The following is a 57,671-nucleotide window of genomic DNA, read 5'->3' as shown; positions in this document are numbered from 1 at the left end:
GCTCAATACGCGAGATTTGATTATAAAATAGATGCCAAGTGGTTTTGCCGGATCCTTACGCTGCTGGATATTTGGGTGGTTTGCGGTTATGTAAACGATTGTGAAACCAAGAAGCCAATTCCGGGAGTTAAGGTTTTTGCCTATGATGTTGACCTGTTGCAGGACGACTTTTTGGGCACCGCTTATACCGATAGCAATGGCAAATTTACCATTGTATATCCCGGCGACAATTTCAGAAAAACTTTATTGCCATGGCTTAATGTAGAGTGGCCTGCCGGGCCGGATTATTATTTCAGGATTGAAAGCTCATCGGGCACAGTGCTATTGGCCGAAGACCGTACCCGTGGCCGCCAAAACGACCGCCACAATGCCAATAACTGCTTCTGCGTAAAACTATGCATCCCAGGCGGGGGAATCATCACCAGCGATACGCCATGGTTTACATCGGTAGGTAATTTTAGTATCACATCTGATATTGATGGCAGTGGCAAAACCCTCATTAGCAAATTTGGAGCAGGCGGCACCGGCTTCGGTTTCTTTAATTCGGTTAAGCTGGGAGGCTATGCTACCAAGAAAGTGCCTACAGCACCAGCCAGTCCGCTTTATTACCGCTTCCTGTTCTCGACAGATAATGTGAACTATAGCCCGGTAACTACCGCTCAGATGGAAACTACTGCGCTTAAAGTTGCAACCCGCCAAATCACCTGGAATGGTACCACGGCGTTCCAGGATGTGGTGATCGATATCAATCAGCCTGCATCGGTGCCTGATAGTGTTCCTGCTGATAATTACCCTAACCCAATCCCCGATCATGTGCTGCACCCAGATGCTAATGGCTGGATAAGGGTAGATCAGCCTGCGCTTGATAACGGCTTTTATGGTTCGCTATTTTATCTGAACACAACAACCATTATTGCCGGTGGAGACGCCAGCGCCGGCTTAACCCCTGGTTTGGACGTGCCGGTTGCCAGTCAAAAGAACGGTAAAATGTTGTATATCAAATTTCAAACTACCGATGATCCGACCAATCCAGGCTCTCCAAATCTTAACACGCAATCGCTTATTGGCCAGATCTATGTAAATAATTGGAACGAAGTGAGTTTGCTGAAGCTGGAAGAGCTTTTTGCGGGTGGGGGCAGTGGTTGTACCCCGGTAAGTGGAGTCGCCCATGCCGATTATACAGTTGATCATGAGCTAATTGCCAGTTGGTCGTTAGGCGTATGGTCAAACGCTACCGGCAATGTGAGCGGTTTACCCAGCGGAACAATTCCGCGTGGTGAGGCTAAGAAATTTAACCTGGCCGCTCCGGCACCTTTTGTTTTAACTCCTCCTTTTAGCGCATGGCCCTCATGCGCGTATAGCCTAACCCTGACAACTTATCGCAAATTAACCACAGGCGAAAGTAATGACTGGGCAAAAACGAACCAGGTTATCTTTTGCAAGTAACCTGCAATGTGGACGGGGAAGAGGGTGTCGTTGCATGTCGGCGCCCTCTCATTTAAGCAGTTAAAATAACCTTAAAATATACGATGTTTCGTACAGGATAAACAGGATCACCAAAGCTGCGTGGAACTTCCGGTTTTCTACTTTTATAGCTATCATACATAATATGAAGTGGCTGATATTGCGGATAGGATACTCGATACTGTAATGATGCACATAAGTGGCACCTTTTATTTCCGTATCAATAAGATCAAGCAGATAGCTGGCACCTAAAATGCCGAAGATCCATTTGCGCCGCGAGTAGAAGTAATCTTTATAACCCTGATAATCCTTCAGGTCATCAGGATATAGCAGGGCACAAACGCTGTAGTAAGTTACTATATAGATGATGATAAAGAAGTACTCGGCAAAAAGCCAATGTTTTATTTCGTGCAGGTTGATCTCCCACCACCAAAAATGCAGCAGTAAAATAAAAAGGTAAAGTGTCCACAGGTTATGCACCCAATAAGGCTTGTCCCGGCCGGGATGCTGAATTTGTTTGGCTGCGCCTTTAAGCAAATGAGTAATGCTAAGGCCCAGTGTAATGCTGATAACAGCCTTAATGTGACTAAAGGTATCCATAGGCAGGCGTTGGATTGATAACTAAAAGTAAATATTTTAATTTGTCAATCACAACAAAACCAGTGGTTTAGGTGTCAGGCATTATAAAAACATGTCATTGCGAGGAGGAACGACGAAGCAATCGCATACTCTACAGAGCGGCTATGCTTCCGTGCGGTTGCCACGCTTCGCTCGCAATGACATTTTAAATGATATGCTTAAAATATCGCTTCAGCAATACGTTTGGTTGGACCGGCGTTGCTCATGGTGTAAAAGTGCAGTACCGGCGCGCCGAAGGCAATCAGCTCTTTACATTGGTTTATCATCCATTCGATGCCCACTTCTTTTACAGCTTTTTCGTTTTCACAGGCGTGGATAGCATCGCTCAGATCATCAGGAATATCGATATGGAAGGTTTTTGACAGCGTTACCAATTGTTTAGATGAGGTAATCGGTTTTAAACCCGGAATAATTGGTACGTTAATACCATTGGCGCGACAGCCATTTACAAACTCCTTGTATTTATCAATATCAAAAAACATTTGGGTTACAATGAACTGCGCGCCCATTTCAACCTTTTTTTTCAGGTATTTGAAATCTGTTTTAAGATTTGGAGCCTCAAAATGTTTTTCGGGGTAACCGGCAACACCTACACAGAAGTTGGTTTTGGCAGTATTGCCATGATCTTCATGCAGGTAGATGCCGTTATTAAGGTTTACTACCTGCTCCAATAACTCAGTAGCATAGCAATGGCCGTTAGGTGTGGGTACAAATGACGAATCGCCAAGGCGGGCATCGCCACGTAGTACCAGCACGTTCTCAATACCTAAAAATTCAAGCTCAATAAGGGCGTTCTCGGTTTCATCTTTAGTGAAACCGCCGCAAAGCAGGTGAGGCACAGTATCTACCTTGTACTTGTTCATGATAGCCGCGCAGATGGCAATAGTCCCCGGACGTTTGCGGTATGACAATTTTTCAAGCAGGCCGCTTGGGTGCTGCTTATAAATAAAATCTTCGCGCAGGGTAGTAACATCTATAAACGGAGGTTTAAACTCCATCAGCGGGTCAATAGCGTTATAAATCCCCTGGATACTCTGCCCCTTCAAAGGCGGAATCAATTCAAAAGAAAAAAGTGTTTTGCCGTTAGCGTTGGCTATATGTTCAGGTATTTTCATGACCGTTTTAGGTACGTGGTATTATTGTATCCGTCATTGCGAGGAACGAAGCAATCCCAAACTTTACAGAGCGGCTCTGCCTATTGGGGATTGCTTCGTTCCTCGCAATGACGGGTTGTTTTTAGATATTTTGTTAATAATTAATATTCGACCCTAACCATCTTTCTACATCCTCAAGCGGCATTTGTTTCCTAACCGCATAATCCTCAACCTGGTCTTTACTGATTTTTCCTAATCCAAAATACCTTGCCTGCGGATGCGCGAAGTAGAAACCGCTTACCGATGCAGCCGGCAACATGGCCAGGCTTTCGGTAAGGTGCATGTTGGCGTTATCTTCAGCTTTTAGCAACTCAAACAAGGTTGTTTTTTCGGTATGATCCGGACAGGCAGGATAACCTGGTGCCGGACGGATGCCCTGGTATTCTTCCTTGATCAGTTCCTGGTTACTTAGCTGTTCGCCTTTTGCATAGCCCCAGTATTCTTTACGTACCAGTTCGTGCATTTTTTCGGCGAATGCTTCGGCAAGGCGGTCGGCAAGGGCCTTAGCCATGATGCTGTTATAGTCGTCATGATCACGCTCAAACTCGGCAACCAGCTCGTCACAACCTAAGCCGGTTGTTACCGCGAAGCCGCCGAAATAATCAGGCACACCGCTTTCTTTCGGCGCTATGAAATCAGACAATGCATAATAAGGGTCGTTCTTTACCTTTTCGGCCTGCTGGCGAAGGGTATGGATGCGATTTAAAACAGTTGTACGGCTTTCATCGGTATAAAGCTCAATGTCATCACCTACGGCATTGGCCGGCCAGAAACCTATTACACCTTTCGCGGTAAATAGTTTTTCATCAACAACGCGTTTCATCAATACCTGCGCGTCATCAAACAGCTTTTTAGCTTCGTCGCCTACGTACTTGTCTTCAAATATTTTTGGATAGCTGCCGCGCAATTCCCATGTATGGAAAAACGGCGTCCAGTCGATATATGGCAGCAATTCTTCCAGCGGATAGTTTTCAATCACCTTAGTGCCTGTAAATGCAGGTTTCGGAGCCACATCGCCATCCAGGCTGATCTGGAATTTTCCGGCACGGGCCTCCTCAATGGTCACAAAACGCTTGTCGGACTTTTTATTGGCATGTGCTTCACGGGCTTTAGCGTACTCATCTTTAATACCCTGGATGTAGGCATCGCGGTTATCCTTACTCATCAGACTGCTGCATACCGTAACACTGCGTGAAGCATCAAGCACGTGAATAGCCGCACCCGAATATTGCGGAGCGATCTTCACCGCGGCGTGGATGCGTGAAGTGGTGGCACCACCAACAATCAGCGGAATAGTGAAGTTTTCGCGTTCCATCTCCTTGGCAAAATGCACCATCTCGTCAAGCGATGGCGTTATCAACCCGCTTAAGCCAATAATATCAACGTTTTGCTTTTTAGCTTCTTCAATAATGCGTTGTGCAGGCACCATTACTCCAAGGTCAATAACCTCAAAGTTGTTGCAGGCCAGTACCACGCCGACAATATTTTTACCAATGTCATGCACATCGCCTTTTACGGTGGCCATTAAAACCTTACCGGCGTTGGCGCGCTGATCGGCATTGGCGTTATTCTTTTTTTCTTCTTCTATAAAAGGCAACAGGTAAGCCACGGCCTTTTTCATTACACGGGCCGATTTAACTACCTGCGGCAGGAACATTTTGCCCGCACCAAACAGGTCACCTACTACGTTCATGCCATCCATCAGCGGGCCTTCAATTACTTCAAGCGGCCTTGCATAAGCCTGGCGGGCTTCTTCCACATCGTTATCAAGGTATTCAACAATGCCTTTTACCAACGAGTGCGACAGGCGCTCCTGAACGGTGCCTTTACGCCATTCTTCGTCGCGTACTACTTCCTTGCCTTTACTTTTGATGGTATCGGCAAACTCTACCAGGCGTTCTGTAGCATCCTGGCGGCGGTTAAGCAGTACGTCCTCAACCAACTCAAGCAGGTTTTTAGGAATTTGCTCGTAAACTTCAAGCATACCGGCGTTAACAATTCCCATATCCATACCCGCTTTAATGGCGTGATACAGGAATGCCGAGTGCATAGCCTCGCGCACGGTGTTGTTACCTCTGAACGAGAACGAAATATTACTTACGCCTCCGCTCACCTTGGCGTGAGGCAGATTTTGTTTTATCCAGCGCGTAGCTTCAATAAAATCAACCGCGTAGTTGTTATGCTCTTCCAAACCGGTAGCTACGGTAAGGATGTTCGGGTCAAAAATGATATCCTGTGGCGGGAAGCCTACTTCGTTCACCAATATATCGTATGATCTTTTACAGATCTCGATACGGCGTTCCAATGAATCGGCCTGACCAACTTCATCAAATGCCATTACTACGGTAGCTGCACCGTAGCTTAGTATTTTGCGAGCTTGTTCTTTAAACTTTTCTTCGCCCTCTTTAAGGGAGATAGAGTTTACGATACCCTTACCCTGTACGCATTTCAAACCCGCCTCAATCACTGTCCATTTAGACGAGTCAATCATGATGGGTAGCTTGGCGATATCCGGCTCAGATGCTACCAGGTTCAGGAACTTGGTCATTACGGCTTCAGAGTCGATCATGCCCTCGTCCATGTTGATATCGATAACCTGGGCTCCACCTTCAACCTGCTGCAAGGCAACAGATAGTGCCGCCTCGTAATCCTCGGCCAAAATCAGTTTAGAAAACTTGGGCGAACCTGTGATATTGGTACGCTCGCCCACGTTTACGAAAATACTTTCGGGTTTTATAGTAACCGATTCCAGGCCGCTCAGACGCATATCCGGCTCAATTTGAGGGATAGGGCGGGGCGGGAAGGATGCAGCTTTATCAGCAATACATTTGATGTGATCGGGAGTGGTGCCGCAACATCCACCTACAATATTTACCAGCCCTGCCTTGATGAAATCATCAACCTGGTGAGCGGTTTCGTGTGGGGTTTCGTCGTACTGGCCAAATTCATTTGGTAAACCCGCGTTAGGATACGCGGAAATATAGACGCCTGCTTTTTCAGAAAGCTCCGCAAGGTGCGGGCGCATTTCCCTTGCACCTAAAGCACAGTTTAAACCTACCGAAAGCAGGTTGGCGTGGCTTATCGAGTTCCAGAAAGCCTCAACCGTTTGCCCCGAAAGGGTACGACCGGAAGCATCGGTAATAGTACCCGAGATCATGATACCACCCGAATTCCCGAAAGCTGGAAAGTCCTTACCGGCCGCTTTACATTCATCCTCATAACGTTTTATGGCAAAAAGGGCAGCCTTGGCGTTCAGGGTATCAAAGATGGTTTCAACCAATAACAAATGTGAACCGCCGTCAACCAAACCACGTACCTGGTCATAGTAGGCATCGGCCAGGTCATCAAACGTAACAGCGCGGTAGCCCGGGTCATTAACATCAGGCGACAATGAAGCAGTACGGTTTGTTGGCCCGATAGCACCGGCAACAAAGCGTGGTTTTTCGGGATTGCGCTGGGTATATTCATCGGCTACCTCACGCGCGATGCGTGCGCCTTCATAGCTTAATTCGTATGCCAATTCTTCCAGGTGATAATCGGCAAGGGAAATTACCTGTGTGCTGAATGTGTTGGTTTCAATAATATCAGCCCCTGCATCCAAATATTCGGCATGGATAGCCTTAATAATGTCAGGGCGTGTGATATTGAGCAGGTCGTTATTGCCCTGCAGGTCGCTTTTATGATCGCGAAAACGCTCGCCACGAAAATCCTTCTCCGTGAGCTGGTACCTTTGAATCATGGTACCCATTGCTCCGTCAATCACCAGGATGCGTTTCTGTAGTTCTTTTCTAATGTCCATTGTTTCCAGTTGGCCGTTGCCAGTGTTGCTATTTGCAGTTTGTCAGTTTACGGCGGCAGTAGGTAAAACACATTGTAGCTTAAACAAAAAGCAACAACTGCAAACTGCTAACTTAAAACTGCAAACTAAAAAAAAGCTTATCTCGAAAAGTCGGGTGTTATTATGACTTTCGCTTATCTGTCCGGGCGCTTAATTGCTGCCTGGTAGAATGTAGCACCTTGTGAAGCACAGGTTGCTAAGACATCGCAGGGTCTAATCCCTCCGTCTTTCTCCATAAGCAGTGCAAATTTGCGCAATAAAGTTGTCATTTGCAAGTGTATAAGATGCGCTATATATCATAGCTAAGCCACATTGTTAAACAAAAAAAGCTGCCTTTTGCGGAGGCAGCTTTCTGATTGAATTTTTTTGGGTTGATTATCGCCTTCTGCCGCCAAATAAGCGAAGAACGAAAAGGAAAAGGTTGATGAAGTCAAGATACAGCGTCAACCCACCCATTAACGCCATTTTCTTGGCAGAAGCGTCACCATATTCGAGGCCGGCGCCAATGCGTTTCAGTTTCTGAACATCGTAAGCGGTTAAACCGGTAAACACAGCTACACCAAAATAGCTGATGATGTAATCAAAAGCTTCGCTGTGTAAGAACATATTTACCAGTGAGGCGATGATGATGCCAATAAGCAACATGATCAGGATACCGCCAAAGTTGGTCAGGTCTGTTTTCGTAGTATAACCGGCAATAGCCATTACACCAAAAACCAGCGCGGATACGCCAAAAGCCAGGGTTACTTTTGATGCTGTGTATATCAAAAGGATATAGCAAAGGCTCATTCCCGTAGCTGCAGCATAGGCAATGAATAACAACGCAAGTACAGGATATGACAAGCGGTTTAAGCCAAAGCGCATAATTAAAACAAATGCTAAAGGCAAAAACATAACTATCATGCCCAATCCGGTTGAGTGACCTGTGTTAAAATCAAACAGCAGGTTTAATAATTGAGGTGTACCGGCAAATACAAACGCGCAAACGCTAGAAATACCTAAGGCGACAAACATCCATAAGAATACACTTGCTATAAATTTACGTGATGCATCCTGTTCATTTAATTGTATTACGTTTTTATAAACGTATTCGGGATCTTTAAATTCCATTTTGTGTTAAAAATTATACTACGAATTTATAAATAAAAAGTGAATGCTGTGTGAAGAATATACGTCTCAGGGCTCGCTTAAAAAACGTGTGTCATTTCGATGAACCTGTTGAGGAGATGTGCGCCGGAGGTGAAGAGAAATCTTATGCGCCCTGCTCACAAACATTGCAAGCCGCATTTGCAGGGCGTAGAAGATTTCTCTTTCGTTCCCCTCGCTCGCTCCTCCGCTACTCTATCGAAATGACATTTTTTATATAGTAACCCTTAATTCAACCTCCTCATCAATTGTTCTTCCACCTTTTTGAAAACCTGTACGGGTTTTAGGGTGCGCCAGCCAAGGTTATCGAGCTCGCCGCCGAAGTTAATGTAATAGTCGATGTTGCTATTTTTAAACTCATCTATCACATGCTCGCGGAAGTTGATCCCTGCTATCCAGCCGTCTTCTATATCCTGAAACCATTCTTCATAATAACAATCATCACTTGAGTGAAAGTTTAAAACGTTCTCGCCTATCAGGATAAAATGCGTGATGCCGTTATCTATCATGAGATCCAGCAATTCGCGCTTTAGCAGCATGATATCGTTGTTGATGGCGTCATTCCATTCGCCAATTAATTCAATGATGGTGTACCCTTTATCATAGTCGGCAAAAAGCACCTTAAGGTAAAGTGTATTGGAGCCGAACGAATCCCATTGCGGGTGCAGCAGGTAATTGTACACCTGCTTGTCAAATTCAAACTCGCTGTATTCGGTTGCGTAAAAAGGTGAAAACTCATCTTCCGATGCTACGTAATCATCTCTCCAGCGGTAATATGGTTCAATATCGTGCATGTTTTTGATTCGAAATTTGTCTGAACCTGAATTTTTTGAATTTGAGAATTTATAGAATGCAGTAGAGCATTTTCAAATTTCCAAATCAGCACATCTTCAAATTCAGTTTATTTTTTAAAATGATCAACAGCGTTTCGTACGCTGCCGTATTGTTTCAGTAACCCGGCTGCTTCTTCTTCATTCAGCCCGGTTTCGTCCATTACCATACGGGTGCCCCTGTTCACCAATTTGTGGTTGCTTAACTGCATATCAACCATCTTGTTTCCTTTTACGCGGCCAAGCTGTATCATTACGCTTGTGCTCAGCATATTTAAAACTAATTTTTGCGCGGTGCCGGCTTTCATACGGGTTGATCCCGTTAAAAACTCCGGCCCTGTAACCACTTCAACCGGGTATTGTGCCGCTGCCGCTACCGGACTGCCGCTATTACAAACAATACAGCCGGTAACTATATTGTGTTCGTTAGCGGTTTTTAAGCCGCCAATTACATAGGGTGTAGTGCCTGAAGCAGCAATGCCAACCACTACGTCTTTATCATTTATATTAAAGGCTTCCAGGTCTTTCCAGGCTTGTACGGCATCATCTTCGGCAAATTCAACGGCTTTGCGGATAGCGCCATCGCCACCGGCTATTAATCCCACAACCATATCAAACGGAACGCCGAATGTTGGTGGACATTCTGAAGCATCAACTACACCTAAACGGCCACTGGTGCCGGCGCCTATATAAAACAAGCGGCCACCGTTTTTCATCCTTTCGGCTGTAATGGTTGCCAGAGCTTCTATTTGTGGTAGTGCCTTTTCCACAGCAAGGGGAACGGTTTTATCCTCGTTATTAATGTTTTCTAAAATTTCACGTACAGTTTGTTTTTCGAGGTTTTTATAGTGCGATTCCCTTTCGGTGGTGGTTTCCATAGCCTATTTTAAAATATTTTATAACAAAATTCGGTAAAATTCATCAAATGCAAGGATGCAGGTAAAAAATATTGGCCCTGCAATTGTTAACTTTGTGTTATAAGTTATGAAGAGGACCGCGGGTGTAATTTTCCGGACAATGATCCTGCTATTTTTGGGGATAATGATAGGCTTGTTGCTTAACAGGGATTTTGCGACCCATAACCTCGGTCTTTCATTTACAGCGAACAGCAAAATTGCCAAGGTGCTGCAACTGGTCGACCGTAATTATGTTGACAGTGTAAATATCGACAGCATTGAAGGCGTGTCTGTAAATAACCTGCTCCAAAATCTCGATCCGCATTCGCTTTACTTACCTAAACAGCAGGCACAATCTATAAACGAAAGACTTGACGGTGGATTTAACGGTATCGGTATCGAATATCAGCTGCTGCGCGATACGCTGATCATTACGCAGGTTTATGCGGGTGGCCCGGCCGAAAAGGCAGGTTTGCTGGTAGGCAGCAAGGTAATTAATGTTGATGATCAAAAGTTTTCGGGCAGTAAGCTTACAGCAACCCGTATCAATAAAGTTTTTAGGGGGGATAAGGATGAGGAAATAAAATTGACCGTGGTTCCGCCTTTAAGTAATGATTTAAAAGTACTTAGTGTTAAACGTGGGCATGTAGATTTAAGCAGTGTTGATGCCGCTTATATGGCCGATGCAAAAACCGGTTATATCAAGATCAGCAAATTTTCGGCTACTACCGATGTTGATTTCAGGAAGGCTTTAACCGAACTGAAAATTGACGGCATGGATAAACTACTGCTCGATCTGCGTGGCAATGGCGGGGGGTACCTCAATGCTGCTACCTCCTTAGCTGATGAATTTTTAACCGAAGGAAAACTGATAGTTTATACCAAAGGTATCCATGAGCCCCGTACCGATTATTTTGCTACCGATTCGGGCATGTTCCAGAAAGGGCAACTTACTGTGCTTATTGATGAGTATTCGGCCTCGGCAAGTGAAATTTTAGCCGGTGCATTGCAAGACCTGGACAGGGCTACTATTGTTGGCCGCCGGTCGTTTGGCAAAGGCCTGGTGCAACAGCAATTTGCTTTTGACGACGGTTCGGCAGTGAATTTAACGGTGGCGAGGTATTATACCCCTTCGGGCCGTTCTATCCAGAAATCATACAAAAACGGGGTTGACAGTTACCGCAATGAATTAGCTCAACGCATGCAAAAAGGCGAACTTTTTTCAGAGCAAAGTAACCTGAATGACAGCGTTTTTAAAGGAACGCCATCATATCATACATCAAGCGGACGCAAGGTTTTTAGTGGAGGCGGTATTATGCCAGATGTTTTTGTTCCGGCTGATACCAGCAAATTTACCCCGCTTATCCAGGATTTAAGCCAGCAACAATTGTTTACAGCTTACGTGATCGACCGTCAGCAACCATTGCTAAAAAAATATCCTACCGAAGCGGAGTTTTTGAAGCAATATGCCGTTAGCAACGATGACGTGGATAAATTTATCTTGTATGCTTCGCAAACCATTAAAGAGATGGATTCGAACGAAGTAAGGATTTCCAGGGAGCCGATCAAAACTATCCTTAAAGCCCAGGCGGCACGTTTTAAATGGGGAGATAATGCCTACTTTAAAGTGATCAACGCCGATGATGTAACCTTTAAAAAAGGGCTGGAGCAGTAAAGCTCTAATAAAAAATTGTCATTTCGAGTGAGCTGTGGGAGGACCTGGCGAAGGGGCGAAAGAGAAATCTTGTACGCCATAATCGTGTAGATACAGGGCGTACAAGATTTCTCGTCACGGCAGTCACAAAATCCAATGCTTGTTCGTCGAAATGACGACAGTTTGTGAATACTTTCCTTATTCCTTTACAAGAAAAACTTCATCAATCAATTCCAGATTTGCCATAACCCCTGCCATTGTGCCGCTGTTAACCGCGTTGGCTATTGAGCGAATGCCCGAGGCACTGTCGCCGGCAGCGTAAACACCGGGTATAGTTGTTTTTTGCTTTGCGTCAACCTGAATATGACCTTGTTCGGTAAATTGGCAACCCAGCTGCAAGGCGATATCACTATGTTGTGTAAATGGGAGCCTTGCATATAGTGCTTTTAACTTTATTTCGGAACCATTACGTAACCGGAGAGCATTTATTTGGCCGTTGTGCTGGTCAAGTGCTTCTATCTCATCCTCTACAATTTGAATGTCATTGTTATGGATGATGGCTTGCTGCTCTTCGGTTAAAGTTGATTTGCCGTTGGTAAACAAGGTGAGATCTTTTGTCCAGTTGGAGATAAGTTTTGCCATTTCGAAAGCGGTTTCGCCGTTGGCAAAGATCCCGGTACGCTGATGGCCGTACTCGTAACCATGACAATAGGGGCAATGGATAACAGATATCCCCCAGCATTCGGCAAAGCCCGGGATATTCGGCATCTGATCTTTGATCCCTGCAGCCAGGATAACCTTTTTTGTGCTGAAGATTTCTCCTGATCTTGTGCTAACCTCAAAGCCGTTTGTTATTGGGCTGCAATGAGTTGCTTCACTATGGAGGAGTGTAACAGTTGGATATTTCAATGTCTGCTCGCGGGCTATGGTCAAAATTTCATGCGGGGTTTGGCCGTCGCGGGTAAAAAAGTTGTGGGAGTGGGGTGTTTGGCGGTTGCAGGGTTTGCCGCTGTCAATAATTAATACTTTGCGCATAGCCCGGCCCAAAGACATACCTGCCGACAAACCGGCACTACTCCCGCCGATAATGATCACATCAAAATCCTTCATATGATATTGTGGTTAATATTGATAAAGGTAACAGCCAAAAACACAAAATGCAACTAAGTTGCATTTTGTGTTTTTGAAGTGACAAAGTAAGGCAGTCACAAATGCAAGGTATTTGATAGTCTTGATATGATGAAGAGACTTGGGATGGGGGAGATTTACGAAGTTTTTAAAACTTCGTAAATCTGGACTATATAAAATAAAAACGTCATTGCTGTAAGGAACGAAGCAATCACGGACTATACAGGGCGAACCTGCAAATTGGGGATTGCTTCGTTCCTCGCAATGACGAGGTGATGAAACTTTGTAAGTCTGGATTTTATAAGGATAAAACTCAAGGTAATCCTTCAATCCTAAAAATCATGGTTCAGTTTCTTACTTCTGCCTGAACCAAACCTGTATTGGTGCGCCAGAAAAATCAAAGTTTTCGCGGAGCTTATTTTCAATAAAGCGGTAGTAAGGCTCTTTAACGTACTGCGGCAGATTGCAGAAAAATGCGAACATTGGCGAAGTACCCGCAATTTGGGTAATGTATTTTATTTTAACGTATTTACCTTTTATTGATGGTGGAGGATAGTTTTCAATAATAGGCAGCATTACCTCGTTCAGTTTTGAAGTAGGGATTTTGCGTGCGCGGCTCTGGTAAACCTGGTTAGCCACATCAATCACTTTTAATACCCTTTGCTTTTCGGTAACCGAGGTAAATACGATAGGTACATCGGTAAAAGGGGCTATTTTGTCGCGGATCTGCTCTTCAAAAACTTTGATGGTTTTGCTGTTCTTCTCGATCAAATCCCATTTGTTAACTACGATAACCACGCCTTTCTTGTTTTTTTCGGCCAGGTGGAAAATGTTGATATCCTGCGACTCAAAACCTTCAACCGCGTCAATCATCAGGATGATAACATCGGCTTCTTCTAATGCCTTGATGGTACGCATCACCGAGTAAAACTCGATATTCTCTTTAACCTTGGTTTTTTTACGCATACCTGCGGTATCTATCAGCATAAAATCATGACCATATTGGTTATAATGAATATGAATAGAATCGCGGGTGGTACCGGCTATCGGGGTAACAATGTTGCGGTCTTTACCGATAAGGGCATTGATAATAGATGATTTACCTACGTTAGGACGACCAACAATGGCGTATTTAGGGCGGGTGTTTTCTTCCAGCACTTCATCTTCAAAGTGTTTTACTACTTCATCAAGCAATTCGCCTGTGCCCGAGCCGGTCATTGATGATATGGTAAAGATCTCACCAAGACCGAGACTGTAAAATACCATGGCATCGGCAACCTGGTTGTTATTGTCCAGTTTGTTTACTACAACAAAAACCGGTTTTTTGCTTTTACGCAGGCGGTTAGCAATCTCGTCGTCAAGGTCGGTAATGCCGGTGGTAACATCCACAACAAACAGGATCACGGTAGCCTCTTCAATGGCAATATCAACCTGCTCACGGATGGCAGCTTCAAAAACATCGTCAGAATTGGCAACGTAGCCACCGGTGTCAATAACCGTAAAGTTGTGGTTAAGCCATTCGGCAACACCGTAATGCCTGTCGCGTGTAACGCCACTAAAGTCATCGACAATGGCCTTGCGACTTTCGGTTAAACGGTTATATAATGTTGATTTGCCTACGTTGGGCCTGCCCACAATGGCTACTATGTTACTCATATTGTTTTATTAAGAGTCAGGATGTCAGGAGTCAAGAATCTATGCAAATCTATCCAACTTAACAATCCGGTTCTATGAAATTTTAATTTTTATTGATCGACGTAACAAGATAAATAAGAAGAAGCCTTGGCTCATGCTTCTTAATACCCTGTATCTGCTTCTTATTCGTACCCGAACTGTTTAAGATAGTTCTTCTTGGTGCGCCAGTCGGGGATCACTTTTACAAACATTTCCAGGAATATCTTACGCTGAAAAAAGTCTTCCATGGAGCGGCGGGCATAGGTACCGGTGATCTTGAGCATTTCGCCGCCTTTACCTATGATGATGTTTTTTTGCGATTCACGCTCAACAATGATCTCGGCGCTGATGCGGTATAGCTTTTCTCCTTCAATAAACGCAGTCACGATAACCTCGGTACTGTAAGGAATTTCTTTTTTGTATTGTTTAAACACCTGCTCGCGGATCATTTCTGAAGCAAAGAAGCGGTCGTTACGATCTGTCAGGGCGTCTTTTTCGTAATATGGGGCATGCTCAGGCAGGTTTTCGATCACAAAATCCATAATGGCTTTGATGTTGTGCCCGTGCAACGCCGAGATGGCGAAGATGGCCTTAGGATTTAATTTCTCTTTCCAGAACTCAACCTTCTTTTTAACAGCTTCTTCGTCGCTTTGATCAATTTTGTTGATCAGGATGGCAAGGGGTGCAGATGAGCGTTCCAGTTTTTTAAGAACGTCGGCCTCGTCATATTCCTCGTAAATATCGGTAACCAGCAGAATCAGGTCGGCATCAACAATGGAGCCGTCAACCTGGTGCATCATGCTCTCGTGGAGAGCGTAGTGCGGCTTGATAACACCGGGCGTGTCCGAAAACACGATCTGGTAGTTTTCATCATTCACGATACCCAAAATGCGGTGGCGTGTTGTTTGCGCTTTTGGGGTAATGATGGACATTTTTTCGCCCACCAGCGCGTTCATAAGGGTTGATTTCCCTGCGTTGGGTTTACCTATTATACTTACAAAACCTGCCTGATGAGCCATAGAAAAATAATTAAAAATATATTTGGACTGCAAAGAAACGAATTATATCTTTGCAGTCCAATTAAAACGGAGTGCAAATTTGCATTTTGATAATTGGAAGGACCTTTCCGGGGTTATGACCGGATCTCAAATATATAGCACAAAATACAGTGCGGGATGGAGCAGTTGGTAGCTCGTCGGGCTCATAACCCGAAGGTCGTAGGTTCGAGTCCTGCTCCCGCTACAAAGAATCAAAGCCTCAAATGAAAATTTGAGGCTTTGATTCTTTGCACCACATCTGAAATCTTCCGGTATACCAATTCGTGGAAATTATAAACTTCAAATATTAATCAGCATAACGTTTTGGGAATAAAGTCTTTTCTTTTAATATTGTGTAATCTCTTAAAAAAGAATACTTTATCATTTAATTAAACCAGTTATGAAATTAAGACTCATTTTGTCATTTTTCCTTCTTGCTACTTGTTTTACTGTATTTGGTCAGGAAAAACAGAACACGGTTACTGTTGAAAAAGGCTTAATTAAAATATCCATCATGTATCCCTACGCCGAAGGTAAAACCTTTAATATGGAGTATTATGAAACCAAACACATGCCCATGGTAGTACGGTTTTTAGGATCAAATTTGGTTAAATATACTATTGAAAAGGGAATTGCCAGCGGTGTCCCTAACCAACCACTGCCTTTTATGGCTATTGGCACTTTTTATGTAAAGAGCCTAAGCGAATATCAAGCGGCTATAGCGCCTAATATAGGCACCATTCGTTCGGATTTTGCAAATTACACTAATGTAACTCCTATTATTTTGGTAAGCGAGGTGGTAAAGTAAAAATTGTTGGAGTTCTTATCCTAATACAAAGCCTCAAATGAAAATTTGAGGCTTTTACTTTGATATGCTTCTATTTCTGAAGTAGGTTCTAAACACTACTAATCCTTTTCGCCCCATTGCTCAATATCCTCCACCCATTGCTGCTTTTTCATGGTTAAGGCAATCAGCAAGGCTGTGCCGCTAAAGGCAAGGGCGTCAAATGCACTCGCCAATAAATTCCCCCTGTCGGCAGCTAAAGGTGTGGCTAATGTTCCGGGTACATGTACCAGCCATACCCAAAGGAAGATTTGAAGCGATAGCAATAAGGCGATAGCCCTGATCCGGACCCCCAGGATGATTGCAATGCCGCTGGCGGAGAGTGTTATCCCGGTAAGCATAACCCAGAAAAGATGATTGGCCATCCATTTCGGAACCATACCTGTTAAGTAGGGTGCATAAATAATATGCGAAATACCGTAGCTGGTTATCGTGTATAAAAAGAATAAGTTTCCGTATGGTGCAAGCTTTTCTAAAAAGCTTTTCTTAGCAGCAGGGTTTGTGCCGAACGAGTGAGCTACAACAAACGCGCAACCAGCAAGCGCCAGCTCCTTCAGTGGTGTTGTCCATAGGCCCAGATGATAGAGTTTATTAGGTTCGGAGATCAGCTCATAGGTGATATGTGTGCCAAGGAACAACGACATAAAAACACCACCGAGTATCAGCGAAGCTTTTTGGCCTTTGCCGGGTACCCAAATAAGGATGCCGGTTATAATCAGGTATAAGCCGAACAAATAAGACAGGACGTTCAAAAACGGCAGGTGCTGCTGATAAACCGAGAAAAATACGTCTCTAAAAGTTCCGAAGTAAAATTGCTGCAGGCCATATACAATTAACGCCAATGCGTAAAAGGACCTGCCGGTTATAATAAGAATTTTCATGGATTTAGGAATATGGTCTCTGAATCAAAAATAGAGTTGGAGTGGCACTTTAACAGCTTTCTTCTGCACACAACGGAAATCGTCGGTATCCGGCGTTGACCGAAAAATAAGGTCGTTGATCGAAAAGCTGGCTTGTTCAGTGCTCAATCCGAAAAATGGAAACTGAAAATCTATAACTTGCTTAAAAAAGCAGAACCATGACCTTTAATAAGGATATAGCATTCAATGGCGTGTTCTGGTCGCTGTATTTTTTATACCAGTGGCTTGGGCTGGCATCATTGTATGGCGACTATAATAGCTATTTTATCAATGCCTGCATGGCGCTGCCAGTATCATTGGTGTTTTCGATACTGGCTGTTCATTTTTTTTTCCGGCGATACTATCAAAAGGGGAGGAAAACTGCTTTTTGGCTTGCGGTGATTGTAAGCTCCTGTTTATTGCTGTTGATCAGGCGTTACTTTAATTATTATATCATTTATCCGCGCTACTTTCCGATGGCGCTAAATATGCCGCTTTTTTCGGCTGGAAAATTCCTGGTCGATTTTGTAAACCTGTATGCTATAAGTAGCTTGTACGCCTTGTATTACTCGCTGCGTTACTGGTACCAGGAAAAACACCGCGTGCAGGAATTATTACAGCAGCGCACGCTCGCGGAGTTGGATCTCCTCAAATCGCAGGTGCAGCCGCACTTTGTTTTTAATACGCTGAACAATATCTACGGAACGGCCCTAAAAACAAGTCCGGAAACGGCTGCCCTGATTGCTCATCTGTCGGGTTTTTTAAGCTACAATTTGTACGATGCATCAAAGAATACTATAGCACTTACCGCGGAGATTGATTACATCAATAGCTATATCGAGCTTCAGAAAAACAGGTATGGTAGCAGGGTAGATATCGCTGTCAATATTTTTGGCGAAATTGACGATCTACGGTTAGCCCCATTGTTGTTATTGCCGTTGGTTGAAAATTGTTTCAAGCATGGTGTTGGCGATTCTATTGACAAAAGCTGGGTCAGGATCGATGTAGTCAGGCAAGCAGATCGCTTTTCTATCACGATTGAGAATAGTTGTGATGGTGCTAAAAAACAGGCGACTCCTGATAACGGGGGTATTGGTTTAGCCAACGTTAAAAAACGTCTTCAGCTGATTTATCCGTGTAAACACGGCCTGAAAATTATTCAGGGGCAAAATACTTATCTTGTTATATTAGAAATTCAAATTGAAGGTAATGATCAGGTGTTTGATAGTTGATGACGAAGAACCGGCAAGGGAACTGATTAAGCTGCATCTTTCGGCTCTTGAAGATTTTGAGGTTGTGGCTTCGTTAGGCAACGCGCTGGACGCATTTGTTTTCCTGCAGAAAAATCCGGTCGACCTGGTTTTTCTGGACATTCAGATGCCGAAAGTATCCGGGCTTGAATTGGCAAGTTCATTAAAATCAAGCCCAAAAATCATCCTGACTACCGCTTACCGTGAATATGCCGCGGATGCCTTCGAAATGGAGGTGTTTGACTACCTGGTTAAGCCGATTACGCAGGAGCGATTTATGAAGGCGATAGCCAGGTTCATACATCACTGGAACGGAAAAACAGAAACCAAAGAACCGGCGAAAGATAATGATGGTGCCTATATGTTTTTTAAAGTAGGCAGAGAACAGATAAAAATCATGCTTAAGGATATTCTTTATATTGAAGGGTTGGCCGATTATATTAAAGTACATACAAAGGATAAATCCTATATCGCTTCTGAAAAGCTCGGCTATATGGAAGAAACGCTTCCGTCAAATTCGTTTGTGCGAATCCACAAATCATTTATTATTGCTATAGACAAAATCACCAGTTTTAATGCCGATCAGGTAATGCTCGATGATAAACCGCTGCCTTTGGGACGACTTTTCAAAGCCGGGTTTTTAAAAACAATTCAGGCCAAAACACAGGATTGATTTATCCTTCGAAAAGATAATCGAGAAAGCTTTTTCAGTTAAACAGTTACCTACCTACAAGTTCAAGCTGCGAATTCACACTTATTTCTTCCAGGTGCAATTCAAGAATTACCTTGAAATCAGCATCCGTCCGTTGGATGTCTAACCGATGGCCATCGGGATACAACAAGTCCAATCGTCGCTGTACATTTTTCAGCCCGATACCACCGTAATGGATCGCCTGGCGCGAGTCATTGTCGGCCCTGCTGTTCGCGATAACCATTTTCAAGACCTGGCCATCAATTTTAAGATCCATCCTGATCCAGTTCAAGCTATCTGTATGTTTGGATACATGCTTAAACGCGTTCTCAACAAAAGTCATCAGGATAAATGGCGCCACGCCCAAACACTGCGGATAATCATCATCAATATTAAACACTGTTTTCAGATCGGGGCGTTGCCTTAGTTTTTCCAGTTCGATAAAGTTTTCGAGATAGGTAATTTCCTTTTTTAAGGGTATCAGGCTATCGTTCGATTCATAAAGCTGATGACGAAGCAACTCTGAAAACTGGGCCAGCGAAGCGGATGCGATATCGGGATTTTTATGGATCAGGAAAAATATGGAGTTGATGCTGTTGAATAAAAAATGTGGGTTAAACTGGTATTTCAAAAACTTAAGTTCGGTTTCCAGTTTTTCTTTCTCCAGCGCCCGCTGCCGTCTTTGTGTTTCTATCCAGTTTTTGGCCAGTTTAATACTCATGGCCAGGGTAGTGGCCGCCAGTGTGGAGCGGAAGGGATCTTCCTTGGCCAGTTCATAAAGGCTTTTAAAATTGGTAGTAAACCCAAAGGTTTTTTCCACACTGCTGCCGGCGTACCATGCAGTTAAATAATACCCGGGTACAATAAATATAGATGCAATAATGATTGTTAAGAACAGGTAAGCCAGATAAGTAATATACCGGCCGGTTGCCAGATAACGCGGAACCAGGAAATACAAATTAAAATATACGGCGAATGCCGGAAAAATTACATAAAAGAAGCACTTGATAAAATAAACGGAAAGGAAAATATGCCTGACAGCGTCTGTAGCGCTATCAACCTTCAGGGCCCACAATAAGTAATCGTACAACATCCAGAAAGGAATATGATACAATTTATACCGGATGAACCAGTTTTGCCTCATGGGAGTAAAAGTCATAGTACTAATTTAGGCAATCGGCTGATATTTACCCACATTGCATATGAACGGAGCTAAATAATTGACGAAATGCATTGTACAGCTTACATCCGGCAAATAAGCCCTTTGCATTGCCATTTTTCTGCAAATTCTTCGCGTTGCCGCATTTCATCAATCGGATACAGGTGCTCATCAATCTGTTTTTTCTGTCCGGAATAAGAGCGGTTCTTTTGGCTAAAACATACAATACATGAGATCCTTTGTTGTCTCCTTATTATGCCTGTTTATAGCCATCGGTGCATTTGGTCAGGTAACCGGGCGGATAGCCGATACTACGGGTAAACCTGTCCCGTTCGCTACAGTAGCATTGTTGCGGATAGCTGATAGCACGGTTGTTAATTCCGCCGTGGTAACTGATGCCGGAACTTTCCGCGTCAACAATATACATCCCGGAAAATACACCCTGCGTGTAACTGCTGTAGGATATCAGGCCTATAAATCGCCAGTTATTAATATCAGCCCCGGGCAGGAAGCAGACCTGGGCCGCCTGGTAATAAAGCAAACCGGCAGGCAACTGCAGGAAGTGGTGATCCGTGCAGCCAAGCCACAGGTACAGCAAACGGCCGAAGGCATGACGGTGAATGTACAAAACAGCATCATGACGCAAGGCAGTTCAGTACTGGACGTACTGCAGCGGTCGCCGGGTGTCATTATAGATCAGCATAACAATACCATTGCCCTCAACGGAAAAACAGGGGTAAAGGTGATGATAGATGGTCGGCTCATGCGAATGTCGATGGATCAGTTGATAACCTTGTTGAATAGTATGAGTGCGGATAATACCACGCAGATAGAACTCATGAATACACCGCCTGCAAAGTACGATGCCGAAGGCAATGCCGGTATCATTAATATCGTAACTAAAAAAAGTAAAAAACGAGGCACTAATGGTTCAATTACGCTTACGGCGGGCTATGGTATGTTTGAAAAAGCCTCGGCGGGTTTTAATATCAATCATAACACGGGCAATGTTAATCTTTACGGATCATATTCCTACTGGCACGCTCATGACTATGGCGGCCTTTATGCCACCGGCTCCGAAAATGCGGCGATAATAGGAGGACAAGCAGATTTTAGCTACACGGGCATAAACAAGCCTATCGCTAATTTTAACGATGGCACTATGGGGGCAGATATCAAACTTGATATCGGGACAACCATCGGCGGTAGCATTAATTATTGGGGTGGTGGCAACACCAGTCAGCCTCATAACTATGGCTATTACATTTTTGAGCATGCGCCCACACTAACCTACAATTCGCTGTTTGATAACTCAAGTCACATCGGTAACGCCATCACCAATTTATATCTCGACAAAAGCCTGAAAGGGCAGCAGAAGATCCGTGCTGATTTTGATTACCTGTATTATAACACCCGGTCGCTGGCCAGTTCAGAAAGTTCATTTACCGATGATAAGGGTAACACGGCAGGTGGCGGCGATAGTCTTTATTCGCCTAAACAGCGCAGCTTTGGCAATACAACAATAAAAGTTTCAATCGGCAAGCTTGATTATTCTGCCAAATTGAACAAAAAAATAGGATTCGAGACCGGTGCCAAAGTTACCTATAGCCGAACTGCGGCCAACTCCGGTATAGAGGATTTTGAAAATGGTGTTTGGGAACCTAATACTGTTGGGGCCGGGAACAACTTTGTCACTTACGAGGCAATTGAAGCGGGTTATGTCACTTTTAATATGCAGCTTGATTCGGTTAGCAGCCTGGTTGCAGGCGGCCGTTACGAGTACTCGCATAACTATACCGATAAATCAACCGATGTTAATTACCGGGTAGACCGCAAGCTTGGAAGATTTTTTCCATCCGTATTTTTCTCAAGAAAATTAAACGATCACTCATCCTGGCAGGCATCGTATACGGAAAGGATCACGAGGCCTTCGTACAGCGAGCTGGCTTCCTACGTAAGCTATAACGACCCGGTATCGGTTTTTACAGGGAACCCGCTCTTAAAACCTGCAATTACCCGGAATCTTAAATTTGGCTATAATTATCACGACTACCTGTTTTCCTTATTGTTCAGCCGCGATGATCATCCCATTCTCGGCATCCAGGGAACGCCTGGGCCGGTAAAAGGAGTGGTTTATCTACGGCCGGAAAATGGCGACTGGCAGAATTCCGTAACCCTACAGGCAACAATTCCGGTTAAGATCAACAATTGGTGGGATATGACCTATACCCTAACCGGGGGGCTAACGCAATACAGGATTTCATTTACCCCTAATCCCCTGGAAAAAATCTTCCTGGCCGGCTCCTTTAACTTTAGCCAGAACTTTAAATTTCAGCATGGCCTCTCGGCCGAGTTATCCGGCTATTATAATTCGCCTTCGTACAGCGCCAACTGGCACTCGTATAGCAATACCATTGTAAACCTGGGCGTCAGGAAAGATTTGGGTAAGGGAAACTTAAAACTTTCAATTTCCGATATCTTCAGGTCCGGTAGCTATCAGAGCGATGTTGGTCTGCTTACCACAGATGCTTTTAACACCAAAGTACACGTGAGGTATAATACAGAATCCCGGCTGGGAACAATTGTAAAACTGAGTTACTATCGCCCGTTTGGGACAACAGGTAAGAGCCGGGAGAAAAGGGACAGCGGCTCGGGCGAAGAGCGGAGCCGGTTGTAATCAGCTTTGGCATCCGGAACCGGACGGGTATATGTCCGGTTTTGTTACGATGTATTTCTATCTAAATAGATTATCTTTATGGAGATCAATGTGTTGTAGATTTGGAACAACGATTGAGTCATTTAAGCTGATTGAAAACCTATACATTCCATATCAACGCTTATGATATTGCCTTTTTAGGAACTATTTTCCTTGGAGCAGGCTTTGCCATGCTTTTATGGTTCACCAAAAGAGTGAATAAGGCGGCAAACCGCTTCCTGGCCCTGGCACTGATGGCTGTTGTTTTATACATGGCCCGCATATTGGCTATTGATATTGAATTGACGAACTATATCACACGTTGGAGTTGGTTGCCATTACAGTTTTCGCTGGCATTTGGTCCGTTGATCTTCTTTTATGTGCTTAAATTAACCCATCCAAAATATAAGTTCCGGTATAAGGATTTACTGCATTTTATTCCGCTATTGTTTGAATTGAGTGTTCAAATTTTAGAAGTTAACGAAAGCATAAGAACAGGTGTGCCTACCTATAATACAAACATTTTTCAACAGTTAAATCCGGTGTTGCAGGTCCTCGCGTTTGCTTCGGTCATTACTTACCTGTATTTATCTCACAGGCTTATCGGGCGCTTTTATACGCGTATTAAATTTAATAATGGCGATAGGTACCGGTATGAAATGCGGTGGCTTCATCATTTGTTAACTGGTTTCGGTTTGCTATGGTTATGTTGGACGCTGTTTACAGTCGTTGACTATTTGGGTTATCATCATAAATTAGCGGTATACGCTTATTACCCTTTTTACCTTTTTGGGGCGATATTAACTATCAGAACCGCCGCTATTGCTTTTTTAAGACCAGAATTTGGAGTGCCTGCTGTTGCACCCGCCCTTTCAAAGCCGGCGGCACCGGCAGAGTTAAAGCAGAAGGGCACCTGGTTGAAGCGGGTATTAAAAGCTAATCAATATTACCTGGACCCGGAACTTAGCTTGCGCTCGCTGGCGGAGAAACTTGAGTTGCATCCCAACGAGTTGTCCCGGATCATTAATACCGTGCTCAAAAAAAGCTTTAATGATTTTATTAATGAATATCGTGTAGCCGAGGTAATCTGGAAAATGCAGAATCCGGCTTTTGATCATTTAACCCTGCTCGGTATCGCCTTTGAATCGGGTTTTAATTCCAAAACTACCTTTAACCGCGCTTTTAAAGAATTAACAGGTAAAAGCCCCGCAGAATACAAATCTGAACTCAAAAAAGAGCGACCATATTATAATTTGGAGCGCCAGCCCCGTTTTGCGACGGTATTTTCGTACCAGGAAACGGCCCCGAAGTGGACCGACAAGAAACCAAATCGCAAAGCAATGATCAAAAATTATTTCAAAATCGCCTGGCGCAATCTGATGCGTAACAAAAGCTACGCTTCTATCAATATCACAGGTTTGGCAATAGGTATTGCCGCGTGTCTGCTGATATTCCTGGTTGTTCAGTATGAAACAAGCTTTGATAATTTTCATGCCAATAAAGACAGGATCTACCGTGTTGTGACTGTGAACAGCGGCCCGGATGGTACGCATGCCAACTCGGGGACTCCTTTGCCGCTGGCAGAAGGCCTAAAGTTTGACATTCCGCAAGTAAAACAGGTATCGAATATCATGAAGAATGATGGTTCGCATTATGCAGTAGGAGATGTGCGAAATGTTGGCGCCATGAAGAAGTTTAAAGAAGATCTGGCTTATTATGCTGATCCGGGCTTCTTTCAGATTTTTGCATTTAGCTGGCTGGCAGGAGATAAAAATACCGCCTTAGCAGAGCCTAATACCATTGTGCTATCCCGCACCGAGGCCGATAAGTTTTTTGGCGATTGGCGTAAGGCCATGGGGAAAATAGTGCGACAGGAAAACAGGCGCGATTTGAAAGTGACCGGCATATTGGAGGACACACCGGTAAATACCGATTTTCCGTTAAAACTGGCAATATCCTGGATCACGCTTGTTGACAAGGGGGGCGACCTTAGCGGGAATGCCCAGGATTGGATAAGTACTTTCAGCGATAAGAATTGTTACGTTGCCCTGCCCCAGGGCATGAATGAAAAGCAGCTTAACACCGAGCTTGCATCGCTGGCTAAAAAACATATCCCTGCTCCTTACAACAAAAACGAGATCTTTCAATTACAGGCATTGGCCGATATGCATTATAACACCGAGGTTAATGTGTATAGCAACCACCCATTTAGCAAGCAACTCATTAATGTTATCAGTTTGATTGGCTTATTTCTGCTGGTTATAGCCTGTGTTAACTTTATTAATCTGGCTACCGCGCAGGCTGTAAACCGCTCAAAAGAGGTTGGCATACGTAAAGTTTTGGGCAGTAACCGGTACCAACTGGTTCTGCAATTTATTGCCGAAACCTTGATCATTACCTTGTTTGCCGTTGTGTTGGCCGCAATTGCTGCCCTTATCACTTTACCAATGCTGAACAGTTTGCTTGAGGTGCAGCTAAGCGGGGGCTTCCTGGCAGACCCGATGGTGATCTTGTTTTTGGCTGGAGTGGTTATTGGCGTTACTTTCCTGGCTGGGTTTTATCCCGCTCTGGTATTATCAGGGTTTAACCCAATGGAGGCCTTAAGAAATAAGATCAACGCCGGGCGTGCGAGTGGCATTTCCTTACGGCGGGTGTTGGTGGTGGTGCAATTCTGCATAGCTCAATTCCTCGTGATCGGAACGTTGGTGTTGATCTACCAGATGAATTATTTCAAAAACAAATCGCTCGGGTTTAATAAAGATGCTGTAATTACCGTTCCTTTTCCCGGCGATAGTATCAGTAGGGCAAGAGTGGGGGCACTGAAAGATCAGCTTTTGCAGCAACCGGGCATTAAAGCTGTAAGCGTTAGTTTATACGCCCCATCTGATAATGGTGGTTGGTTCAGCGATTTTAAATTCAATAATGCAGACAAGCAGGTTGATTTTGGCGCATGTTTGAAATGGGCCGATGTTGATTATTTCAAATTATACGATATCCAGTTTTTAGCAGGAGGCCCTTACAATAAAGCGGATACCATCTCGGGCTATGTTGTTAATGAAACCTTGATCCATAAATTGGGTATCACCGATCCAAAGCAGGTCATAGGTAAAAACATCATGCTATGGAATAACAAAAATCTAAAAGCGCGAATTACCGGTGTAGTAAAGGATTTTAATACAGGTTCACTGCGCACCGCTATTCCGCCAGTATTGATGGGACCCTGGAAGGCACAGTATTCCAGGCTGAATATTAAGGTTAGCCCTCAAAACCTGAAGCAAACCCTGGCCAGTGTTGAAACCCTGTGGAACAAGACCTATCCAGAAGGGATCTATGAATACCAGTTTCTTGATAAAACCATTGCCAGTTTTTATAACAACGAGGAGGAGCTATCCACACTTTTCAAAATATTTGCCGGTATAGCCATATTCATTTCATGCCTTGGCTTGTATGGCCTGGTGTCATTCATGGCTTTGCAGCGCACTAAAGAGGTAGGTATCCGTAAAACCCTGGGGGCTTCTGTGGGGCATATTATTTACCTGTTCTCCAAAGAGTTTACTATCCTGATTGTCATCGCGTTCGCTATATCAGCCCCTATAGGTTATTATTTTATGCATAAATGGCTACAGGATTTTACCTACAGGATTACTATTGGTCCCGATATATTTATTGTGGCGGTATTGGCATCGGTAATTATTGCCTGGACAAGCGTAGGCTACAAAGCGATGAGGGCAGCCCTGGCTAACCCTGTGAAGAGTTTAAGGAGCGAATAGCAATCCCTTGTTGTTTTTAGGCAAAGCTTTTTCAATAACTTGACCTATCTTTGGCTTCAAAATTTACAAAGGTATTTTCATGGCAAAGGCATCTGAAATTAAAGTAGGGAATATATTACGCTACAACGGCGAGTTGGTAACTGTTACGGAAGTTTTACACCGTACACCGGGCAAAGGCGGAGCTTTCTATTTAGATAAGTTTCGTAACATTAAAACAGGAAAAATTGTAGAAGCCCGTTTGGCTACTGACGAGCAGGTTGAGATTTGCCGGGTAGAAACTAATGATTATCAATACCTGTATGAAGAGGGTGATTACATGGTGATCATGGATAATACTACTTATGATCAGCATAGTATTCCTAAAGCCCTGTTTGGCCCGGCTGCTAAATTTCTGAAAGAAGGAATGAACGTAATTGTATCTTTTGAAAGCGAAGAACCAATAATGGCAACCGCGCCAAATCATGTTGACCTGGAAATTACTTATACCGAACCAGCTGTTAAAGGTGACACCTCTTCCGGCGCGTTGAAAAACGCGACAACAGAGAACGGTATAGAAATGAAAGTGCCACTTTTTATAAATCAGGGCGATAAAATAAAAGTAGATACACGTACCGGCGAATATGTTGAGCGTGTAAAATAGATGATTAGAGTATAACTCTCTTTAAGCGGAATTACACTGCACAGCTTCAAAAAAAGGAGGCCTCAAAACGAAAGATTTGAGGCCTCCTTTTTGGGGCACAATTTATTGAAGTAACAACATCAATTCATAACCAAAACATATAAAGGGGCAATTTGTGTATTCGCTCAAATTTGATATGTTTGAGGCTATGAACCAGCACCCTAACACCGGAAACCCGGTTAGCCGAATACTTACTGCCAGCCTTATCGGCACTACCATCGAGTTTTTTGACTTTTACATATATGCCACTGCCGCGGTACTGGTATTCCCTAAGTTGTTTTTCCCGGCTGCCGACCCAACTTCGGCAACACTTGAGTCACTGGCAACCTTCGCCCTGGCTTTTTTTGCCAGGCCTTTGGGCGCAGCGATATTCGGGCATTTTGGCGACAGGAAAGGACGTAAAGCCACATTGGTTGCTGCATTGTTAACCATGGGCCCATCAACTGTTGCTATCGGGCTGTTGCCGGGCTATGCTTCTATAGGTATTGCAGCGCCGATATTGCTTGCCTTGTTCCGTTTTGGTCAGGGCCTTGGCTTGGGTGGCGAATGGGGCGGTGCGGTTTTACTGGCTACAGAAAATGCACCTGCGCACAAAAAAGCCTGGTATGGCATGTTTCCGCAATTGGGCGCGCCAATAGGATTCCTATTATCAAGCGGAACATTCTTCATACTTAGTAAAGCAATGAGCGAAGCTGACTTTTTAAGCTATGGCTGGCGCATTCCGTTTATTGCAAGCGCATTGCTGGTTTGGGTAGGGCTTTTTGTGAGGTTAAAAATATCTGAAACGCCGGAGTTTATGAAGATGGTCAATAAAGAAGAACGTTCAAAAGTTCCCTTTGCTGATGTTTTTGTGAAACATACTGCCGCTATCACATTAGGAACGCTGGCAACTATTACCACCTTTTTGCTGTTTTATTTAATGACGGTATTTACGCTTAGCTGGGGTACTACCGCCTTGCATTATACTAAAAGTTCGTTCCTTATTATACAAATGATATCTATGCTGGCATTTGGGCTGGGAATCCCGCTTTCAGCTGTACTGGCGGATAAATATGGGCGTAACAGCATGCTCATTGTGGCAACAGTCTGCATTATTATATTCGGACTTGTTTTCGCGCCCTTGTTTACTACAGGCAGTTTGACCATGACGGCTGTGTTTTTATCAATAGGGATGTTCCTGATGGGGCTTACTTACGGGCCGATTGGCACCGCGCTGGCGGGTATTTTTCCACCGGCAGTACGCTATACAGGGGCTTCGCTGGCATTTACCCTGGCGGGTATTTTAGGGGCTTCGCTTACACCATACCTGGCAACTACGCTGGCACATAATTACGGGCTTGCTTATGTTGGCTATTACTTAACGGCTGCTGCATTTGTAACCCTGTTCGCTTTATTGGGGGCCAAAAAGCTGATGAAGCAACAGGCGGAGTAGGCGGGGCATAAAAAGTAAATTTAGTAAAGCCTAAAGCTTACCGGGTTATTGGTTTTTGGGAGATGTTTCTCCTGTAAAATTCAGTAGTTTATGTTTTGCGGCAGCATTATATTGCTGTTTGGTTAAATAGATCACATCATCAAAATCAAGTTGGTAAAATTTGCCTGGCAAATTGTTCCCCAAGCCAAGGTTTTTCAAGAATATGACAAATGGAGTGCCCAGCCATCCTTCTGCCATATTGAAAATGTGCGAGTGTGTTTTTCCTTTGAATGAGTATTGCAATTTTACACCTCCCTTTACTTTTTTCTGGGTGATGTTTGTTGGGCTAAATGCACCGTGCGTGATCCCGGCAAGGTGTTTTAATAAAGTTACATAGGGATAAGTTGGCGACATCATAGCGGAATCTGAAGGGTAAATCACCTTCGGGAAATTAGTCAGCAATCTGTTTATTGAAATCCAGTCGTCCGCCCGTACATTATCCGCCGCAGTATCGATTTCCGCTTTTGAAAGATGTGCAAAAAGGCCAATGGCTTTCCATCCGGCTATCACGCTGTCAATTTTTGCAGATGTTAGCGTATTGGTATAGCTATCCATACTTACCAGCATATACTGGAAATAGGGTTCATGTATAAACATCTCGGCTTGTTCCGCAGTTAACGCTATGGTTGTTAAATACCTGGTGAAATTCTCTGCCACATAGGGTGGATTAAAAATAACACTATGCAGCCGTAAGGGGGATTGCTGATCTGCTATAACTTTATTAAAGACCCGGTAAAAACCTCCTGCCATCAGATCTGAGAGATGCAATTTATCATGGTCGTTACTGTAAAATATAGAAGCAAATGTATGTTTGTAAACCTGGCCGTTGCAGTTGAAGCGGATCTTAAATCTGGTTGCATGTATATTTCCTATCGATAAAGAAGTATCCGGTGTTTCGGTATAGCTGAAATCTGTGAAGCTAAGGCCAGGTATTATTGAAGCAATGTCACGATGCATCTGTTCCAGCCAAAGATGCGGATCGGCAGGGTATTTTTCAAGATCTATTGTACGGCTCAATTGCCAGTAACCGTTCAATTGGGATATCGATTCTATTTTTTCATCGCGGATATCATTTTGCAATCGTAAAAAAGAGGAATCGTTAACAATACCACTTTTATGCAGCTGTTCCGCCAAGGGTAATAATCTTGCAGGCGTCAGTGATTCCAGGCGCGCAGTCATTTCAGCTAAAGCAGCTATCAATTGCATATCAATTATGTATCGGCTGCTATCTATATCTTTTTGTGCGTATTTATAAACTTTGTTAGAAAGCAGCCCCGCGTTATTGATTTTTGTTAGCAGAGCACCGAGTGATTTGTTAGCGCTATCCCGTTTCATTTTGACAGGATAACTGCCACTGTAAGAAATCCAAAGGCCGCCGGTTTTGCGCGAATTTAAATGAAATGTTTTCTGCTCCACGACACTTTCTAAACCGATAAGGATTGCAAGCCGGTCAGAAACAGTTCTTCTATCTTGATGAGAAGAATGTCTCTTCTCCCTTAGTACTTTCTCCAACACCGAACGGTCTTTGCTTGTTATAATCTTGAATTTGATAAGGCTGTCAATTGCCGCGGATGGAGCCTGAGCAAAAGAGATGTTTAACAAGAGTGTACAGGAAATTAGTGTGATAAGGCAACGTTTCATAACGCAATGAAGATAAATATTGGAATGTAAATTATCAATGCGATGAGAAGCTTTGTTGCTTACGATAAGATTCTGATTTTGGCTACAACATCCCCCGGTTAAGCTACATGTAGACAACAGCATCTGCAGACCTTTGATGTATTCAGAATAAAAAATTATGGAACATCAAAATGATAGCTCAAAAGGCAAAGGCGTTAAAGTATGGTTTATTACAGGCGCTTCGCGTGGTTTCGGACGTGTTTGGGCCGATGCCGCGTTAAAACGTGGCGATAAAGTTACCGCTACGGCACGTAAGTTGGAAAGCATTGCCGATTTGAAAGAAGAATATGGCGAAAACGTATTGACATTACAGCTCGACGTAACCAATCCCGATCAGGTAAAGAAAGCAGTAGAGCAAGCTCATTCGCATTTTGGGCGATTAGATATTGTGCTTAATAATGCCGGATATTCATTAGTTGGCACAATTGAAGAAGGAAGCGCTGACGATGTAAGGGCATTATATGAAACCAATATTTTCGGCACACTGTCGGTGATCAAGGCAGCGTTGCCTTTGTTGCGGGAGCAGGGCGGCGGTCATATCCTGGGCACATCAAGCGGGCTTGGCCATGTGACCCTGCCGGTGATTGGCTATTACTGTTCTTCAAAATGGGCGTTTGAGGCAATTCACGAAAGTTTGGCTAAAGAGGTGGAAGCTTTCGGTATTAAAGTGACCATTATAGAGCCAGGTGCTTACGCTACTGAATTTGGCAGCCAGGACTCCTTGAAGTTTGCAGCCGGCATGGATCTCTATACAGATTTTAAAACGAAATTTGTTGAAGGTTTGAAAACGATGGAGCGAGGCGATCCGGAGGCTACTCCCGAGGCTATTTTCAAAATTGTTGACGCTGAAAACCCTCCGCTAAGGTTTTTCCTTGGCAGCCATAATTTACCATGGATCCGTGCCGCTTATGCTGAGCGATTGGCCCTTTGGGAAGAATGGGAATCTGTTTCAAATGCAGCCCAGGGGCAGCCAAAATAGGCCATGATAAGTTGACTGGCCCAGTCTGCGCTTCGCTACACCTCCCTCTCTTCGCCTTCGGCGGAAAGAGGGTAGGAAGGAAGATAGAAAACAAATCCCCTCTTTGCGCTTGCGTAGAGAGGGGTGACAAGCGCAGCGACGTCGGGGTGAGTTGACACAGCTTTGTAAAACACCGATGATAACCGGTATCTAAACATATTATCGGTTATCATTGTATTAAGTTTTGAGATGAAAAAAGAAGAAAGCAGTCCTCATAAATTTGATTCGCTATCGGATGTGCACCGGGCTTTTGGTTTACCCAAACCGCTGCACCCGCTGATCAGTTTAATTTCCGAAGCGAACAGCCCGGGTTCACCGAGGCCGCCATCCGGTGGCCATGTGCTTAGTTTTTATAAGATCTCGTACCGGCCAAGGTTCAGCACGCCGATAAAATATGGTCAGGATTATTATGATTTTGACGAGGGTGGATTATTGTTTGCTTCCCCTAACCAGGTTATCGGCGGCAATAATGAATATAATGAAACTAACTGCGCCCTTTATACTTTGCTCATCCATCCTGACTTTTTGTGGAATTATCCGCTGGCGAAAAAGATCAAACAGTACGGTTTTTTTTCTTACTCGGCCAATGAAGCGCTGCACCTATCGGAAAAGGAAAAAACAACCATCATTACCATCTTCAAAATTATTGAAGAAGAGTTGAACAGCAGGATAGATGATTTTAGCCAGGACGTTATTATCTCCCAAATAGAATTGTTGCTCAATTACGCCAACCGGTTTTATAAACGCCAGTTTATTACCCGGAAAGCGGTAAACAGCGATCTGTTGCTAAAACTGGAAGAAATTTTAGATGAATATTTTTCCGGCGACAGGTCTTTAAGTCAGGGCATCCCGACAGTACAATACCTTTCAGAAAAGCTGAATATATCGCCAAGTTACCTGAGTGATATGTTGCGCTCCCTTACCGGGCAAAACGCGCAACAGCACATCCACCATAAACTTATCGAAAAAGCAAAGGAGAAATTGTCAACCACCAGTTTATCGGTAAGCGAGGTGGCCTACGAGTTAGGTTTTGAACATCCGCAATCGTTCAGCAAATTATTCAAGACTAAAACAAATCTTTCCCCGCTTGAGTTCAGGCGCTCTTTTAACTAAGAACCGGGTAGAGCTCCTTTATTAACTTCTCGTTTATTTTAGATTGCCCTCGTGCCAATAAATCATGTAGCGGGCATCATGTAATTTATAAAAAGGAATAAGCTCCAGGTTTTTATACTTCGCCGGACTGATCAGCTCCGGGGCCACGAAAGTTTGCGATTTACCGGCCACGGGTTTCAGGTATTTATCTACATCAGTCAGGTTGCCGGTTATTACAGGGGCTTCGTTTAACGGGTACATTTTCCCCCTTGCACGATAGCCGCCAAACTGATCGCCATCGGCAATTAAATTATCCAGGTCTGTTGTATCCGTTTTTGCTGCTAATACAATCGGGCCGTTCAAAAAAGCTACATAGTGCGAACTATCCGGCAATGCTTCAGTGCTCAACTCCATAGGCAAGCGTACTTCTATGGCGTCGCCTTTTTTCCAGGCCCGGTTAAGCTTCACGTAGGAGCCCGGCTGGGCATCAATTGGCTCATTTACGCCATTAACCTTGATTTGCAGCTTACCGGCTTTTACCCAATGCGGGTAGCGGATGTTAATATCAAACTTGCCCGGTTTTACCGCTTCAACGATAAGCTTGGTGGTCTCCTTATCCGGGAACTGGGTTTGTTGTGAAAGTATCAATCCCTGCGCCGCCCAGTTTAAGCGGGAGGCAATAAATAGGTTTACATAAATGTTTTTTTGCTGATAGCTGTAAATGAGCTCACCGTATTTACCATGGTTTTCCATCCCCGAGCCTACGCAGCACCACATATCAACCTGTGGCTGCGAGTAAACGCGATAATGGCGCGGACGCATAGATGTATAATAAACAAACCCGCCATGGCCAGGGTGCTGGCTTGATAGGATATGGTTGTATAAAACCCGTTCGTAAAAGTCCATGTATTTAACATCTACAGAGTGCTCAAAAAGGTGACGGGTTAATTTGAGCATATTGTAGGAGTTGCAGGTTTCGGGCCCGGCAATGTCTGTTATCATTTTGGTAAAATTACCCGTCGGGTTAAAATGCTCATTAACACTGTTGCCACCTATTACAACCGAACGGTTATTGGTCACTGTTTCCCAGAAAAACTGTGCTGCTTTGCCATAGTCCGCGTCGCCGCCAACTTCTGCAATGCGTTGAAACCCGACAGCCTTCGGGATCTGCATATTGGCGTGTAACCCGTTAAGTTCATCATGACCCTGGATCAACGGGTTTAAGATCTCTTTATGCGAGAACCTCCGGGCCAGATTGAGGTATTTATCCTGACCCGTTATAACCGATACATCGGCAAATACTTCGTTTAGGCCACCTTGTTCCGAAATAAGCATGGTCTGGATCTGCTGATCACTCAATTTTAAGGAAACGCCATAAATATAATCTGTAAGACGAATCAGTATTGTTTTAGCCTCAGCTTTTCCGGCAATGGTGTAGGCATCCCTCAGGCCCGCAAAAAGCTTGTGGATGTTGTAAAGCGGTACCCATTTTTTATTAAGGGCAAAGGTATCAGCTTCAATTTTGCCGGCGGCAATATCCTTCCACATGGCAGTACCTCCGGGTGTACCGCCAAGGTAGCCGCTTCCTATTTTATTCTGGCAGCGCTTTAGTTCGGTCAGCATATAATCTAACCGGCGGTTTAACTCTGCGTCATGAGTAGAGGCGTACATAAATGACAAGGCCGACAGATAATGCCCGCCGATGTGCCCATCAAGACCCGTGTTTTCCCAGTTTGAATAGCTTTTCTTTTTCGGCTTAAACCCGGCTTCGGTTAAATATGGGGCCAATAAGCGATCTGGATCTAAGGCCAGGATATACTTTTTATCGGTTAACTGAGCATCTTTGAACACGCCGGGTAAAAGCGTAACCTGTTGCAGTTTAAACGAATGCAGAGTAGATTGGCTTTGCGCCTGAAGGGAAGTATAAAGGCAAATTAATATTAAAAACAGCGTTAAAAAACGATGTGGTATTTTTGTGGTTATCATGGTTGGGTACTACAATTGGATTGGCAGTACTAAAATAAGCAATGATTTTAATAATTGTTATTTTAACACACAATTTGATCCTTTTGATCAAGGAAATGAAATAATAGTATCATACCTCCACCATCTTTTTTACAATTTGATTACTATCCCCGGAATTTTTTACCTATCATTACAACATGCATTTTGTAATTGGTTCCAAACTCCTCCTTGTAGCTTGTCTATCACTTATGAAGCCGGTAAAGCCTGCCGTACTTCATGCATCAAAAAAACATAAAGCAAATAAAGCAGCCAAATTGCACAGCCACACCAGGTTAAGGCATCACTACGCTGAAATTGAAACTAATTACGAAACAGGCGAAACCACACCCGATGAACTGGTTGAATTTGCTCAAACACTAAAAGGTATCCGCTACCGGTACGGTTCAAGCAATCCCGAACGGGGTTTTGATTGCTCGGGTTTTGTGAATTATGTTTTTACTCATTTTGGTATTTCCATTCCCCGCAGTTCTTCAGATTTTGCGCCGGTTAAGGGCATTGATATTAAAGATGCCAAATTTGGCGATTTGATATTGTTCACCGGTACCCGCAGCCACAATTATCATAGCGCAGGCCATATCGGTATAGTTATATCACAACCCGGCGAACCGTTGGAATTTATCCATTCTACTTCGGGCGATGAGAACGGCGTTACAATAACTGCTATGAATGACAGGTACCAACGCAGGTATATAAAAACCATTCGTGTGTTTAAAGAAGATCCTCAAGCACAGGAAGAGGATGAAAATGCTGTGCCTGATACCTTAGAAGAAGCCCGTTAATTTTTTATGCAGAAGCGCATAACCGCGCCTCCCGTTTGCATGGTTATAAAACATGCAAGTCTGCTTTGTATTTTCTAATACGCAATTATGCGTCTCCAAACCTTTTTTAATAACTTCTCTTCACCAATCTCTGGTCGATAAATAGATAGCCTATAAATCCGGCAACCAGTACCAATAATACCCATTTAAAACTGATCACAGCACTTAAAAACATATCGCCACTTTCGGGGCTCATTACCGAAAGCAAGCCATAAGCCAGCGTTAAGCCTGCTGCAAATATCGCCAGTGCCAGCAGGTTAAAGCGCAGGTCGCTTTTACGATTGGCTTGTTCCTGTAGCTTGCGTTTTACGTTTGCCGCAAAGCTCATGGGCAAGCCTTGTTCCGGTTCCGTGCTTAGCGCGGTGAACAGGTTTTGATAAGCAAGCAGATCGTCCTTGTCTTCGTCCGAAAGTGTTTTGTTATCCGGAACCAGGCCATTGTTCAATAGCTCCTGTAATTCGTCGTCATTCAGCTCTTTCATATGTTTTCTTTCTTAAGATCTTTTTCAATTTTTTCTTTCAATAATTTACGCGCCCTAAAAAGGTGACTTTTCACTGTTCCTTCCGGTATGCCGGTGATCTCCTCGATTTCGGCACATGAAAACTCATTGAGGTGATACAGCGTCAATACTGTTTTATATTGATGCGGCATTTGCTCAATAAGCAGGTTAACATAGGCGGCGGTATTCTTTTTTATCAGTTCCTGTTCCGGGGTTTCATCTGTAAAGTGATAATTGTCAATATTTTCAGGATATTCGGAAGGGGAATTGTTCTTATGCTTTTTTAAATAGTTTACAGCGGTTAAATAAGCAATGCGGGCTATCCAGGTTGATAACTTTGACTGAAACTCAAAACGGTGCAGGTTTTGGTGTATTTTAATGAAAACCTCCTGGCAAATATCCTCTTTGTTTTGCTGGTCTTGTACCAATCTGTTTATCACAAAGAAAACCAGCTTCTCATACTGCTTTACCAGCAGTTCAAAAGCCCGGAGATCTTTATTTAATATCCTGGATACAACCTCGTGTTCATTAAACATATTACAGTAGTCAATATATGCGGTTTGGCGGTTGCAAAAAAGAAATAAAAAATATTTTAAAATAATTGCAACCGGGCTGCCGCAGATGTTGACTACTGTAGCAAATACTTAAACAAACAATATCATGAAACAGTTAATGCCATTCATCGTCATCATAGTATTCTTTATACTGATTGCCATATTCATACTTGCCTTATATAACTACATGCTGAAAAAACGCATCATTAAAGCGGGCCCGCTGGATGAGAACAGTGTTAAATTTTTGGCGCAGTTAAACTCAGGTAACGAAGCTTTAAAATGGGGACTTATCCTGCTTTGCGCCGGCATTGGTTTTATAGTAATGCAATTTATTCCTTACAGTGCCGAAGACTCACCGGTGCCATACGGTGTTGAAATGATCTTTATTGCCGCGGGCTTCCTGCTTTATTACCTCTTGCTTCGCCGCCGAGGCAATTAAATAATCAGCTTAATTTATTGTACTAAGCGGGCGGTTTAGCCGCTCGCGCCTCCAAATTTTAAGAGAGAAATTTCTCTCCGGGAAGCCTTTTGTCTAAAAATTCACCTTAAATCTAACACCCTTACACATATGAAAACTAAACAAACACTAATACGCTTCATCATCATGATAGCTGTATTTATCTCTGTTAATATAAATAGTTACGCCCAAACTCAGCTACAGGTAAAAGGTATCATTGCCGATTCGGTAAGTAAAGCACCGCTGCCGCTGATAACCGTGAGGTTAAAAAACGCGGCCAATGAAACCTTAATGGTTGCTGCTACTAAAGAAGATGGTTCTTTCAGCTTTACCGCTGTACAAGCTGCCAATTACACCCTGCTGGTAAATGCTATTGGGTATAGTTCAAAAACAATAGCGCTTGACCTGACACATCAGCAAAAAACAATGGAGCTTAAACCGGTTTATTTAAGCGATGCAATGACCAACCTTAAAGAGGTTACCATTACTGCCGAAAAGCCTATCATCAGACAAAAAGCGGATAGGATCATTTACGACCTAAAGGCTGATCCGGAAAGTAAAGGAAATAATGTGTTAAGCATGATGCGCAAAATTCCTTACCTCTCGTTAGATGGTAATGATAATTTATTGCTGAAAGGAAATTCAAGCTTTAGGGTGTTCATCAACGGCAAACCATCAAATAGTTTAGAAAATAACCTGAAGGCCGTTTTGAAAAGCATCCCTGCTTCAACTATTGAGCGGATAGAAGTGATCACCAATCCGCCTTCAAAATATGATGCCGAAGGGTTGGCCGGTATCATCAATATTATCACCAGCAAAAAGATCAACGATGGTATAAATGGTTCTGTAAATATCAATGAAAGCTTACCCACAGGCGGCCCCGGAGTTGGCGGTTCATTTACGGCCAAAAAAGGAAGGTTTGGTATCTCTGCCTTTGGTGGTGGCAGCATTAATAACTCACCTCAAACCTATAATACAAACAAACGTGTGGATACCGCTTTAACCACACTTGACCAGCACGGCTATCAGCGCTCCAATAATAAAACCGCCTATTTGGGTACCGAACTAAGTTTTAAGATAGATACCCTGAGTTTGCTGACCGCCCAGTTTAATTACAATGGCACCCGCGGTAATAATCACAACGGGCAATCATCTGTATTGGCCGGTAAAAACCAATTGGAACAATATACTTTTCAAAACGATGGTAATGCGACAGATCACGGTATTGATGCTGGCATCAACTACGAATTAGGCTTTAAAGGGGTTAAAAACAGGCTGCTTACTTTTTCATACATGTACAGCGCCGAAGCCAATAACCGGAATAACGGTGTCGGATTTTTTGACCGTGTGAACTTTACGACGCCTGATTTTAGGCAAACCGATAAGCAACGATTTAAAGAACATACCGCGCAGGTTGATTTTACTACCCCGGTAAATAAAGTAACCATTGATGCCGGTGTTAAAGCCATATTCAGGAATAATAGCAGCGATTTTGATTATAGCTCACTAAATGATGCAAGCGGCGCCTACGAGCATGACGCGGCACAGTCAAACGCTTTTACTAATACACAAAACGTGTTTAGCGCTTATAACTCTTATCAGTTGGCTTTAAACAGCTGGAATATTAATGCCGGTGTAAGGGTAGAGGAGACAGTGATCCGGGCAAATTTCATGAGCACAGCGTCCGTAGCCGCTCAGAATTATTTTAACGTGGTGCCGTCCATAGCGGTAAGCAAACGATTTAAAAATGAAAACAGCATCAACTTTGGTTTTTCGCAGAGGATCAGGAGGCCGGGCATTAACAGGCTTAACCCTTATGTCGACCGTTCAAATCCTAATATCGAAGTTACTGGTAATCCGAATTTAAGGCCGGTTTTATTGAACGATATCCAGTTTGGCTACAGCAGCAACAAAAAGCTATCCGTAAACATCGGGCTCGACTATTCATTCATGAACAATCTTGATGTGCAGGTGGTTAACTTTAACCAGGCAACACAAATTACGCAAATAACCTATGCAAACACCGGCAAAGCTAATAGTGCGGGTGTAAACTTTAACCTAAGCTACCCGGTAACTTCCATATACAATGCAAGCCTGAATGGTAACGCCATGTACCTGTGGCTGCAAGGTGAGGCCGACGGAAAAACGGTGAACAACAACGTAATGATGTATGGCGTTACTTTATCAAACGTTGTGCGCCTCAATCATGGTTGGGCCCTGAATGCCGATCTGGGTGTGAACAGCAGGAACCCTACAGGTTTGCAAGGGTATACCAATGGCTTTTTTTACAGCGCGTTTAACTTCAATAAGGATATCGTAAAAAATAAATTCAGTATCTCTGGCGGTATTAAAAATCCGTTCACCAAATACCGCAACAGCGTAAGCAAAACTTTTGGTCCGCAGTTTAATCAAACCTACCAAAGCATGAACTATTACAGGTCATTCAGCATTAGCCTCAACTATAACTTTGGTGGCCTGAAAGACAGGATTAATAAAAACAGGACAGGAATTGAAAATAATGACGTGGCTAATTGATGGAGAAAGTTGTTATTTTAAAAAGATCGACGGGGATATGAAGTAATCTATCAGGAAAGCTTCAATATAGATTTTTTTAATAAAAACTGTCATTTCCGACAAACAGTGGCTGGATTAGAGCGATGGAGCAAGGAGAAATCTTATTCGCCCGGTCCGGGTCTGCTCAATCAAAATGACAGTTTTTCGTTAAACCTGTATAATCATGCCTGTTCGGTTAAATGCGTTAACCCATCCGGGAACATCCCTTTAGCTACTATAGCCATATCCAGCGCTTCGCGGATCAGCGTGATCTTGCCATCTTCTGCAACCACACGCCCCATATAAGTTTGTGGATAGGGCCGGCCTGTAGAGTTGACTATGGCATTTACATCATACTCGCCAAATGCCTGGTCTGGCGTATCAATATGGATTCTGATGTTTTGAAATTTAAAATTGCCGAATGTTTTAGGCAGGTTTTTAAGGAAATTGTAGATCACTTCGCGGCCTTTCCATTGCCAGGGTAAACCCAGGCTTGCCAGGTAGGGGAGTTCAAAAACGGCATCATCGGCAAAAAGTTCTATGGCTTTATCGGGGTTATTGATATTTTCGAGATAGGCGAGCAATAATTCTTTAGCGGTTTTCATTTTCTTGTGTTTTATGATTGTGACCGTTCATCGGTCAGGACATCACAAAAGTGCAAAGCGCCGGAAAGCTGCACATTGATGTATCATAAGAAAGAAATTGACTTATATCAATGAAATTAAAGGGTTAGTTGATAGCGTGTTAAGTAATTGTTAACCGTCTGCCCTGATTTGTGACACACAGATGTGATAACTTATTGTACATTTGCACTATCAAAACAGTGCGGGATGGAGCAGTTGGTAGCTCGTCGGGCTCATAACCCGAAGGTCATAGGTTCGAGTCCTGTTCCCGCTACCTTAAAAGTCAAAAGCCTCAAGTCGAAAGATTTGGGGCTTTTTTGATTTCTAAATTTTGCACTTTGGTCAATATAAGGGTTCTTTTTATTGCCGAAGTTAACCCAAACCTCACTCCGAGCGCAGACTTTTGATAGGATTGGCATACGCGGCCCTGACGGCTTTATAGCCCACGGTGAGCCAGCCTATCAATAACGAAGCCGTGATAGCTGCAATAAACGCCCATACACTCGGCGAGATACGATAAGCAAAAGTTTGCAGCCAGCTTTTCATGATATACCAGGCTGCTGGTGCGCTCAACATGAACGCGATGGCAATAAGCGCGATGAATTCTTTCGAAAACAAGTACACGATACTGCTTACCGGAGCACCTAAAACTTTCCGGATACCCACTTCGCGGGTACGCTGTACTACCATAAATGATACCAGTCCGTACAAACCGAGACATGAAATGAAAATGGCAATCAGTGAAAATATTTTGTAGATCAGTTCGAGCTGGTTTTCCTGTTTGTAGAAACTGGCAATGCTGTCGTCAACGAAAAAGCCGCTGTAAACGTATTCCGGGTAGCGGCTTAACCAAAGGTTTTGCAAGCCGGCTACGGTTTTAGTCAGTTTGCCGCCCTCAATTTTTATGGCTATTTCCTGCTCGAATGCTTTTTGCGGATAGATCACAAGCGGCTTAACTTCCTCACGCATGGAGTTGGTTTTAAAGTCGGCAACTACGCCGGCTATCGGCAGCCAGTTGCTATCGCCAAACCTCATGGTTTTCCCCAGCGCGTCCTGAGCGCGGTTGATACCAAGTTTGTGCATCATGGTTTCATTGATCACTACCTGGTGCAGGATCTCGCTTTGATCATATCCCTGTCCGGCTACAAAATGAAGTCCGAAGGTTTTAAAGTAGTCGGCATCGGCTGTTTTTATATAAACGTTAAAGCCAGGGTCTTTATCTGAATGATTAAAGTTGAAATTGGTTGAGTTGTTATTATCAGATGATGGCACGTCTGACGCGAAACTGGCGGCCTTTACGCCCGGTATGGTCAGTACCTGCTGCTTAAAACTCACTGCGCGCGACAGGCCAATGCTATCTGCAGGGCAGGGGAGCACCAGCACGGCATCTTTATTGAACCCGAGGTCGGCATTGTTCACAAAATCCATTTGTTTAATGGCGATCACCGTGCCTATAATGAGCACTTGCGAGATAGTAAACTGTGTAACCACCAGAATCCGGCGGAGAGATATGCCGCCTACAGATGCCGCGTTTATTTTGTTTTTTAGGGCCACGATAGGTTTAAAGCCGGAAACGATAAGGGCAGGGTAAATCCCCGAGAGTATAATTACCACGGTGATAACACCGCCAAGAAAAAGTACCGTACCGGTATTGAACAAACCTATGGTTGCAGGCACGCTGGCTATATTTTGCAGAAATGGTAAAGCCAGCTGCGCAATAAACAATGCAATACCGGCCGATAACAGCACTATAATAGCTGTTTCGCCCATAACCTGCCCAATCAGCTGCAGACGTGTACCACCAAGTACTTTACGCACACCCACTTCTTTCGATCTGCCAACAGATTGAGCGGTAGATAGATTAATAAAATTAATGGACGCCATAACAATGATCAGCGCGGCTATCAATGATAATGTGCGCAAGGTTGTTATGCTGGTAAGATGATCACCTAATGTATTGCCGAAACGGGTGTCAAAGTGTAGGTCTGTTAAAGGTTGTGCTGCCAGGTATTTTTTGTGGCCCAGGCGTTTGGCGTTATCAAATTGCTGGTCCGAAAAACTTGTCAATTGCTTTTGAATATTGCTTTGCGAAACATTGGCCGGAAATTTAATGTAAACCTGGTAGTTACTGCTGGTTTCGCCCCAGTCGTTAAAGTAGCCGTAGCTTTTGGCATTCTTCTTCCAGGTAATGTATGAAACCAGCAATTTCAGAGGGATATCTGTATTAGCCGGCGCATCCTTAATTACGCCCGCCACTTTCAAGGTTAGCAGGTTGTCCATCTTCAATGTTTTACCAACGGCCGAATGCCAGTCGCCAAAATATCTTTCGGCACTGGTTTGATCTATTACTACCATATTGGGCTCTTTTAAGGCCGATGAGCCGCCCACGAGCCATGTTGCCGGAAAAACATCAAAAAGCTGGGGCTCCGCAAACATGATCCCTGTTTTTTCGATAAATTTTTTATCGTTAGCCGGATTGCCACCAGCGGATTGTGCCATGATCTGGCTACCATATATGGCATCGATACCTGCAACTGTGGCTTGTGGAAAAAGCAACCGCAAAGCGTCGACAGCGGGAGCAGCAACGCCACTGCTGTAATTAATAGTCCCGGACCGGTCATGTTTGGTAACTATCCTGTAAGTGCTTTTATAAGCCGGCTGGAAAGTATCAAAGCTGAGCTCATACTGAACAACTACAAATATGAGCAGGCAAGCCGCTATCCCCACCGAAAGTCCGGCAATATTAATGGCCGAATAGCTTTTATTGCGAACAATAGTGCGCCAGGCAATCTTAAAGTAGTTTCGTATCATATGGTTTGGGTTTAAGTAGAAAACTTTTTGCTAAGAATTCAGCATAAATGTTGTGCCATGTTTTTAAGTTATTGATTTTTAGCTTTTTGTAGGGTGTTTGGGGTTTGAAAACTGTTCGTGAGTGGAACAATTACTGTCTGTATCCGGACGGTTAAAGCTTTGAAATTAAACCGGGCGTAAACTGAGGAGGAGGCTTGCTTTATTTTAGGTTGAAACCATAAATTTCGACCAGTTCGGGAATCTTAAACAGTATCAACTATTGTTGAGGTATCCATGTTTTGTTTTCGGAATGATACACCATGGATTTAAAAGGCGCAATCTCAAAACCCACTAAATAACTCAAACCATCCCCTGTTAGGGTATAAGAAAAGGGATAATTATCGGGTAAATTAAGCTGCATGTCATCCATATACTGTGGGAGTTTATGATATTTCCCTTTATATTCTTCAACCCTTTGAATAAGATAACCTGCCTGCTCCTCCATAGTGGCTATTTGTCTCGCCCGGGTAAATAAAGATAGGTATACGATTACACCGGCAATAAAAGCAATACCCATTATCGCTATTAATAACATTTTGCGTTTCATTATGGATTGAATTTTATAAAAAGCAGAACAGTTATTTTATTTATCCTCATAATGAGCTGTCATGAAATAAACTTTCATGACAGCATCTATCTTCAATTTAGTTTTGTTCCCCGCTGTTTCCGGGGCGGGTAATATTTCCGCTTCCGTCAATAAATAACGGAGATGTGGTTACTGCTCCTGTGGCCACAAATTGCCATTTGGTTGCGCCATTATGCGGATCAAAAGCCCATAGGCTTTGTCCCTTATCCGGTTGGAACAAGATGTTGCCGGCCATGAACGTATCAACATTGGTAGTAATCGGTAATTTGAAGGTTGCTTTTTGCTGGCCGCTTTGAGCATCCAGAATAAAAATGGCATCCCGGTTGGCGTTGGTAACCCAGATAGATCCATTTTGTACAAGCGGCGCACGTTGATAAGTGTTGGGTACATACCATTTTCGAGTGCCAGTAATGGCGTCAAGGGCATAGATCCCAACCTCGCCGGCGTTTTGACCATATCCGCAGAAATAAACTATGCCATTATTGATTGTTGGAGCTGAGGAAACAGGATTTCCAATTACGTGGGGCAAGAAATAGGTCCACAATGTATCGAGCGTACTTACAGAGTAGGCCTGAAGCAGGCTTTCAGCCCCTTGTGTGTAAACTCTTCCGTTTGCCACCGCCGGATTAGACAGCCCAAGATACGAAACACTTTTTATCGGTATTTGTTCGCCTGTTGAAGCGTTGTAGACCAAAATTGAATAATACAAGGAACCGTCGGTAACAAAAGCTTTATCGCCACTTACCGTTATACTTATTGGGCCGCGGGTACCGGCGTTCCATATTTCTTTGCCGGTTCGGGCATCCAGGGCATAAAACTCAAATCCGCCAACATAAATCTTATCGTTGGCCACGCAAGGCGGCTCGGTTACTCCGCTGCCCACGAATGTTTTCCATATCAGCTTTCCCTTTGCTGTATCAATAGCATAAACGTAAGAGTCGCTACTGCCGGCAATCAGCGTATTTTTATAAACAGTAGGTGTAGCGACAATAGCGCCGTCGGTTTGAAACTTCCATTTAATGCGGGCACTAACCGCATCCAGTGCATAGATATAACCATTATTGTCGCCAAAATATAATGTGCCTGCTGCGCCGGTAAACACCTTGTAAGTAACGCTGGTAAGGTCTTCGGCGGTGAGTGTATAGTTCACCGTTCCACTAAAATCCTGGGCTTTCTTGCTCACAGGAGAAATAACGTGACCGTTATAAGTGATATCGGGAACCAGTTTACTCAGGTCGGTACCGGGCGGCACCATCGCGACAATAGAATCATTTCTAATCGTCGCGGTTACGTCTTTACTTAGTATGCCAGGGTTATCGGTCGCTCTGAATACAAAGGAAGTAATGTTTTTAGTTGATGAGAAAAACCGAACCGATACCACGTAAGTTTTAGTACTCCCGTCTTGCGCCGTAATGGTGTAGCGGACTGGTTTGGTAAAATCTTCACTTGAGGTTGTGGAAGGGCTAATGCTTTTTCCCACAAACGAGATGGTTGGTGTAATATTAGATAGCGAAACGCCCGGAGGAATGTTGATGCTCACGGTATCATCGCCAATGTGGGTTTCTTCTAAAACGGATGGGTCGCCGGATATCGGTAAATGAAACTGAATAAGATATTTATCAGCTGATAATTCGGGTTTGTTTTTTTTGCAGGAAACAATCAGCGATACTGCTAAAATCAAAATGCCGAAACGGCAAAATATGTTATGATAAGACATCTTATCAACCATAAGGTTCGGGGAATGAGGCATTTTGAAAGGAGGGCTTTTACTATAAGCTAAATGTAACAAAATATTTGTTTCATCTGGCATTTGCCTGTTTAATACATATATGGCATTAGTTAACTCTGAATTATTTTTTTTGGGGAGTCAAACTGTACTCAAAACATTTATCGCAGCTTCCTTCAATCTTACCCTTATCTACAGTAAATATGGCATTTGAAGGTGTAAAGTATGGAACTTTTGCTTGAAGCAGGCTATCTATATCTACGGAGATACCGATCGTTGAATTGCCATAATCAAATGATTTAAAGTCTTCCTCATAAACAACCTTATCATTATATGTAAACAAAAGTCGTCTATAATCATCTTGCACATCTTCACCATCATAATTAACCCTGATTTTATTTTTAATAGAATCCGAAATAGTCCATGCTCCAAAAAGGTATAACTTATCCCATTTAAACCCGGTGGCGTCTTTTAAGACTATTGTGCACATAGGTTCGGTTCGGCTGCCACAGTCCCGGTTAATTTTACTAATCAAACGGTCTGTTATACTGCTTTTGCATCCCGATAAAATAGCGAGAGTTAATAATATCCACGTTATGTTTCTAATCATAAGGTTAACTTACCGGTGTAAGCTGTAGTTTTTTACTAATTATTGATACCCCAAAGGAAACCAAATGCCCCTAACGTTTGGAGGAGCTATATTCAACAGTACATGATTTGAATCTAACGTAGAAATATCAACGTCTTCAATCATGCTTTTAACAGCTGGGACTTTTTGCGCTTTAAAAACATTGTCCTTAATCAAGTTTAAGGCATCATCAAAGCCGTATCCGCTTACTCCATATCCAATCTTATTTAGCCCAATTTCAAATTCAATCCAATATCTCGTCAGTTTCATTATATAAGATTAATTGCTTTTAGGCATATTTCAAAACCGAACGGTCGATGTCCGGTATTATTACAAAAGAGATATGTTGATTTTTAATAAGTTTCTGTAAATCAATGTATTGCTAATCTGGAACAAGAGTTGAGCCCAAATTTACTAATGACTCTTAATCATTTTCATATCAACATATCCGCCCTGCTTTTACTGGCTGCGTTATTCATCGGACTAACTTTTAGTCTGCGGTTATGGTTTTCCAAAAGATATGTCAACTGCTTGCTTAGCCTTATCCTGGTTACGATGATGTTGTGGTTGCTCAGAAACTTCTGTATTGATATTCAATTAAGCAGGAATTTCCCGCGATGGAGCTGGGTGCCGCTGCAGTTTCTGCTGACACTTGGCCCGCTGGTGTTTTTCTATGTTCGTGGTATAGTTAAGCCGGAAGAAAAATTTACAGGTAAAGATCTGGCCCACTTCAGCCCTTTGTTATTGGAACAGGGGATGCATGTGCTGGCCGTTCTTCAAAGCATGCACACCGGGCTTGCTACCTATGATACCCCGGTGTATAAACACTTGCAGTCGGTATTGCAATTGCTGGCCTTCATTTCTATTACAACTTATTTGTACAGGTGCTCAAAACTGGTTAAATATCCTGCGCAAAAAGAGGTCAATAAAATAACCGGAAAACAGTTTATGCCTGCAAGCCCGTCATCGGCGGATAGATTGATACAACGGGGTTATTGGCTGCGGCATCAAATGAAGGTTAATAAGTTTTACCTGGACGCGGAGTTAAGCTTAAACTCGTTGGCCAAGGAGCTCGGCATTTCCATCCACGAATTGTCGAAGATCATCAATACCGGCCTGCGAAAAAACTTTAACGATTTTGTAAATGAATTCCGGATACAGGATGTAACCCGGAGAATGCGGGATCCTGCTTACAACCGGATAACACTTTTGGGTATAGCTTATGATTGCGGGTTCAATTCCAAAACTACTTTTAACCGCACGTTCAAACAAATCACCGGCAAAAGCCCGGCGGAATATAAGAACGAACTGAAAAAAGAGCGCCCAAATCATGATTTGGAACTTCTATCAGCATCCGCAGCGATAATTTCGGGTCACAAAACCATTCCTGTATGGTCTGGTAAGAAATTAAATCGCATTCATATGTTTCGTAATTATTTAAAAATTGCCTGGCGCAATATGCTGTACAACAAAGTTTATAGCGCGCTGAATATTGTAGGATTGGCGGCCGGTATGGCCGTCGCACTACTGATTGGTTTATGGGTAACCAATCAATATTCTTATGACCGTTTCCTGCCCGATTACGGCAGATCGTACCAGGTAGAAATGAACCTGACCTCGCAACATAACGGCACATCTACCCAAACATCTATAGCGCTTCCTCTGGTTGATGTGTTGCGGAAGGAGATCCCGGGAGTACAGTATGTGGCCGAAGCCGACAATATCGGCCGGATGAACCATGATCTATTAGTGGGCGATAAGAAACTGTACCTGGGCGGGGGAGCTGCCGGGCCGGATTTCTTTAAAATATTTCAATATTCGTTTGTTAAAGGCGACGCTAATTCGGCGTTGACGGATATCTACTCCATTGTGCTGACTGAATCAACCGCCAAGGCGCTATTTGGCGATGCCGATCCGATGGGGAAGGTGGTGCGTTTTGATAACGTTCAAAGTATGAAGGTTACCGGGGTTATTAAGGATATCCCCACTAATGCTACTATGCAATTCAGCTATCTAACTCCCTTTGCTTACTCTGAAGCAACACAGGGCTGGATCAGGGATGGGCGCACCAAGTGGACCTACAATTCATTCTCTGCCTATGTTTCGCTGCAGCCGGGTGTAAGCTATGCACAAATAGCACCCAAGATCAGGGATATTGTAGAGAAAAGAAGCCCGGAGATGAGATCGCTAAAGCCAGAGGTTTTTATGCACCCTTTAACGGATTGGCATTTATACAGCAATTTCCAGAATGGAAAGGTAGCGGGTGGATTTGTGGATTATGTACGTTTATTTGGCGTTATTGGTATACTGGTATTGGCGATAGCCTGTATCAATTTTATGAACCTTTCAACCGCACGGTCCGAAAAACGGGCGAGGGAAGTTGGCGTTCGCAAAGCGATAGGCTCGGGGCGTGTAGACTTGGTTTACCAGTTTTTACTCGAGTCGGTTTTGATTACGTCTGTATCGTTTTTGCTTTGCCTGCTTTTTGTTCAGCTGGCACTGCCTTCGTTTAATGCTTTAACCGGTTCTTATATCCAGGTGCCGTATAATAACATAGGTTTCTGGGCCATCATGATTGCTTTTGTGCTGTTAACAGGTTTGGCCGCCGGAAGCAGGCCGGCGTTTTACCTGTCATCATTCAACCCGGTAAAGGTGCTCAAGGGAAGTATCCAAATGGGCAAAGCCGCTACATTACCGCGTAAAATATTAGTGGTTATACAATTTACCTGCTCGGTAGCATTGATCATCAGTACGGTGATTGTTTACCAACAAATACAGTTTGTAAAGGACCGGCCGACTGGCTACAACGCTGACAGGCTGGTGATGACCGACATGAACGGTGATCTTCCTCAACATTTTGACGCTTTAAGAAATGATTTGCTATCATCCGGATTGGTTGAAAGTATGGCATCATCCACATCGCCGGCAACGCAGGTGTACAGTCATTTTTCACTGGAGAAATGGCCGGGTAAAAACGCTGGGGAAGAAGAAGTGAATATTGGTGGAATCTGGGTGTCGGACGATTATTTTAAAACCATGGGCATGACCTTTGCCGCGGGGCACAATTTTATGGGCGACTGGAAAAGTGATTCATTGAATGTGATTGTGAATGAAGCCATGGTGAAGCGCATTGGTCTTAAAGATCCTCTCAATCAACTTATAAAAGTTAATTTTGGCAATACGCCGGTTAAAATTATCGGAGTGGTGAAAGATGCCCTGATGGAGTCGCCTTATACGCCGGTTGCGCCTGCTGTTTTCGGCCATAACCCATATGGGTTCATCATCACTTATCGGCTGCCTCAAAATGCCAATACGCATACTACAATTGAAAAGATCGGTAAGATCTTCCAAAAATATAACCCCGCTTTTCCTTATCAGTATAAGTTTATTGATGAGGAGTATGCGAGCAAGTTTAACCTGGAAATACTTCTGGGCAAGTTGGCCGGTGTATTTGCAGCCCTGGCTATATTTATTTCCTGCCTGGGTTTATTCGGTCTGGCCGCCTATGTGGCAGAACAGCGCACCAAGGAGATCGGTATCCGCAAGGTATTAGGCGCTTCTATAGCTCAGGTGTGGCTATTGCTGTCGCGGGATTTTGTGGTGCTGGTTTTGATCAGTTGCCTTATTGCTTCGCCGGTGGCACTCTACTTCCTGGAGCACTGGCTGGAAAAATACGCGTATCGCGTTAGCATTGGTCTGGGAGTATTTGTCGTATCGGGAATTATTGCTCTCGTTATAACCCTCTTGACCATCAGTTTTCAGGCTATAAAAGCCGCGTTGACCAACCCGGTTAAAAGTTTGCGGAGTGAGTGATTTATGTTTTTTTAAAGCAGGCTGATCTCAGCTCTGCTGTCAAAACGGACAGGCTTGAAAAGTATGGTTTGTCCGTTTTTCTTGTTTATGTCAATATTCATCATTGCTTTTTTGGGGTTGGATATAACAAGGCGCAATTATCCCCCCTTATTTAGTACAAAACAAAGCCTCGGATCTTCACTATCTGAGGCTTTTTGTTTAAAAACGATCATGCTTTATAAAATCAATAACTTATTGAAAAAAATATTATAAATAATTGATTGATCTATAGTTATTTATAATTATAATTATTGTTAAATTGTAGCTGCTTTTAATAGCCGGTGTACCGGGATCGCCATATAACTTAAACCAATCTGTCATGTTTAACAATGAAGCATTATCAATAGTCATTGGGCTTACCTTTATTTACCTCCTGTACAGTTTGTTGGGTACGCTGATTCAGGAAATTATAGCAACAAACATTCAGCTTAGGGGTTTGGTACTTCGGTATGCTATTCACGTTATGCTGGGCGATTCTAAAAGTAAAACCAACTCTGTTTCCGAAACTTTTTATAAACATCCTTTTATTAAACTTCTCAAAACCGGAAATTTCATAAGTGATTGCCCGTCTTACATTGATCCCGATACTTTTTCAAAAGTACTCATCGATTTGCTCCGCGGATCGGCTATTAATGCCGGTGATGCCTTTAAAAACGAGATTCAGAACAGCCTTACCAAAAAAAAATTAGCCTGGAATGATGCGGTGAATATTCCAGAGGAAACCATAAGTTATTTAAATACGATCTGGATTGATTCGCAGGGAGATACACAAAAGTTTAAATCGCTGATTGAAGACTGGTTCAACAAGATGATGAGGAAATCTACTACCTGGTATAAGCAGTCCACCCAACTAATCCTGCTTGTTGTTGGGCTGGTAATAGCCATAGCTTTTAATGTGGATACACTGGGGATAGTGAAGAAGCTGGAAAGTAACCCTACACTTACACAGCATGTTGTTGAGCAGGCCGATAACTTTGTAAAAGTGCATCCTAACCTGGAAGAAGATTTGAAGAACACGGATGATGCTATAGCGCAGATGATAAAACCGCAGGCCGTAAAGGACTCTTTAAAAGCAGCTGCGTTGGATCAATATAAACAAACAAAACATCTTAAAGATAGCCTGGTGAGCCAGGCAAAAACACTGGTTACAAATGACATTAGTAAAGTAAATGATTTGCTGGGTTTAGGGTGGCCCAACGATTTTTTGCATTTTGAGAAGGATGCCAATATTGGCCGTATCATTTTAGGGTGGTTACTGACGGCCCTGGCTATTTCACTGGGAGCTCCTTTCTGGTATGATCTGTTGAATAAGTTGATGCAATTAAAGGGGGCTGCTGCTTCCACAAAAAGCGCAGGTTCCGATGACAAGGATAAAACTGCCGTTAAACCAGCTGACAGGGTAGGATAATGAAAGTAATTGTAAAAGATAAATATTTGAATATCCGTGCAGGCAGCCCCAGCCTTAATGCACCGTCATACCAATACCTTGCTCCCGGCAGCCAGATCGAGGTTGATGGAAAGCTATACAAGGGCGATCCCTACGATGGCAATGATGTATGGCTAAAGGACGGAGCGGATAATTATTATTGGATAGGGGGCGTTCAGCATGATATCCCTACGGCCGATCTGCTCGAATTTAAGGCTGCCGGTCAAAAACAAACCTTCCCCTGGTTTGATAGCCTTAAAATAGGTGATGTTTGGTCGCAACATACAGAAAGAGGAGCAAGGGCTACTGTTGCCATCCTGGATACCGGGTACAATTCAGCCAACCGCGACCTGACTCCCAAAATAACCAGTGCCAATACCAAGGTTTTTATTAAACCCGAGGTTTATCCCGGTCTGACGCTCACCATTGAGGACAAGGATAGACAGAAACACGGTACCCGATGCGCCTCATTGGCTGGGGCCATAAACAATGATAAATGGATAATTGGTGTGGCTCCGGAGTGTAAGTTGCTCATTGGCAAGATCAGCTATGACGGTACGCTGCCGGATTTTCAGTACATTTTGGATGGAATTGATTGGGCAATCAAACAGAAAGCTGATGTTATTTCCATCAGTTATTACGTAGGCAATTTATCTGCCGCAAAGATAAACGACTTTCAACAGCAACTGAATACCATTATGGCTAATAATGATGTACTTATTTTTGCAAGTTCCGGTAATTCGGGAACTACACAAATAACGGCTGATTATTATCCGGCTTCCTTTGTTCATAACAATGTTATTTCGGTAGGTGCAAGTACACTTAATGGGCAAATAGCCCCGGTGACTGTTTTAAGTAGCAAAACGATTTTGCATGCGCCCGGCGAAAACATAGAATCTTACAACCCGCAGGGCGTCCCTTCGCCTGAAACGGGTACCAGCTTTTCCACGCCAATTGCTGCGGGTATCGCGGCACTTGCGGTTTCCTATTTGAAAAGGAAAAATGGAAGCTGGAGTGCGGCTACTCTTAAAGCAAAGATGATCAGTACTGCCGACACGATTAATACCCCCGGAAATAAGAAAATAATAAATCCTGTCAATCTATTTAAGGCCCTTTAAACCTGCCTCTATGAAAAAATATCTCCTTACCCTTATAATCCTTATTCTTTCAATTGAATCATACGCTCAGAAAGGTATTTTCTATCAAGCCTCTTATTTTAGGTCGCTGTACCAGGAAGATACCAAGAAAATAACTATTGACAACCAGGCTTTAGACGCGGTTAAGAATTTATATGCCGCCGCAACGATTGAGGGTTTGGTAGATTCCCTTAATAAAAATCCTTTTACTGTAAATATGTTCGCGGTTCAGGCCGCGGGTGGTAATAACAGTTTTAGCTTTAGCTCCGCGATAGGAGGGCTTGATGTAACAAACCTGGCAAACGGATTATCAGATTTCCTGATCAAGCGGGCGAAGCAGGAATTGACACTTGCCTTTTTTAACCGGTTCAAGAAGTTTTCTGAGGAGAACCCGGAATTCAAGATCCTGTTCCCAAAAACAACGGCCAATCTGAGCAATTTGCTTGATTATGCTTATCCCCAGATGTTGCCGGCTTTAAGAACCGGTTTCCTGGAAGATTTAAAAAATGTTACCTATAAGCTGGATGATGTTCTGAACCTTCCCAGATATAATGAGCTATTGAAGAATCTTCCCGAAATAAAAGTCTGCCTCCGTTCGATCAAACTTGTACATCAATTAGAAAGTGGGCTCGCCAATCCTGCGGAGGTACTCCGGGAGTTTTCGCTTTTTCCCGAATGGCATGATCCTTCAGCTACCGTGGCTGTTAAAAATATTGGTAGTACGCTGGGAGTAGCCACGCTTCTTTCCGAGAGTATTAAGGCAGATATAACCAGCCATGCAGACAGCATCTGGGTACCCGCGAAAGAACTGCGCAGGCTTTTAGATGATGAAGTGTTTTTAAAGATCTATGTTGGGCTTGTTTATCGCAAAGCCCAGATGGAAAAGATCGAATTTTTTGCTGCACCCGATAAGTCCCGGCTGTTTTCAGATATTCTGCTGGCGCAGAAAGATAACTTGTTAACGCTCAGGAGTGGTTTAAGCGACCTTTTTGATCTTACTTCGGGCGTTAACGCGTTGGTAAGTGATATCATTACTAAAAAAAGAACCAACGCCGTTTTAACCAACGACGATTATTACAACTATATTAATACATCTATCGATTTTATCGGGAAAGCCAATGCCATTGTAAAAAACTACGTAAGCCTGCCGCTTGATGAGGATTATTTTGATATCGCGAAAAAATCAAACGAGATTTACAAGGATGTGTACACCCGGAAATATGCCCAGTTGTTTAGTGACGCGCTTGATGTATTCGATCATATTTCAAACACAATAGATAAACGCCCTGAGTATCAGGATTTAATGACGAAGGCGAGCATAACCGACTATAAGGGTAAGGAAAAAAACACTGTGCGAAATATAGCAGATGTAAAAGCTGAATATACACCGGTAAAAGAGAGCGTCATCGACACCATTCTCAGCGAAACTGCTACAAACGCCAATTTGAAGCTGGCGGTTGCAAATTACCGGCTTAAGCAACTGGTTAACTTCTTTAAAGAGCTGAAACCATATGGCTTGTTTATGGCGGATATGGTTGGCGCGGAAAAGCCAGAAGAAGTACAGGCCGCTTTGGAAAACGCGGTTTTACCGGTGGGCAGTTCTTCTGTAAAAAAGAATACTAATAGTAATTTATCTGTACAGGCCTATCTTGGCGCCTATTTGTCCAATAAAAATAACTCCTTCAGTTCGTGGACGAGCAAATTTGGGGTAATTGCCCCTATAGGTATTTCTTATACACCAGGCTTTTTAAGCTGGAAATCGGCCGGGTCACTGAGCTTTTTTGGCTCACTGATAGATTTGGGCGCCATTGTAGATTATAAATTGAAAAAAGACTCCACAATAAGTTCCAACGGTTCGGTCAACACGAATACCGTGTCAAAAGATTACAAGATAAAGCTTGGGCAGATTTTTTCGCCGGGTGCGTTTGTGGTTTATGGCTTCTTTGGTAATCTTCCGCTTTCGCTCGGTGTAGGAGGCCAATACGGACCAGGGCTTTCAAAAATCAATGTGGACAATACTACAGTGCTCAACAATCCATCCTGGCGATGGAGCGTATTCCTCGCTGTGGATATCCCTTTCTTTAACCTCCATAACAAAATGAAGAGTAAATAATAGTTTATGGCTTTATTTAAAAGCGCGGTTGAGTTTTTTAAAAATAACAATTGAAATTGTGCAGATGCGGCTTTATCGATATGGTTCTCTATCCCGTTCGGCATTTATACTTGAACCGGATGGAGTTATTATGATTAATTGAGTTGTTCCAAAAAATAAGCTCCCGAGGGATTTATTTCCTGTAATAAACAATCTCGTTTACCCGCGGAATGTCGCTGTTTAAAAATTATTTGAGATCAGCTAATCCTGATAATATGAGCCGGTTTTTATAAATGTTCAACTATAAAAATAGTATCTTTAATTTCGCATCCAAAAACCTGAATGAGCACAATTTTAAAGAACCGGATAACCTCGATAGATTTTCTCCGCGGTACTATCATGATCATTATGGCCCTTGATCACGTAAGGGATTATTTATACTCCGGTTCGTTTTATTTTGATCCACTTGACCTTACAAAAACAAGTGGCGTATTATTTTTTACCCGGTGGATCACCCATTTTTGCGCGCCGATATTTATGTTGCTTGCCGGGACGTCGGCATGCCTCATCGGGCAAAAGAAATCTAAAAAGGAATTATCTGTATTCCTGGTAAAACGGGGTTTGTGGCTCATTTTTCTCGAAATGTTTGTGGTTAACTTCGGCTGGAACTTCAATATTGGATTCCCCATGTTTTTCTTCATCACTATTTGGGCATTGGGTTTAAGTATGATCATATTGGCTGCGTTGATCTATTTGCCTAAACAACTGATACTTGGAATTAGCGTTACAATAATTGCAGGGCATAATCTTTTAGATGGTGTGCATGTTCCTGGAAGTTCCCTGGAGGCCTTTGGCTGGTCGTTGCTGCATGACCAACAGTTTTTTATGTGGCATAAAGAAATTTTACTGGTAGGATATCCCATTGTGCCGCTAATGGCTGTTATGTCTTTAGGCTATTGTTTGGGTGGATGGTATACCGCTGGCTATGATGTTATCAAACGGCAAAAAAACTTATTGATTGCAGGCAGCTGCTGCCTGCTTGCATTCATCGTACTGCGATATACTAACGTTTATGGTGATCCGGTGAAATGGACAGCACAGAAAGACGGGTTTTATACCTTCCTGTCGTTCATTAAAGTAAATAAATATCCGCCATCGTTGCTGTACCTGCTGCTTACGCTTGGTTCGGCTTTTCTGTTCCTGTCATTTACTGAAAAGTTAAAGGGCAAGGTTGTGGATGTCGTTTCGGTATATGGCAGGGTGCCAATGTTCTATTATCTTATCCACATTTATATCATACACCTCATAGCAATCATTGCTTCGGCATTAACGCCGGGGCAAGACTGGACAATTTGGTTCCTGAAACAACCTATCTGGTTTACGCGCGACCTGAAAGGCTATGGATTTTCATTACCGGTAGCTTACCTCACCTGGATTTTAATAGTAGCAGGCCTATATCCTTTATGTAAACGTTATGATACTTACAAGCAGGCCAATAAGGCAAAATGGTGGTTGAGTTATTTGTAAAAGGTTAATAGCTTTTATTGTTGAGGTTTTGACTTGCCGATAAATTAAAGCATATTTATAGCCGTGGTATTGTGGCTGGTTTGCTATGCTTGGTACCCAATCTCTTTTAACCAATTTATCATATTTGTTTTTTCCTGCTAATGAGTAAAAACACTACGTACCTTGAAACAAAAGGGCATTATCAAATTCTTGACGGTCTGCGCGGCGTGGCATCGCTTTTTGTGGTTGCTTTTCACATTCTTGAAACTTATTCCGGCGATCGTTTCCATCAAATTATCAACCACGGCTATCTCGCGGTCGATTTCTTTTTTCTGCTCTCTGGTTTTGTGGTGGCCTATGCGTATGATGACCGCTGGGGGAAAATGACCCAATGGGATTTTTATAAGCGTCGTCTTGTCCGCCTGCAACCCATGGTTATTATGGGATCTATAATTGGTGCTGTGTTTTTTTATACGCAGGGATGCGCCATGTTTCCGCTTATTAATGAAACGCCCGTTTGGAAAATGCTGCTAATAATGTTGATTGGTTTTACATTGATACCAATACGGCCATCGTTGGATATCCGCGGCTGGCAGGAAATGCACCCTTTGAACGGACCGGCCTGGTCGTTGTTTTTTGAATACGTAGCCAATATACTTTACGCATTAGTGATTCGTAGATTTTCAAAAACGCTGCTTGCTATTTTCGTGTTTTTATCGGCCTGTTTGTTAATTCATTTCACAGTAATGGGGCCGCAAGGCGATGTAATTGGCGGTTGGACAGTAGATAAGCCTCAGCTCTATATAGGCTTCACCCGCCTGTTATATCCGTTTTTTGCCGGTATGTTATTGTGCCGCATGGGCAAGCTTATTCATATTAAAGGAGCTTTTACAGTTTGTAGCATTTTAATTGCCGCTATACTGTGCGTACCAAGGATAGGTGGCCCTGACCATTTATGGATGAACGGGATTTACGAATCGGTTTGTATCATTATCCTTTTCCCTTTAATAGTAGCCATTGGGGCGGGGGGCACTTTAAAAAGCCAAAGCTCAATCAGGGTTTGCAAATTTATAGGTGATCTTTCCTATCCGCTTTATATTACACACTATCCTTTAATATACTTTCATATAGCCTGGGTACAAAATAATAAGGTGCCGATGGCTCCAGGCTTGTTTGCCGGCCTGGGTATTTTTGTAGCAAGCATTGCTATTGCCTATGCCTGTCTTAAACTATATGATGAACCCGTTAGGGAATGGTTAAAGAAACGTGTTTTAATAAAAAAGTAATAGAACTAAATACATAGCGACATACAGGTCGCTATGCTTAATCCCCTCTCTACGATAGTGTAAAGAGGGATTTTTTTATCCTTTTTATGCCGAAGGTGAAGGGTGGATGCGTAGATCATGTGAGTCAATTCTGCGCCTTAGTATTATCGGCTTTTAGTGTTTTCTTGATATTATTTATTCGTGCCATAAAAATAAGGCTTGAAAATGCCGTTTATAAATCTCATCTTTAGGTTATTATAAACCGCTTGAAAAAGACCATTGCATTAATATTGTTGAATATTTACCTGCTTAATATTGGCGGGCAGCTTATTGTGCATCAATATTTGGTATATAAATCGGATAGATT

Annotated in this window: 42 protein-coding genes, 2 tRNA genes and 1 riboswitch (2 of these 45 running past the window's edge); of the genes, 23 read left to right on the top strand and 21 right to left on the bottom strand. The window is 43.2% G+C overall.

Annotated features, from left to right (window positions below; all coding sequences use genetic code 11):
• A protein-coding gene (locus tag EAH55_RS01165; protein ID WP_121808148.1) for a transthyretin-like family protein crosses the window boundary here: on the top strand, positions 1 to 1,446 show its 3' portion. It extends 393 nt beyond the left edge of the window; 1,446 of the gene's 1,839 nt are visible here — the last part of the coding sequence; the start codon falls outside the window, past its left edge; it ends in the stop codon at positions 1,444 to 1,446.
• A gap of 60 nt (positions 1,447 to 1,506) precedes the next feature.
• Here the strand turns inward: EAH55_RS01165 and EAH55_RS01160 are convergent, their stop codons facing one another.
• From EAH55_RS01160 to murQ, 6 genes are all read right to left on the bottom strand, one after another.
• A complete protein-coding gene (locus tag EAH55_RS01160; protein ID WP_114939406.1) occupies positions 1,507 to 2,064 on the bottom strand; it encodes a hypothetical protein in 558 nt (185 codons plus the stop codon).
• Positions 2,065 to 2,261: 197 nt separating this feature from the next.
• Positions 2,262 to 3,218, bottom strand: coding sequence for a methylenetetrahydrofolate reductase [NAD(P)H] (gene metF / locus EAH55_RS01155; protein ID WP_121808147.1), 957 nt, complete (start codon positions 3,216 to 3,218; stop codon positions 2,262 to 2,264).
• A gap of 133 nt (positions 3,219 to 3,351) precedes the next feature.
• Positions 3,352 to 7,056, bottom strand: a complete 3,705-nt coding sequence (gene metH / locus EAH55_RS01150; protein WP_121808146.1) for a methionine synthase — start codon at positions 7,054 to 7,056, stop codon at positions 3,352 to 3,354.
• 170 nt (positions 7,057 to 7,226) lie between these two features.
• Positions 7,227 to 7,336, bottom strand: a riboswitch (SAM riboswitch).
• A 134-nt stretch (positions 7,337 to 7,470) separates the two neighbouring features.
• A complete protein-coding gene (locus EAH55_RS01145) occupies positions 7,471 to 8,205 on the bottom strand; it encodes a Bax inhibitor-1/YccA family protein (RefSeq protein WP_114939403.1) in 735 nt (244 codons plus the stop codon).
• 263 nt (positions 8,206 to 8,468) lie between these two features.
• Positions 8,469 to 9,035, bottom strand: coding sequence for a hypothetical protein (locus EAH55_RS01140; RefSeq protein WP_121808145.1), 567 nt, complete (start codon positions 9,033 to 9,035; stop codon positions 8,469 to 8,471).
• Between the two features lie 107 nt (positions 9,036 to 9,142).
• Positions 9,143 to 9,949, bottom strand: a complete 807-nt coding sequence (murQ, locus tag EAH55_RS01135) for an N-acetylmuramic acid 6-phosphate etherase (protein ID WP_121808144.1) — start codon at positions 9,947 to 9,949, stop codon at positions 9,143 to 9,145.
• A gap of 106 nt (positions 9,950 to 10,055) precedes the next feature.
• Between murQ and EAH55_RS01130 the strand changes: the two genes are divergently transcribed.
• Entirely contained in the window at positions 10,056 to 11,642 is a 1,587-nt protein-coding gene (locus EAH55_RS01130) for a S41 family peptidase (RefSeq protein ID WP_121808143.1), read from the top strand.
• Between the two features lie 177 nt (positions 11,643 to 11,819).
• Here EAH55_RS01130 and EAH55_RS01125 read toward each other — a convergent pair whose 3' ends face one another.
• From EAH55_RS01125 to era, 3 genes are all read right to left on the bottom strand, one after another.
• Positions 11,820 to 12,731, bottom strand: coding sequence for an NAD(P)/FAD-dependent oxidoreductase (locus EAH55_RS01125; RefSeq protein ID WP_121808142.1), 912 nt, complete (start codon positions 12,729 to 12,731; stop codon positions 11,820 to 11,822).
• A 372-nt stretch (positions 12,732 to 13,103) separates the two neighbouring features.
• Positions 13,104 to 14,405 carry a ribosome biogenesis GTPase Der gene (gene der, locus EAH55_RS01120; RefSeq protein WP_121808141.1) on the bottom strand — a complete coding sequence of 434 codons (1,302 nt, stop codon included), beginning with the start codon at positions 14,403 to 14,405 and terminating at the stop codon, positions 13,104 to 13,106.
• A 161-nt stretch (positions 14,406 to 14,566) separates the two neighbouring features.
• Positions 14,567 to 15,442: a GTPase Era gene (gene era, locus EAH55_RS01115; RefSeq protein WP_121808140.1), complete on the bottom strand. Its 876-nt coding sequence runs from the start codon at positions 15,440 to 15,442 to the stop codon at positions 14,567 to 14,569.
• A 150-nt stretch (positions 15,443 to 15,592) separates the two neighbouring features.
• Here era and EAH55_RS01110 point away from each other — a divergent pair.
• Positions 15,593 to 15,665, top strand: a tRNA-Met gene (locus tag EAH55_RS01110).
• Positions 15,666 to 15,860: 195 nt separating this feature from the next.
• Complete coding sequence (locus tag EAH55_RS01105; RefSeq protein WP_121808139.1) at positions 15,861 to 16,268, top strand: EthD family reductase; 408 nt, start codon at positions 15,861 to 15,863, stop codon at positions 16,266 to 16,268.
• A gap of 98 nt (positions 16,269 to 16,366) precedes the next feature.
• Here EAH55_RS01105 and EAH55_RS01100 read toward each other — a convergent pair whose 3' ends face one another.
• A complete protein-coding gene (locus tag EAH55_RS01100) occupies positions 16,367 to 17,185 on the bottom strand; it encodes a hypothetical protein (RefSeq protein ID WP_121808138.1) in 819 nt (272 codons plus the stop codon).
• A gap of 197 nt (positions 17,186 to 17,382) precedes the next feature.
• Here EAH55_RS01100 and EAH55_RS01095 point away from each other — a divergent pair, with 197 nt between their 5' ends.
• Together EAH55_RS01095 and EAH55_RS01090 are read left to right on the top strand one after the other, a co-directional pair.
• A complete protein-coding gene (locus EAH55_RS01095; protein WP_121808137.1) occupies positions 17,383 to 18,435 on the top strand; it encodes a sensor histidine kinase in 1,053 nt (350 codons plus the stop codon).
• Complete coding sequence (locus EAH55_RS01090) at positions 18,413 to 19,126, top strand: LytR/AlgR family response regulator transcription factor (RefSeq protein ID WP_121808136.1); 714 nt, start codon at positions 18,413 to 18,415, stop codon at positions 19,124 to 19,126. The genes EAH55_RS01095 and EAH55_RS01090 overlap by 23 nt, the downstream gene beginning before the upstream one ends.
• A 46-nt stretch (positions 19,127 to 19,172) precedes the next feature.
• On the opposite strand, the gene EAH55_RS01085 is transcribed toward EAH55_RS01090, so the two are convergent.
• Positions 19,173 to 20,303: a sensor histidine kinase gene (locus EAH55_RS01085; protein ID WP_121808135.1), complete on the bottom strand. Its 1,131-nt coding sequence runs from the start codon at positions 20,301 to 20,303 to the stop codon at positions 19,173 to 19,175.
• A 229-nt stretch (positions 20,304 to 20,532) separates the two neighbouring features.
• Between EAH55_RS01085 and EAH55_RS01080 the strand changes: the two genes are divergently transcribed.
• The 4 genes from EAH55_RS01080 to EAH55_RS01065 all read left to right on the top strand — a co-directional run bounded on the left by EAH55_RS01080 (position 20,533) and on the right by EAH55_RS01065 (position 28,879).
• Complete coding sequence (locus EAH55_RS01080; protein ID WP_121808134.1) at positions 20,533 to 22,980, top strand: TonB-dependent receptor domain-containing protein; 2,448 nt, start codon at positions 20,533 to 20,535, stop codon at positions 22,978 to 22,980.
• Positions 22,981 to 23,111: 131 nt separating this feature from the next.
• Positions 23,112 to 26,768: an ABC transporter permease gene (locus EAH55_RS01075; protein WP_121808133.1), complete on the top strand. Its 3,657-nt coding sequence runs from the start codon at positions 23,112 to 23,114 to the stop codon at positions 26,766 to 26,768.
• Positions 26,769 to 26,847: 79 nt separating this feature from the next.
• Positions 26,848 to 27,408, top strand: coding sequence for an elongation factor P (gene efp, locus EAH55_RS01070; protein ID WP_112574922.1), 561 nt, complete (start codon positions 26,848 to 26,850; stop codon positions 27,406 to 27,408).
• 154 nt (positions 27,409 to 27,562) lie between these two features.
• Entirely contained in the window at positions 27,563 to 28,879 is a 1,317-nt protein-coding gene (locus EAH55_RS01065; protein ID WP_208644766.1) for an MFS transporter, read from the top strand.
• A 45-nt stretch (positions 28,880 to 28,924) separates the two neighbouring features.
• On the opposite strand, the gene EAH55_RS01060 is transcribed toward EAH55_RS01065, so the two are convergent.
• Complete coding sequence (locus tag EAH55_RS01060; protein WP_162996710.1) at positions 28,925 to 30,559, bottom strand: hypothetical protein; 1,635 nt, start codon at positions 30,557 to 30,559, stop codon at positions 28,925 to 28,927.
• 157 nt (positions 30,560 to 30,716) lie between these two features.
• Between EAH55_RS01060 and EAH55_RS01055 the strand changes: the two genes are divergently transcribed.
• Positions 30,717 to 31,577: an SDR family NAD(P)-dependent oxidoreductase gene (locus tag EAH55_RS01055; protein WP_121808131.1), complete on the top strand. Its 861-nt coding sequence runs from the start codon at positions 30,717 to 30,719 to the stop codon at positions 31,575 to 31,577.
• Positions 31,578 to 31,805: 228 nt separating this feature from the next.
• Positions 31,806 to 32,729 (top strand): helix-turn-helix domain-containing protein, encoded by a 924-nt coding sequence (locus EAH55_RS01050; RefSeq protein WP_121808130.1) that lies wholly within the window; start codon positions 31,806 to 31,808, stop codon positions 32,727 to 32,729.
• A gap of 33 nt (positions 32,730 to 32,762) precedes the next feature.
• Here EAH55_RS01050 and EAH55_RS01045 read toward each other — a convergent pair whose 3' ends face one another.
• Complete coding sequence (locus tag EAH55_RS01045; RefSeq protein ID WP_121808129.1) at positions 32,763 to 34,694, bottom strand: glycoside hydrolase family 127 protein; 1,932 nt, start codon at positions 34,692 to 34,694, stop codon at positions 32,763 to 32,765.
• A 227-nt stretch (positions 34,695 to 34,921) separates the two neighbouring features.
• Between EAH55_RS01045 and EAH55_RS01040 the strand changes: the two genes are divergently transcribed.
• The gene (locus EAH55_RS01040) at positions 34,922 to 35,512 is read left to right on the top strand and encodes a C40 family peptidase (protein WP_162996709.1); all 591 of its coding nucleotides are present in this window, start codon (positions 34,922 to 34,924) and stop codon (positions 35,510 to 35,512) included.
• 106 nt (positions 35,513 to 35,618) lie between these two features.
• Here EAH55_RS01040 and EAH55_RS01035 read toward each other — a convergent pair whose 3' ends face one another.
• On the bottom strand, positions 35,619 to 36,032 hold the full coding sequence (locus tag EAH55_RS01035) for a hypothetical protein (RefSeq protein ID WP_121808127.1): 414 nt from the start codon (positions 36,030 to 36,032) through the stop codon (positions 35,619 to 35,621).
• The gene (locus EAH55_RS01030; RefSeq protein WP_114939384.1) at positions 36,029 to 36,586 is read right to left on the bottom strand and encodes an RNA polymerase sigma factor; all 558 of its coding nucleotides are present in this window, start codon (positions 36,584 to 36,586) and stop codon (positions 36,029 to 36,031) included. The genes EAH55_RS01035 and EAH55_RS01030 overlap by 4 nt, the downstream gene beginning before the upstream one ends.
• Positions 36,587 to 36,710: 124 nt before the next feature.
• On the opposite strand from EAH55_RS01030, the gene EAH55_RS01025 reads away from it, so the two are divergent.
• Both EAH55_RS01025 and EAH55_RS01020 read left to right on the top strand, forming a co-directional pair.
• On the top strand, positions 36,711 to 37,043 hold the full coding sequence (locus EAH55_RS01025) for a DUF6249 domain-containing protein (protein WP_114939383.1): 333 nt from the start codon (positions 36,711 to 36,713) through the stop codon (positions 37,041 to 37,043).
• A gap of 129 nt (positions 37,044 to 37,172) precedes the next feature.
• On the top strand, positions 37,173 to 39,596 hold the full coding sequence (locus EAH55_RS01020; protein WP_121808126.1) for a beta-sandwich domain-containing protein: 2,424 nt from the start codon (positions 37,173 to 37,175) through the stop codon (positions 39,594 to 39,596).
• 200 nt (positions 39,597 to 39,796) lie between these two features.
• On the opposite strand, the gene EAH55_RS01015 is transcribed toward EAH55_RS01020, so the two are convergent.
• Entirely contained in the window at positions 39,797 to 40,219 is a 423-nt protein-coding gene (locus tag EAH55_RS01015) for a nuclear transport factor 2 family protein (RefSeq protein WP_121808125.1), read from the bottom strand.
• Positions 40,220 to 40,438: 219 nt separating this feature from the next.
• On the opposite strand from EAH55_RS01015, the gene EAH55_RS01010 reads away from it, so the two are divergent.
• Positions 40,439 to 40,511: transfer RNA gene (locus tag EAH55_RS01010), tRNA-Met, on the top strand.
• 110 nt (positions 40,512 to 40,621) lie between these two features.
• On the opposite strand, the gene EAH55_RS01005 is transcribed toward EAH55_RS01010, so the two are convergent.
• The 5 genes from EAH55_RS01005 to EAH55_RS00985 all read right to left on the bottom strand — a co-directional run bounded on the left by EAH55_RS01005 (position 40,622) and on the right by EAH55_RS00985 (position 46,297).
• A complete protein-coding gene (locus EAH55_RS01005; protein WP_121808124.1) occupies positions 40,622 to 43,048 on the bottom strand; it encodes an ABC transporter permease in 2,427 nt (808 codons plus the stop codon).
• 256 nt (positions 43,049 to 43,304) lie between these two features.
• Entirely contained in the window at positions 43,305 to 43,634 is a 330-nt protein-coding gene (locus EAH55_RS01000; protein ID WP_121808123.1) for a hypothetical protein, read from the bottom strand.
• A 97-nt stretch (positions 43,635 to 43,731) separates the two neighbouring features.
• Positions 43,732 to 45,390: an outer membrane protein assembly factor BamB family protein gene (locus EAH55_RS00995; RefSeq protein WP_162996708.1), complete on the bottom strand. Its 1,659-nt coding sequence runs from the start codon at positions 45,388 to 45,390 to the stop codon at positions 43,732 to 43,734.
• 133 nt (positions 45,391 to 45,523) lie between these two features.
• Entirely contained in the window at positions 45,524 to 46,009 is a 486-nt protein-coding gene (locus EAH55_RS00990) for a hypothetical protein (RefSeq protein WP_162996707.1), read from the bottom strand.
• Positions 46,010 to 46,048: 39 nt separating this feature from the next.
• The gene (locus EAH55_RS00985) at positions 46,049 to 46,297 is read right to left on the bottom strand and encodes a hypothetical protein (RefSeq protein WP_121808120.1); all 249 of its coding nucleotides are present in this window, start codon (positions 46,295 to 46,297) and stop codon (positions 46,049 to 46,051) included.
• Between the two features lie 147 nt (positions 46,298 to 46,444).
• Between EAH55_RS00985 and EAH55_RS00980 the strand changes: the two genes are divergently transcribed.
• The 7 genes from EAH55_RS00980 to EAH55_RS00950 form a co-directional block, all read left to right on the top strand.
• Positions 46,445 to 49,840: an ABC transporter permease gene (locus tag EAH55_RS00980; RefSeq protein WP_121808119.1), complete on the top strand. Its 3,396-nt coding sequence runs from the start codon at positions 46,445 to 46,447 to the stop codon at positions 49,838 to 49,840.
• Positions 49,841 to 50,198: 358 nt separating this feature from the next.
• Positions 50,199 to 51,287 (top strand): hypothetical protein, encoded by a 1,089-nt coding sequence (locus EAH55_RS00975; RefSeq protein ID WP_121808118.1) that lies wholly within the window; start codon positions 50,199 to 50,201, stop codon positions 51,285 to 51,287.
• Positions 51,287 to 52,423, top strand: coding sequence for a S8 family peptidase (locus EAH55_RS00970; protein ID WP_121808117.1), 1,137 nt, complete (start codon positions 51,287 to 51,289; stop codon positions 52,421 to 52,423). The genes EAH55_RS00975 and EAH55_RS00970 overlap by 1 nt, the downstream gene beginning before the upstream one ends.
• Positions 52,424 to 52,433: 10 nt before the next feature.
• Entirely contained in the window at positions 52,434 to 54,554 is a 2,121-nt protein-coding gene (locus EAH55_RS00965) for a transporter family protein (protein ID WP_121808116.1), read from the top strand.
• 321 nt (positions 54,555 to 54,875) lie between these two features.
• On the top strand, positions 54,876 to 56,060 hold the full coding sequence (locus tag EAH55_RS00960; protein WP_121808115.1) for a DUF1624 domain-containing protein: 1,185 nt from the start codon (positions 54,876 to 54,878) through the stop codon (positions 56,058 to 56,060).
• A 140-nt stretch (positions 56,061 to 56,200) separates the two neighbouring features.
• Entirely contained in the window at positions 56,201 to 57,325 is a 1,125-nt protein-coding gene (locus EAH55_RS00955) for an acyltransferase family protein (protein ID WP_121808114.1), read from the top strand.
• A 245-nt stretch (positions 57,326 to 57,570) separates the two neighbouring features.
• A protein-coding gene (locus EAH55_RS00950; RefSeq protein ID WP_121808113.1) for a hypothetical protein crosses the window boundary here: on the top strand, positions 57,571 to 57,671 show its beginning. It continues 448 nt past the right edge of the window; the window shows 101 of its 549 coding nt (coding positions 1-101); it begins with the start codon at positions 57,571 to 57,573; its stop codon lies beyond the right edge, outside the window.

It is taken from the genome of Mucilaginibacter kameinonensis, from assembly GCF_003675385.1.
Classification (GTDB): Bacteria; Bacteroidota; Bacteroidia; order Sphingobacteriales; family Sphingobacteriaceae; genus Mucilaginibacter; species Mucilaginibacter kameinonensis.
This window is presented reverse-complemented; position numbering and strand designations above follow the sequence as displayed.

What these genes read in the sequence shown, in the direction of transcription:
- EAH55_RS01125 (WP_121808142.1), bottom strand. Translation starts at nt 12,731, where the DNA reads ATGAAGGATTTTGATGTGATCATTATCGGCGGGAGTAGTGCCGGTTTG.
- EAH55_RS01085 (WP_121808135.1), bottom strand. Translation starts at nt 20,303, where the DNA reads ATGACTTTTACTCCCATGAGGCAAAACTGGTTCATCCGGTATAAATTG.
- EAH55_RS01015 (WP_121808125.1), bottom strand. Translation starts at nt 40,219, where the DNA reads ATGAAAACCGCTAAAGAATTATTGCTCGCCTATCTCGAAAATATCAAT.
- efp (WP_112574922.1), top strand. Translation starts at nt 26,848, where the DNA reads ATGGCAAAGGCATCTGAAATTAAAGTAGGGAATATATTACGCTACAAC.
- EAH55_RS01035 (WP_121808127.1), bottom strand. Translation starts at nt 36,032, where the DNA reads ATGAAAGAGCTGAATGACGACGAATTACAGGAGCTATTGAACAATGGC.
- era (WP_121808140.1), bottom strand. Translation starts at nt 15,442, where the DNA reads ATGGCTCATCAGGCAGGTTTTGTAAGTATAATAGGTAAACCCAACGCA.
- EAH55_RS01045 (WP_121808129.1), bottom strand. Translation starts at nt 34,694, where the DNA reads ATGATAACCACAAAAATACCACATCGTTTTTTAACGCTGTTTTTAATA.
- EAH55_RS01080 (WP_121808134.1), top strand. Translation starts at nt 20,533, where the DNA reads ATGAGATCCTTTGTTGTCTCCTTATTATGCCTGTTTATAGCCATCGGT.
- metH (WP_121808146.1), bottom strand. Translation starts at nt 7,056, where the DNA reads ATGGACATTAGAAAAGAACTACAGAAACGCATCCTGGTGATTGACGGA.
- EAH55_RS00980 (WP_121808119.1), top strand. Translation starts at nt 46,445, where the DNA reads ATGACTCTTAATCATTTTCATATCAACATATCCGCCCTGCTTTTACTG.
- EAH55_RS01130 (WP_121808143.1), top strand. Translation starts at nt 10,056, where the DNA reads ATGAAGAGGACCGCGGGTGTAATTTTCCGGACAATGATCCTGCTATTT.
- metF (WP_121808147.1), bottom strand. Translation starts at nt 3,218, where the DNA reads ATGAAAATACCTGAACATATAGCCAACGCTAACGGCAAAACACTTTTT.
- EAH55_RS01100 (WP_121808138.1), bottom strand. Translation starts at nt 17,185, where the DNA reads ATGAAAATTCTTATTATAACCGGCAGGTCCTTTTACGCATTGGCGTTA.
- EAH55_RS01160 (WP_114939406.1), bottom strand. Translation starts at nt 2,064, where the DNA reads ATGGATACCTTTAGTCACATTAAGGCTGTTATCAGCATTACACTGGGC.
- murQ (WP_121808144.1), bottom strand. Translation starts at nt 9,949, where the DNA reads ATGGAAACCACCACCGAAAGGGAATCGCACTATAAAAACCTCGAAAAA.
- der (WP_121808141.1), bottom strand. Translation starts at nt 14,405, where the DNA reads ATGAGTAACATAGTAGCCATTGTGGGCAGGCCCAACGTAGGCAAATCA.
- EAH55_RS01050 (WP_121808130.1), top strand. Translation starts at nt 31,806, where the DNA reads ATGAAAAAAGAAGAAAGCAGTCCTCATAAATTTGATTCGCTATCGGAT.
- EAH55_RS01030 (WP_114939384.1), bottom strand. Translation starts at nt 36,586, where the DNA reads ATGTTTAATGAACACGAGGTTGTATCCAGGATATTAAATAAAGATCTC.
- EAH55_RS01055 (WP_121808131.1), top strand. Translation starts at nt 30,717, where the DNA reads ATGGAACATCAAAATGATAGCTCAAAAGGCAAAGGCGTTAAAGTATGG.
- EAH55_RS01005 (WP_121808124.1), bottom strand. Translation starts at nt 43,048, where the DNA reads ATGATACGAAACTACTTTAAGATTGCCTGGCGCACTATTGTTCGCAAT.
- EAH55_RS00995 (WP_162996708.1), bottom strand. Translation starts at nt 45,390, where the DNA reads ATGTCTTATCATAACATATTTTGCCGTTTCGGCATTTTGATTTTAGCA.
- EAH55_RS00955 (WP_121808114.1), top strand. Translation starts at nt 56,201, where the DNA reads ATGAGTAAAAACACTACGTACCTTGAAACAAAAGGGCATTATCAAATT.
- EAH55_RS01000 (WP_121808123.1), bottom strand. Translation starts at nt 43,634, where the DNA reads ATGAAACGCAAAATGTTATTAATAGCGATAATGGGTATTGCTTTTATT.
- EAH55_RS01020 (WP_121808126.1), top strand. Translation starts at nt 37,173, where the DNA reads ATGAAAACTAAACAAACACTAATACGCTTCATCATCATGATAGCTGTA.
- EAH55_RS00990 (WP_162996707.1), bottom strand. Translation starts at nt 46,009, where the DNA reads ATGATTAGAAACATAACGTGGATATTATTAACTCTCGCTATTTTATCG.
- EAH55_RS01040 (WP_162996709.1), top strand. Translation starts at nt 34,922, where the DNA reads ATGAAGCCGGTAAAGCCTGCCGTACTTCATGCATCAAAAAAACATAAA.
- EAH55_RS01095 (WP_121808137.1), top strand. Translation starts at nt 17,383, where the DNA reads ATGACCTTTAATAAGGATATAGCATTCAATGGCGTGTTCTGGTCGCTG.
- EAH55_RS01140 (WP_121808145.1), bottom strand. Translation starts at nt 9,035, where the DNA reads ATGCACGATATTGAACCATATTACCGCTGGAGAGATGATTACGTAGCA.
- EAH55_RS00970 (WP_121808117.1), top strand. Translation starts at nt 51,287, where the DNA reads ATGAAAGTAATTGTAAAAGATAAATATTTGAATATCCGTGCAGGCAGC.
- EAH55_RS01025 (WP_114939383.1), top strand. Translation starts at nt 36,711, where the DNA reads ATGAAACAGTTAATGCCATTCATCGTCATCATAGTATTCTTTATACTG.
- EAH55_RS00985 (WP_121808120.1), bottom strand. Translation starts at nt 46,297, where the DNA reads ATGAAACTGACGAGATATTGGATTGAATTTGAAATTGGGCTAAATAAG.
- EAH55_RS00965 (WP_121808116.1), top strand. Translation starts at nt 52,434, where the DNA reads ATGAAAAAATATCTCCTTACCCTTATAATCCTTATTCTTTCAATTGAA.
- EAH55_RS01060 (WP_162996710.1), bottom strand. Translation starts at nt 30,559, where the DNA reads ATGAAACGTTGCCTTATCACACTAATTTCCTGTACACTCTTGTTAAAC.
- EAH55_RS00975 (WP_121808118.1), top strand. Translation starts at nt 50,199, where the DNA reads ATGTTTAACAATGAAGCATTATCAATAGTCATTGGGCTTACCTTTATT.
- EAH55_RS00960 (WP_121808115.1), top strand. Translation starts at nt 54,876, where the DNA reads ATGAGCACAATTTTAAAGAACCGGATAACCTCGATAGATTTTCTCCGC.
- EAH55_RS01090 (WP_121808136.1), top strand. Translation starts at nt 18,413, where the DNA reads ATGATCAGGTGTTTGATAGTTGATGACGAAGAACCGGCAAGGGAACTG.
- EAH55_RS01105 (WP_121808139.1), top strand. Translation starts at nt 15,861, where the DNA reads ATGAAATTAAGACTCATTTTGTCATTTTTCCTTCTTGCTACTTGTTTT.
- EAH55_RS01145 (WP_114939403.1), bottom strand. Translation starts at nt 8,205, where the DNA reads ATGGAATTTAAAGATCCCGAATACGTTTATAAAAACGTAATACAATTA.